The sequence below is a fragment of the Streptomyces sp. NPDC005141 genome (assembly GCF_053599975.1).
This window is the reverse complement of sequence record NZ_JBSFYW010000066.1, coordinates 1-48430: the sequence shown is the minus strand read 5'-3', so window position 1 is coordinate 48430 and position 48430 is coordinate 1. Positions and strand designations below refer to the sequence as shown.

General features: G+C 71.5%; 38 protein-coding genes. 10 read left to right on the top strand and 28 right to left on the bottom strand.

The window, feature by feature from the left end; translation table 11 throughout:
* Positions 1-407: 407 nt before the first annotated feature.
* Positions 408-1523 (bottom strand): SDR family oxidoreductase, encoded by a 1116-nt coding sequence (locus tag ACWD68_RS34855; RefSeq protein ID WP_451810461.1) that lies wholly within the window; start codon positions 1521-1523, stop codon positions 408-410.
* A gap of 189 nt (positions 1524-1712) precedes the next feature.
* Here ACWD68_RS34855 and ACWD68_RS34850 point away from each other — a divergent pair, with 189 nt between their 5' ends.
* Together ACWD68_RS34850 and ACWD68_RS34845 are read left to right on the top strand one after the other, a co-directional pair.
* Positions 1713-3146, top strand: a complete 1434-nt coding sequence (locus ACWD68_RS34850; RefSeq protein WP_451810460.1) for a zinc-dependent metalloprotease — start codon at positions 1713-1715, stop codon at positions 3144-3146.
* Complete coding sequence (locus ACWD68_RS34845) at positions 3143-3664, top strand: NUDIX hydrolase (RefSeq protein WP_451810459.1); 522 nt, start codon at positions 3143-3145, stop codon at positions 3662-3664. Before ACWD68_RS34850 ends, ACWD68_RS34845 begins: the two co-directional genes overlap by 4 nt.
* Positions 3665-3758: 94 nt before the next feature.
* Here ACWD68_RS34845 and ACWD68_RS34840 read toward each other — a convergent pair whose 3' ends face one another.
* The 4 genes from ACWD68_RS34840 to ACWD68_RS34825 form a co-directional block, all read right to left on the bottom strand.
* The gene (locus tag ACWD68_RS34840) at positions 3759-4514 is read right to left on the bottom strand and encodes an AIM24 family protein (RefSeq protein WP_451810458.1); all 756 of its coding nucleotides are present in this window, start codon (positions 4512-4514) and stop codon (positions 3759-3761) included.
* Positions 4515-4530: 16 nt separating this feature from the next.
* Positions 4531-5211 (bottom strand): AIM24 family protein, encoded by a 681-nt coding sequence (locus tag ACWD68_RS34835; RefSeq protein WP_451810457.1) that lies wholly within the window; start codon positions 5209-5211, stop codon positions 4531-4533.
* Between the two features lie 11 nt (positions 5212-5222).
* Positions 5223-6929: a TerD family protein gene (locus ACWD68_RS34830; RefSeq protein WP_451810456.1), complete on the bottom strand. Its 1707-nt coding sequence runs from the start codon at positions 6927-6929 to the stop codon at positions 5223-5225.
* 122 nt (positions 6930-7051) lie between these two features.
* Entirely contained in the window at positions 7052-7648 is a 597-nt protein-coding gene (locus ACWD68_RS34825) for a M48 metallopeptidase family protein (RefSeq protein ID WP_451810455.1), read from the bottom strand.
* A 216-nt stretch (positions 7649-7864) separates the two neighbouring features.
* Here ACWD68_RS34825 and ACWD68_RS34820 point away from each other — a divergent pair, with 216 nt between their 5' ends.
* Positions 7865-9055 carry a TOMM precursor leader peptide-binding protein gene (locus ACWD68_RS34820; protein ID WP_451810454.1) on the top strand — a complete coding sequence of 397 codons (1191 nt, stop codon included), beginning with the start codon at positions 7865-7867 and terminating at the stop codon, positions 9053-9055.
* The gene (locus tag ACWD68_RS34815) at positions 9048-10424 is read left to right on the top strand and encodes an ABC1 kinase family protein (RefSeq protein ID WP_451810453.1); all 1377 of its coding nucleotides are present in this window, start codon (positions 9048-9050) and stop codon (positions 10422-10424) included. Before ACWD68_RS34820 ends, ACWD68_RS34815 begins: the two co-directional genes overlap by 8 nt.
* Before the next feature lie 75 nt (positions 10425-10499).
* On the opposite strand, the gene ACWD68_RS34810 is transcribed toward ACWD68_RS34815, so the two are convergent.
* From ACWD68_RS34810 to ACWD68_RS34790, 5 genes are all read right to left on the bottom strand, one after another.
* Positions 10500-10724 carry a hypothetical protein gene (locus tag ACWD68_RS34810; protein WP_451810452.1) on the bottom strand — a complete coding sequence of 75 codons (225 nt, stop codon included), beginning with the start codon at positions 10722-10724 and terminating at the stop codon, positions 10500-10502.
* Positions 10725-10854: 130 nt separating this feature from the next.
* On the bottom strand, positions 10855-11178 hold the full coding sequence (locus ACWD68_RS34805; RefSeq protein WP_451810451.1) for a hypothetical protein: 324 nt from the start codon (positions 11176-11178) through the stop codon (positions 10855-10857).
* Positions 11175-11543: a WhiB family transcriptional regulator gene (locus ACWD68_RS34800; protein ID WP_028802016.1), complete on the bottom strand. Its 369-nt coding sequence runs from the start codon at positions 11541-11543 to the stop codon at positions 11175-11177. Before ACWD68_RS34800 ends, ACWD68_RS34805 begins: the two co-directional genes overlap by 4 nt.
* 175 nt (positions 11544-11718) lie before the next feature.
* Positions 11719-12045 (bottom strand): hypothetical protein, encoded by a 327-nt coding sequence (locus ACWD68_RS34795; protein WP_451810450.1) that lies wholly within the window; start codon positions 12043-12045, stop codon positions 11719-11721.
* 164 nt (positions 12046-12209) lie between these two features.
* Positions 12210-14492: an ATP-dependent DNA helicase UvrD2 gene (locus ACWD68_RS34790; protein ID WP_451810449.1), complete on the bottom strand. Its 2283-nt coding sequence runs from the start codon at positions 14490-14492 to the stop codon at positions 12210-12212.
* Positions 14493-14736: 244 nt separating this feature from the next.
* Between ACWD68_RS34790 and ACWD68_RS34785 the strand changes: the two genes are divergently transcribed.
* Positions 14737-14979, top strand: coding sequence for a mycoredoxin (locus ACWD68_RS34785; protein ID WP_081219297.1), 243 nt, complete (start codon positions 14737-14739; stop codon positions 14977-14979).
* Between the two features lie 5 nt (positions 14980-14984).
* Here the strand turns inward: ACWD68_RS34785 and nudC are convergent, their stop codons facing one another.
* The 5 genes from nudC to ACWD68_RS34760 all read right to left on the bottom strand — a co-directional run bounded on the left by nudC (position 14985) and on the right by ACWD68_RS34760 (position 25469).
* A complete protein-coding gene (gene nudC / locus ACWD68_RS34780) occupies positions 14985-15932 on the bottom strand; it encodes an NAD(+) diphosphatase (protein WP_451810448.1) in 948 nt (315 codons plus the stop codon).
* Positions 15933-16027: 95 nt separating this feature from the next.
* Positions 16028-17446 (bottom strand): dipeptidase, encoded by a 1419-nt coding sequence (locus tag ACWD68_RS34775; protein ID WP_451810447.1) that lies wholly within the window; start codon positions 17444-17446, stop codon positions 16028-16030.
* Between the two features lie 4 nt (positions 17447-17450).
* The gene (locus tag ACWD68_RS34770; RefSeq protein WP_451810446.1) at positions 17451-21065 is read right to left on the bottom strand and encodes a UvrD-helicase domain-containing protein; all 3615 of its coding nucleotides are present in this window, start codon (positions 21063-21065) and stop codon (positions 17451-17453) included.
* A gap of 211 nt (positions 21066-21276) precedes the next feature.
* Complete coding sequence (locus tag ACWD68_RS34765) at positions 21277-24855, bottom strand: ATP-dependent helicase (protein ID WP_451810445.1); 3579 nt, start codon at positions 24853-24855, stop codon at positions 21277-21279.
* Positions 24856-25103: 248 nt separating this feature from the next.
* A complete protein-coding gene (locus ACWD68_RS34760; RefSeq protein WP_451810444.1) occupies positions 25104-25469 on the bottom strand; it encodes an MGMT family protein in 366 nt (121 codons plus the stop codon).
* 185 nt (positions 25470-25654) lie between these two features.
* Here ACWD68_RS34760 and ACWD68_RS34755 point away from each other — a divergent pair, with 185 nt between their 5' ends.
* The 3 genes from ACWD68_RS34755 to ACWD68_RS34745 all read left to right on the top strand — a co-directional run bounded on the left by ACWD68_RS34755 (position 25655) and on the right by ACWD68_RS34745 (position 31940).
* Positions 25655-28498, top strand: a complete 2844-nt coding sequence (locus ACWD68_RS34755; RefSeq protein WP_451810443.1) for a lysylphosphatidylglycerol synthase domain-containing protein — start codon at positions 25655-25657, stop codon at positions 28496-28498.
* Positions 28499-28722: 224 nt separating this feature from the next.
* Entirely contained in the window at positions 28723-30267 is a 1545-nt protein-coding gene (locus tag ACWD68_RS34750; protein WP_451810442.1) for an alpha/beta hydrolase, read from the top strand.
* 116 nt (positions 30268-30383) lie between these two features.
* The gene (locus ACWD68_RS34745; protein ID WP_451810441.1) at positions 30384-31940 is read left to right on the top strand and encodes an alpha/beta hydrolase; all 1557 of its coding nucleotides are present in this window, start codon (positions 30384-30386) and stop codon (positions 31938-31940) included.
* Between the two features lie 71 nt (positions 31941-32011).
* Here the strand turns inward: ACWD68_RS34745 and moeZ are convergent, their stop codons facing one another.
* The 13 genes from moeZ to ACWD68_RS34680 all read right to left on the bottom strand — a co-directional run bounded on the left by moeZ (position 32012) and on the right by ACWD68_RS34680 (position 47146).
* Positions 32012-33190: an adenylyltransferase/sulfurtransferase MoeZ gene (gene moeZ / locus ACWD68_RS34740; RefSeq protein ID WP_451810440.1), complete on the bottom strand. Its 1179-nt coding sequence runs from the start codon at positions 33188-33190 to the stop codon at positions 32012-32014.
* A gap of 63 nt (positions 33191-33253) precedes the next feature.
* On the bottom strand, positions 33254-34003 hold the full coding sequence (locus tag ACWD68_RS34735; RefSeq protein WP_451810439.1) for a spherulation-specific family 4 protein: 750 nt from the start codon (positions 34001-34003) through the stop codon (positions 33254-33256).
* Positions 33991-34953, bottom strand: a complete 963-nt coding sequence (locus ACWD68_RS34730) for an NAD-dependent epimerase/dehydratase family protein (RefSeq protein ID WP_451810438.1) — start codon at positions 34951-34953, stop codon at positions 33991-33993. The genes ACWD68_RS34735 and ACWD68_RS34730 overlap by 13 nt, the downstream gene beginning before the upstream one ends.
* Positions 34954-35199: 246 nt before the next feature.
* A complete protein-coding gene (locus ACWD68_RS34725; RefSeq protein WP_451810437.1) occupies positions 35200-36240 on the bottom strand; it encodes a hypothetical protein in 1041 nt (346 codons plus the stop codon).
* On the bottom strand, positions 36237-36422 hold the full coding sequence (locus ACWD68_RS34720; protein ID WP_451810436.1) for a hypothetical protein: 186 nt from the start codon (positions 36420-36422) through the stop codon (positions 36237-36239). The genes ACWD68_RS34725 and ACWD68_RS34720 overlap by 4 nt, the downstream gene beginning before the upstream one ends.
* A 258-nt stretch (positions 36423-36680) precedes the next feature.
* The gene (locus tag ACWD68_RS34715; RefSeq protein WP_451810462.1) at positions 36681-38423 is read right to left on the bottom strand and encodes a DUF3492 domain-containing protein; all 1743 of its coding nucleotides are present in this window, start codon (positions 38421-38423) and stop codon (positions 36681-36683) included.
* 213 nt (positions 38424-38636) lie between these two features.
* Positions 38637-40376, bottom strand: coding sequence for a dipeptide ABC transporter ATP-binding protein (locus ACWD68_RS34710; protein WP_451810435.1), 1740 nt, complete (start codon positions 40374-40376; stop codon positions 38637-38639).
* Complete coding sequence (locus tag ACWD68_RS34705) at positions 40373-41371, bottom strand: ABC transporter permease (RefSeq protein WP_451810434.1); 999 nt, start codon at positions 41369-41371, stop codon at positions 40373-40375. Before ACWD68_RS34705 ends, ACWD68_RS34710 begins: the two co-directional genes overlap by 4 nt.
* A complete protein-coding gene (locus tag ACWD68_RS34700) occupies positions 41368-42489 on the bottom strand; it encodes an ABC transporter permease (RefSeq protein ID WP_451810433.1) in 1122 nt (373 codons plus the stop codon). The genes ACWD68_RS34705 and ACWD68_RS34700 overlap by 4 nt, the downstream gene beginning before the upstream one ends.
* 4 nt (positions 42490-42493) lie before the next feature.
* Complete coding sequence (locus ACWD68_RS34695) at positions 42494-44212, bottom strand: ABC transporter substrate-binding protein (RefSeq protein WP_451810432.1); 1719 nt, start codon at positions 44210-44212, stop codon at positions 42494-42496.
* A gap of 198 nt (positions 44213-44410) precedes the next feature.
* Positions 44411-44503, bottom strand: a complete 93-nt coding sequence (locus ACWD68_RS34690) for an Ms4533A family Cys-rich leader peptide (protein WP_383279183.1) — start codon at positions 44501-44503, stop codon at positions 44411-44413.
* Between the two features lie 55 nt (positions 44504-44558).
* Complete coding sequence (locus ACWD68_RS34685) at positions 44559-46148, bottom strand: DUF3152 domain-containing protein (RefSeq protein WP_451810431.1); 1590 nt, start codon at positions 46146-46148, stop codon at positions 44559-44561.
* An 8-nt stretch (positions 46149-46156) separates the two neighbouring features.
* Complete coding sequence (locus ACWD68_RS34680) at positions 46157-47146, bottom strand: alpha/beta fold hydrolase (protein ID WP_451810430.1); 990 nt, start codon at positions 47144-47146, stop codon at positions 46157-46159.
* Between the two features lie 160 nt (positions 47147-47306).
* Here ACWD68_RS34680 and ACWD68_RS34675 point away from each other — a divergent pair, with 160 nt between their 5' ends.
* Positions 47307-47525, top strand: a complete 219-nt coding sequence (locus tag ACWD68_RS34675; RefSeq protein ID WP_451810429.1) for a hypothetical protein — start codon at positions 47307-47309, stop codon at positions 47523-47525.
* Positions 47526-47711: 186 nt separating this feature from the next.
* Positions 47712-48353, top strand: coding sequence for a TetR/AcrR family transcriptional regulator (locus tag ACWD68_RS34670; protein WP_451810428.1), 642 nt, complete (start codon positions 47712-47714; stop codon positions 48351-48353).
* The last annotated feature ends 77 nt before the right edge of the window (positions 48354-48430 follow it).

The following is a 48430-nucleotide window of genomic DNA, read 5'->3' as shown; positions in this document are numbered from 1 at the left end:
ATTCGTGTGTTCGTGGGGTGGCGGGCGGCGCCCGAACCCCCCGCGTCGCCCGCCGCCGGACCACGGGGCGGGATCCCACCGGTCAGACCGTGCCCGACACCCACAAGGCGCAACTCCACGGGCCGGTCCGTGCCCGACACCCACAAGGCGCAACTCCACGGGCCGGTCCGTGCCCGTTCCGACGGACTCGGCTCCACGGTCCGGCCATGCCCGGCTCACAAGGCGGGCCCGGCTCCACGGCACGGTCCTCAACCGGCTCGCGACCGGCTCGCAGGCCGGGACCGTGCGGCCTCGCCGCGCTGCCACCCTGCCCGCATGGCCACCGCACGCCGCACCACGCCTGGCCTGGCCTGGCCTGGCCTGCCCTGGCCAGGCCAGGCCACGGAGCGCCACGGCACGGCCGTGGTTCAGATCCGGCGACGGGCCTTCCGCGCGCGCCGGACCACCGCGGCCGCGCCCAGCAGGGCCACCGTCGCGCCCGCCGCGCCCGCCGCGGTCGCGTCCTTGCGTCCCAGCCGCCGGCCCGCCACCGTATGCCGTCCGGCAACCTCCTCCAGCAGCTCCGCCAGGACCTCCTCGTTGGTCCACTGCGGCCGCCATCCGGCGTCGTGCAGCCGGCTCCCGCTCACCACCCAGGGGTACATCGTGTAGGCGAGGTCCCCCGCGGGCGAGGGAGTGAGCCCGATCCGGTGAAGTCGGGCGGCGGCGCCCAGCGCGACCGCGGACGGCAGTTCCATCCGCCGGATCCCGCTCAGCTCCTCCACCTCCTCCTGCTCGAGCCACCCGTCGCAGCCGACGGCCAGTTCGCCCTCCACCTTCTCGACGACGGCGTACTCCAGCGCACTGCACAGGTCCTCGACGTGGCAGAACTGCCAGGCGGGCCTCGACCCCGCCACGACCAGCAGCCGGGGAGACTCGAAGTACCTGGTCAGCGCGGTGTCGGAACCGCCGCCGACCAGCACCCCGGGCCGCACGACAGTCACGTTCAGGCCCGGGTGCGCCCGCGGGGCCCGACGCGCCAGCCGCTCGATCTCCAGGAGGTCACCGACCCCCGTCGCCTCGGCCGTCGCCCGCAGTTCGGCGTCCTCGGCCAGCGGCAGCTCGTTGTCGGGCAGCGCCCCGTAGACCATCGCCGACGTGCACAGCACCACACGGTGGACCCCGGCCGCCGCGGCGGCGGTGAGCACGGTCTGCGTCCCCCGGACGTTGTACGCCGTCCGGGCCGCCGCGTCCGTCTCCAGATCGAGGTCGAGCGCGAGATGGACCACGACGTCCGCGCCGCGCAGCTTCTCGGCGATCGCCGGGTCGCGGACGTCCAGGATGTGCCACTGGGCGTCGGCGCACTCGCCGCGCCGCTCGTCGATCGCGACGACCTGCTTGATCTCCTCGCTGGCGGCCAGCCGCTCGGTGAGCAGCGCGCCCACACCGGCCGCGGCGCCGGTGACCGCGACGACGGGGCCGCGCGAGGCTGGGCTGGTTGAGTGGTTTCGCGCTGCGCGAACCTGCGGATCTGGGGAACTCACCGGGCGTCTCCAGCGGTTGTCTTCAGTATGGGCGCGCGTGACGCGCCCCTACCAGGTGGCATCCATCCTGCCGCAGGCGACGAGTCGGCGAAGCACCGAGGCCCGATCGGGTTCAGGTGTCTACGCTGGGTGGTGTTGTGGGCAGCCGCCGTCGGAACGAACCGGCGGCCTTACCAGCCGAGGAATCCCGTGAGTGACACCCCATTCGGATTCGGCCTTCCGCCGGAGGAGCCGGAGAACGGCGACGAGGGCAAGAAGAAGGACCAGCAGGGCGGCGGTGGTCAGGGACCGTTCGGTTTCGGGCCGTCCGGAGCCGGTGGCCCCGGAGCCGACAATCCGCTCGCAGCCATGTTCGGTTCCATGAACCCCAATGACCTGGGCGCCGCGTTCCAGCAACTGGGCCAGATGCTCTCGTACGAGGGTGGTCCGGTGAATTGGGACATGGCCAAGCAGATCGCCCGGCAGACGGTCTCCCAGGGCACCTCTGACGGCACCAAGGACGCGAGCGTCGGTCCCGCCGAGCGGCTGGCGGTCGAGGAAGCTGTGCGGCTGGCCGATCTGTGGCTGGACGACGCGACGTCCCTGCCCTCCGGTGCGGGCTCCGCGCTCGCGTGGAGCCGGGCCGAGTGGGTCGAGGCGACCCTGCCCGTGTGGAAGGAGCTCGTGGACCCGGTCGCCGAGCGTGTCGGCGCGGCCATGGGTGATGTCCTGCCGGAGGAGATGCAGGCCATGGCGGGCCCGCTCATCGGCATGATGCGCTCCATGGGCGGGGCCATGTTCGGCACGCAGATCGGACAGGCCGTGGGCGTGCTCGCGGGCGAGGTCGTCGGCTCGTCCGACATCGGTCTGCCGCTCGGCCCGGTCGGCAAGGCCGCACTGCTGCCGCTGAACGTCGAGTCGTTCGGCAAGGACCTGAGCGTCCCCCAGGAGGAGGTGCGGCTCTACCTCGCCCTGCGCGAGGCCGCCCACCAGCGCCTCTTCGCGCACGTGCCGTGGCTGCGCTCCCACCTGTTCGGCGCTGTCGAGGGATACGCGCGCGGGATCAAGGTCGACACCGCGAAGCTGGAGGACGTGGTCGGCCAGTTCGACCCGCAGAACCCGGAGGAGCTGCAGCAGGCACTCCAGCAGGGCATGTTCCAGCCGGAGGACACGCCCGAGCAGAAGGCTGCGCTGGCCCGCCTGGAGACGGCGCTCGCGCTGGTCGAGGGCTGGGTGGACGCGGTCGTCCACTCGGCGGCCAAGCCGCGGCTCTCCTCGGCCGACGCGCTGCGCGAGACGCTGCGCCGCCGCCGCGCCACGGGCGGTCCCGCCGAGCAGACGTTCGCCACGCTCATCGGCCTGGAGCTGCGCCCGCGCCGGCTGCGGGACGCCTCGCGTCTGTGGGCCTCCCTCACCGACGCGCGCGGTGTGGACGGCCGGGACGGCCTGTGGGCCCACCCGGACATGCTGCCGACCGCGTCCGACCTGGACGACCCGGACGGCTTCGTCCACCGCGAGCACCTGGACTTCTCCGAGCTCGACAAGATGCTCGGCGAGGCGGCGAGCGGCGCCGCCACCGAGAAGCCGAACCTGAAGAAGGACGACGACTCCGAGGACACCGACAAGGGCGACGGCACCGAGTGAGCCTGTACGACGACGCGGTCCTCGTGCTGAAGAACCACGAGGACCTGGACAAGCTGCGCCAGGTCTATCTCGACCACCTGTCCGAGCATCCGGACGGCATGTGGAAGTCGTGCCACGCCGGGCACGTCACGGCGAGCGCTCTGGTGATCGACCCGATGCGGGGCCGCGTTCTGCTGACGCTGCACCGCAAGCTCCAGAAGTGGCTCCAGATGGGCGGGCACTGCGAGCCGGGCGACTCGACCCTGGCCGACGCGGCCCTGCGCGAGGCGACCGAGGAGTCGGGCATCCAGGGTCTGACCCTGGCGCCGGGCGGCCCCGTGACACTGGACCGGCACGCCATCCCGGCGCCGTGCCACTGGCATCTGGACGTCCAGTACGCCGCCCTCGCCCCGGCCGGCGCGGTCGAGGCCATCAGCGACGAGTCCCTCGACCTGCGCTGGTTCGCGTACGACGAGGTCGCCGAGGTGGCCGACGATTCGGTCGTACGTCTCCTGGAAGGGACCCGCGCACGGCTGTGACCGCCGCGCGAGCGATCCAAAGGTAAGGGGCGACCGCCATGGCGGTCGCCCCTTACCTTTGCTCGCGGGCCGTCGTTCCCGAACGGTCGTGCGGTCAGCTCCAGGCGTTGCCCTGGTTCTGTGCGTGGGCGCCGTGCTGGCCCATGCCGTACTGGGCCCGCACCCCCTGGCCGACCACCGCGTTCTGCGGCGGCAGGAGTTCACTGGGCTGGATGAGCGCGTAACCGCTGCCCATGAAGCTGAGCTCCCAGCCCTCACCGGTGTTGCCGCGGCGCCGCCACACTCCGGAGGAGTGGGTCTGAGCCTGCATCTGCACACGCAGGCCGGTGGACCACGCGACGATCGCGTCGGCATCGCAGTTGACGTACTTGTCCGGTGTGACCTGCATCTTCAGCGGCATCCCGGAGGTCATGAGCGCGACCTTGCCGCGTCCCGTGATGTTGAGCTGGTACTTGCCGGAGCCGGAGATGCCGTACTGGCTGTCCACGGCGATGACCTCGTGGTGCAGACCGGAGTCCATCGCCAGCACATAGCTGCTGTCGACGGTGAGGCCGTCCTGCTCCACGTCGACCACGTGCACGTGCTGGCCGAGGTTGGCGAGGTAGACCGTGCCCTGCCCGTGGCAGCGCATCAGGTCGAGTCCCTCACCGGTCCGCGCACGCGCGCGGTGCTGGTTGTTGTTCTGGTACTCGGCGTCGAACTCGACGAGACCCTGGTACGCGACCATGGTGCCCTTGCGGGCGAGGATGTCGTCGTGACCCTCCAGGACGACGCGCAGCATCTGCGAGTTCTGCAGGCTGTAGCGATCCTGGGTCTGCTGCTCGTTGTAGCCGAAAAGCGGGCTCTGCATGGTGTCCTGCTCCCCCTCAGCCCCGGACTCGGAGGCGGTCGGTGCTGTCCTCGCTGGGCTGGACGACGACGATGCCCTGCCCGGAGAACGCCATCTGGTACGCCTCGCCGCTGCCGCGTCCGATCAGCGACTGCGCCTTGAAGCTGCGCTTGCCCTTCACCTTGAGGTTCGGGGACCAGGCGACGAGCGCGTCCGGGTCGACGTACGTCTCGTCCTCACCGCCGCCGCAGTCGACGACGATCGGCTTGCCCCTGGACGTCAGCGCGACCCAGCCCTGACCGGAAATCTTGGTGTTCCACAGACCCTGTCCGGCGAACTTGGCCAGTCCCTTCACGCGCTCGACGCCCCAGGTGAGGTGAGCGTCGAAGGCGAGCAGGTTCGTCGCGTTGACGGAGATCGCGTCCCCGTTGAGGTTGATGACGACGACGTTCGCCCCGTAGTCGGCGAGGTAGAGCAGGCCGTCGCCGGAGCACTTCATGAGGGGCGCACCCTCCCCGGTCATCCAGTCGCGTGCGATCTGGCGGACGGCGGGCGGGTTGGGCTCGTACTGGACGAACCCTTCGTAGGCGACCATCGACCCCACGCGCGCGAAGAGGTCGTTCCCGGTCTGCATGGCGACCTTCAGCATGTGATTGCCGTGGTTCTCCATGCGCGCGGTGACGGGTGCCGGGGCAAAGCCCGCGAATGGCTGGTTCATGACGGGCTCCCTCAGACCTCGTACGGCTGGACGACGACGAAATTGCCTGGTGCGGCACGGAACTGGAGGTTCACGCTCTCGCCGGTGTCACCGGGGTAGGCGTTCCGGCGCATCCTCACCTGGCTGGAGACGATCACCTGCGCGGCGGCGGACCAGGCGACGACGGCGTTGCAGTCGGCGAACGTCGTGGGTGTCACCGGAAGCACGACAGGCGCGCCGTGCGTCTTGACGACGACGGTGCCGGTCCCCTGGAACTGCATCGTGAACAGCGCGCCCCCGGGGATGCCGTGCCCCTCGATGCGGCGGACCTCGTACTGGAGGGACTCGTCGAAGGCGAGGACGTTCTCCGCGGAGACACAGATCGCGTCCCCCTGGAGTTCGATCGGGTGCACGTGGGTGGCGTTCTCGGCGAAGAACACCTGGCCCTGACCGGTACAGCGCATCAGCTGCATCTCCTGGCCGGTCGCGTTGCCCACGATCCGGCCGGCGAACCCGGCGCCCTTGTAGCTGAAGTCGACCTTGCCCTGGTACAGCACCATGCTGCCCTGCCGGGCCAGCACGGGCTGACCGCCGATGCCGAGATCGACGCGGATGAGCTTCTTGTTCTGCGGAGTCCACCGCTGACCGGTGGGCGTCTCCTTGAAAGCGCCCAGCGCGGCGGCCACACCGGCCCCGCCCTGCGGGGCACCCTGGGGCGCGCCGTACGGGGAGGGGGCACCGGGCTGACCCGGGTACGGCCCGGGTGCCTGGCCCGGGACCTGCCCGAACTGCGGCTGCTGACCGTAGCCGGGGGGCGCCGTCGGGGGCTGCTGCCCGTATCCGGGAGGTGCCGTCGGCGCCTGCTGCCCATAACCGGGCGGCATCGGAGCCGTCTGGCCGGGCGGCTGCTGGCCGTAGCCGGGCGGCGGTCCGGGCGGGCCGGGCGGGCCGGGCGGCTGCGCGTACGGCGCGGGGCCCGGCGGCGGAACGGTGCCGCCCGGCGGGGTGTGCAGCGGCCCCACGATGGTGGGGGCGGCGTGCACGGAGGGCGCGGGCGCCTGGGCGGGCTGAGTGCCACCGGATGGCGGCGCGAAGCCCTGGGCGGCGGGGGCCGGGGCCGGAGCGCCGAACGTGGGCGGCGCGGTGGCCTGGGCCGGCGGGGCGAAGGACGGCGCCGCGCCGGACTGCGGCTGCGGCGCGGCGGGCTCCTCTGCGGCGACCTCGCCGCCGAAGTTCTTCAGCAGCGCGTCGAGGCCGCCGTCGAAACCCTGCCCGACGGCGGCGAACCGCCAGACGTCCTTGAGGTAGAAGTCGCCCAGCATCACGGCACGTTCGGTGGAGAACTCCGTGCCGCTGAAGGCGTACCGAGCCACCTCCTCGCCGCCGGCGACGACACGGAGGTATCCGGGGGCGATCTGCGACATCTGTCCGGCGCCGTCGAGCGTCGCCGTGAAGGACAGCTTCTGGATCTGCGCCGGAATCCGGTCGAGGGTGATCCGGAAGGACTCCGTGTCACCCGACTGCGCGCCGAGCAGCTGAATGGACTCCTCGGGGGACTTCGGTTGGTTGAAGAAGACGAAGTACCGGTCGTCCGACAGCCGTTCGTCGGCGTCCAGACCGAAGCAACTGATGTCGAAGGTCAGCCCGGGGCCGGTGATCTGTACACCTACGTACAGATCGGTGCCCGCGGTGAGGTCACTGATCTTGGCCTTGTGGCCGCGTTGGAATTCCCTGGCCATGCGTAACGACCGTCCCCCATCCCGATGCGAGTGCGTCGCGTCAGGCTAACCGCAAAGTCCGGAAGCGGACGATGCCGGTACAGACCCGGTACACAATCGCCTTCGCGGCGGGACGGGCCCCCCTACTCGTCGCGCGCGGCCGGGAGGTGGGGCAGCCGGTCGGCGGCGACGACGCCTTCGAGGTATCCGCGAGCCCGTTCGGTACGCGGATAGGCCTCCAGGAGCCGCCAGAAACGCGGCCCGTGGCCGGGTACGAGCAGGTGGGCGAGCTCATGGAGAAGGACGTAGTCGACGACGTACTCGGGCATGCCCTGCAGCCGGTGCGACAGACGGATGCTGCCCTCGGAGGGGGTGCACGAGCCCCAGCGGGTGTTCTGGTTGGTGACCCAGCGCACCGACGCGGGCCGCGCTCGGCCCTCGAAGTAGTGGGCCGACAGCCGCTCGGCGCGCTCGGCCAGCTCGGTGTCACCGAGCACCCGTTTGCTTTCCTGGGCGGCCAGCTTGTCGAGCATGACGGTCACCCAGCGCTGCTCCTCCGCCTCGGACATGCGGGCGGGGATGAGCACGACGGTGCGATCGCCCTCGCGGTACGCGGAGACTGTTCTGCGCCGTCGGGCACTCCTGCGGACCTCGATCGCGCTCGCCCCCGAACCGCTCGGCGGCGGGCTCGTCATGCTGCGCTTGGATTTGGCGGCGCTGTGCAGTGGGTCGGCGGGCACGCCCCGACGTTACCCGCTGCACATGGGGGAAGTCCCGCCCCCGGGACGGTTCGATGCCGATCCGCACTCCGCGCGTTGGATTTGTACGACGAACGGTGCCGCCTGTGGACAACTTTCGGCGGGGCTCGACGGGTACGGGCATGCTGGCGATCGGTCCGTGGTGCGCCGGTCGCACCGCGGACATACGGGACGTTCCACGGTCTACGGGGGTAGGTCATGCATCCGATCGTGAAGCCCGCGCTGCGGCGCGGCTGGCGGGATCTCAACACCGTGCAGTTCGGAATGGCACCGGCGCACGCGATGGTGCTGGGCCCGATGGACACGGCGACAGGCAGCTTCCTCGATCTGCTCGACGGGACACGCGGAATGCCGCTGCTGCGCGAGCAGGGCCGTGCGATGGGGCTGCCGGACGGCCATGTCGACGGACTGGTGGACCGGCTGGCCCGGTCGGGCCTGCTGGACGACGCGACCGGAGGCGGCCCGGCCGCGGACGCGTTGCGTGAGCGGAAGGAGGTCATGGACCGGCTGCGATCCGACCTCGCCTCCCTCTCCCTCGTCGCTCGCGAGCCGGCCGGGGCCGTCGAGCGCCTGGCCGCCCGCCGCTGTCTGCGCGTGCAGGTGCGGGGCGCCGGCCGGGTGGGGGTCGTCCTGGCAGCGCTCCTCGCGGGCGCGGGTGTCGGCGAGGTCGAGGTGCGTGACCTGGGCCGCGTCGAGCCGTGGGACGTGGCGCCGGGCGGCCTTCCCGTCGAGTCCGTCGGTGAGCGCAGGGAGGACGCCGCGCGGCGGGCGGTGCGCCGAGCGGCGCCGGACCGTCCGCCGCGGGCCTCCTCCAAGGAGAGGGAGGGGGAGGAGACCCGCGGGCTGTCCCTGGTGATCCTCACTCCCCGGGACGGCCTCGGCGTCCACGCGCCGGACCCCGTGTCGGCCGAGAGCCTGATCGCGTCGGGGACGCCCCACCTCTACGCGGGTGTGGTCGAGGCGACCGGGATCGTGGGGCCCTTGGTCCTGCCGGGCGACACCGGCTGCGCCGGCTGTCTGGACCAGCAGCGCACCGACCGGGATCCGACCTGGCCGCGTCTGGTCGCGCAGTGGCGTTCGGGGCGGCAGCGCCGCGTGGCGGCTTGCGATCTCGCTCTGGCCTCGACGGTCGCCGCACTCGCCGCGAGCCACGCGCTCGCCTTTCTGGACGGAGATCAGCCCTCCAGCGCGGGGGCCCGCTGGGAGGCGTCGCTCCCGGGATGCGACTGGCACGCGAAGCCGGTTCGGGCACATCCCGGCTGTCCCTGCGGGACCGCGGAGAAAACAAAAGAGGAGCGGGCCCCCGAGGACGGCGAAGAGCACGAGACAATGGCGGGGCAACAGCCGCACGCGACACGGCTTGCTGGGACCTGGAGGGCGCATGTCTGATCTTCCCCGGAAGGCAGTCACCCGTACTGCCAAACTGGCCGCGCTACCGCTCGGCTTCGCCGGGCGTGCGACCTGGGGACTCGGGAAGCGGATCGGCGGAAAGTCGGCCGAGATCGTGGGCCGCGAGCTTCAACAGCGGACGGCCGAGCAGCTCTTCAAGGTGCTCGGGGAGCTGAAAGGCGGTGCGATGAAGTTCGGGCAGGCCATGTCCGTCTTCGAGTCGGCACTGCCGGAGGAGGTCGCGGGTCCCTATCGGGCGGCGCTGACGAAGCTCCAGGACGCCGCGCCCCCCATGCCGACCCGCACGGTCCACTCCGTACTGGAGGAGAGGCTCGGCGCGAACTGGAACGAACTGTTCACGGAGTTCGAGGACAAGCCGTCCGCGGCGGCCTCGATCGGCCAGGTGCACCGGGCGGTGTGGCACGACGGACGTGAAGTCGCGGTCAAGGTGCAGTACCCGGGGGCGGGCGAGGCCCTCCTGTCCGATCTGACCCAACTCGGCCGCTTCGCCCGGCTACTCGGTCCCCTGATCCCCGGTATGGACATCAAGCCGCTCATCACGGAGCTGCGCGACCGGGTCTCCGAGGAGCTCGACTACGGCTTGGAGGCGCAGGCCCAGGCGGCGCACGCCGAGGAGTTCGCGGACGACCCGGACGTCATGGTGCCGGCGGTGGTCCACCAGTGCGAGCAGGTCCTCGTGACCGAGTGGATCGACGGGGTGCCGCTGTCGGAGGTGATCACCGACGGCACGCAGGAGCAGCGGAACCGTGCAGGTCAGTTGCTGGCCCGCTTCCTCTTCTCCGGCCCCGCCCGCACCGGCCTGCTGCACGCCGATCCGCACCCGGGCAACTTCCGTCTCCTGCCGGACGAGAAGAGCGGCTGGCGCCTGGGCGTCCTGGACTTCGGCACGGTGGACCGGCTTCCCGGCGGCCTGCCCCAGCCGATCGGCGATTCCCTCCGCATGACCCTGGACGGTGACGCCGAGTCGGTCTACGGACTGCTCTGTGAGGAAGGCTTCGTCAAGGAGTCGATAGAGCTCGAGCCCGACGCGGTCCTGGACTACCTGCTGCCGATCATCGAACCGGCCCAGGCGGACGAGTTCACCTTCACCCGGGGCTGGATGCGCAGCCAGGCCGCCCGCATCGCCGACCCCCGCTCCCCCGCCCACCAGTTGGGCCGGCAGCTGAATCTGCCGCCGGCGTACCTCCTCATACACCGTGTGACTCTCAGCACCATCGGTGTGCTGTGCCAGCTCGGCGCGACGGTCCGCCTGCGCGACGAACTGGAGGAGTGGCTGCCGGGGTTCGTGCCGGAGGAGGAGCTGGAGGACGAGGAGCTGGACGAAGAGGTCGCGGCCGCCGAGGCGTGAGTGGCGCCCGGGATACGGCCCGCTGGCGGGCAGTTGTCGAACCGGGTCGCCGGTGGACCCCCTGTCGTAGCGGGTCTACCACCAGTCCGAGTCGAGACGACCCTCGATCGCTCTGAGGTTGCTGCGGGCGCAGTTGTCGCAGAAGTAACAGCGGGTGCCGTTCTCGACGGAGCAGGTCCATGTCGGCTGGGGGCCGTCGGCCGTGGTGCCGCAGCGGGCGCACACGATCTTCTGGGCTTCGCCCGCGTCGGACCGCGGTGGGGAACCGGTGCTGTCACTGTCTTCGGGAAGACTCGTCACTCGGGCGACGATATCGCCGCGATCGGCTGTTCGCCCGGCACAACGCACCGCGGGGGCCGGTCCGAACGGACCGACCCCCGCGGGATTCAATGCCTGCGACTGCTACGGCTGCTGAGACGACGTGCGTCGACTACTGCATGACCGCCATGGCCAGCGCGCGCCGGGCTCGCATCGAAGCGCGCTCGGCCCTGCGCTGCATGCGGCGAGCGGTCGCCAGGCGCACGGCCCGGCGTTCCTGCTCGGCCTGGTGCAGTCGCTCGTGCATATGCGCACGAGCCAAGGCTTCTGGGATGAGTTGCATCTCTCGGGTCCTGTTCTGACGCGAGTCGTTCGCGCCGGTGGAGGTGAAGTCTGAGGTCGCGGAACCTGCGGGCTCGCTCGTGGACGGCTTCATCGGGGCCTGCTTCTTGGGGTCGTTCGTCAGGGGACGGTCGATCGTTCCTCGGATGTTCATGCCGCAACCGGGTTCTTGCGCGGGCGGCCACGCGGCCGCTTGCGGGCCACGACAACACCCTGGACGAAGAGCTCGCCACCCCAGACGCCCCAGGGCTCACGCCGCTCCTTGGCGCCGGCGAGGCAGGCCTCCATCAGCGGGCAGGTACGGCAGAGGGACTTGGCGTACTCGACGTCGGCCGGCGACTCGGCGAAGAAGACCTCCGGGTCGTAGGAACGGCAGGGGACGGGTACGCCGAGGTTCTCGATGGCGTCGTCGAGCGCGGTGAGCGCAGTGAGCGGGATCAAGGTGGAGTCCTCCGTGAGGCCGGGCGGGGGGATCGTTTCGGAAGGCGGTACGGACGGGGCGTGCGCTTCGAGTTGCACGGTTCGTCTTCCTCGTCTGGTCGTGCCGGCCGGGTTGGCCGGTTGGCGGCTGGTACCGGGTTCTTTTCTTGTCCCGAGGCCCCTTCGCTCCGCTGTCCCCGGTCGGGGACAAACAGAAGGGCCGCGGATCCCGGGTGGGGTTCCGCGGCCCTGAAGGCGCCGGCCTGATCGAGAATCAGGCTGGATCACTCCAGGGTTCAGGCCCACGGAAGGCCCACATCGTGTGCTGCTGCTTCGTCTGCTTCAGGGATCCGGCACCGGCTGCCGCAAAGGCATAGGCATGCGCCTCTGCCACTACTGCCGCTTCCAGTGCCTGGGTCGGTCGCTCATTGCGCTCACGGATGGGAAGACCCGCGAGAGACACGGAGGACGCCGGCCGGACGGCAGGAATGCCGGACAGACTGGTGCCCACGTTTGAGACGCCGAGCATGCACGTGGAGACGACGACCGAGCGATCGGTCATTTTCACGGTGTTGATGAAGCTGGTGTTGATGCTGATCACTGGAATCGCCTCCTCTCGGCGTCTTGGGGGACCGGTGCGAGCCGGTCCGACGGCTATTAAGTACAGCACGGAACCAGGGCCTTGGAGAAGGCCGCTGCTGCCGTGGTTAAGAACCTATGGGGATTGCTGGGGCATGCGCAAACTATTTTTTCGACGAGTTTGAATCAATCACCCTCGCCGTCTCCCTCAACCTCGCGACCTGCGCAGATGGCCAGAACATCGGCTCCGAAGCGGTTGAGTTTGCGCACACCGACCCCGGGGATCCGCGCGAGCTCGCCTTCGTCGTCCGGCGCGGTCTCCGCGATCGCCATCAGCGTCTTGTCGGTGAAGACGCAGAACGCGGGCTGCCCGCTGCGCTGCGCCTGCACCGCGCGCCACTCGCGCAACCGCTCGTAGAGACCCTCGTCCATGTCGGAGGGGCAGCCCTCGCAGCGCATCAGCTTCATCTCACCGGCGTCGGTGAGCGTGCGGCCGCAGACCCGGCAGCGCGCCGGGGTCCGGCCGGTGCGCCGGACGGCGGCGACGCCGCTGCTTCCGGTGCCTCGCTCGATTCCTCCCGAGGCACCGCCACCGCCACGGCCCGCCGTGGCGACGGAGCCGGGACGCAGACCGTCCAGGAACCGGCTGGGGCGTCGGCCCGCGCGGCCGCCGGGTGAGCGGGACAGGGCCCAGGAGACGAAGAGGTGTTCTCTGGCGCGGGTGACGCCGACGTAGAGGAGGCGGCGCTCCTCCTCGATCTGCTCGTCGGTCTTTGCGTAGGTGATCGGCATCATGCCCTCGGCCACACCGACCAGGAAGACGACGTCCCACTCCAGGCCCTTGGCGGAGTGCAGGGAGGCGAGGGTGACACCCTGCACCGTCGGGGCGTGCTGGGCGCTCGCGCGTTCGTCGAGCTCGGCCACCAGGTCGCCGAGCGTCGCGCCGGGCTTGGCGGTCGCAAAGTCCTGTGCGAGGTTCACCAGGGCGGCCAGCGACTCCCAGCGCTCTCTGACCGCGCCGGAGCCGGCCGGGGGCTTGCTGGTCCAGCCCTCGCCCGAGAGCACCGCTCGGACCTGCGAGGGCAGGTCGATGACATCGTCGAGCAGCGAGTCGTTGCCGCCGAAGCGGGCCGCGGCACGCAGGGCCGCGCCCGCCTTGCGCACCTCGGGGCGGTCGAAGAACCGCTCGGCGCCGCGGAGCTGGTAGGGCACACCGGCGTCGGCGAGGGCCTGCTCGTAGATCTCGGACTGGGAGTTCGTGCGGAACAGGATCGCGATCTCACCGGCGGGGACGCCCGAGGCGACGAGGTCGCGGATGCGGCGGGCGGCGCCCTCGGCCTCGGTGGGCTCGTCCGTGTACTCGGCGTAGACGGGCTCGGCGCCCGGGGGACGCTGGGAGATCAGTTCCAGGCGGTGGTCGGCGGCGCGTCCGCGGGCCTGGGAGAGCAGGCCGTTGGCGAGGTGGACGACCTGGGGCGAGGAGCGGTAGTCGCGGACGAGCTTGACGACGGTGGCTCCGGGATGGCGGGTGCGGAAGTCGAGAAGATGGTCCGGCGTTGCACCGGTGAACGAGTAGATCGTCTGGCTGGCGTCACCGACCACGCAGAGGCTGTCCCGCTCGCCGAGCCACAGCTCCAGGAGCCGCTGCTGGAGCGGGCTGACGTCCTGGTACTCGTCGACCACGAAGTGCTGGTACTGGGAGCGGACCTGTTCGGCGATGTCGTGGCGGTCCTGCAGGACGGCGACCGTCAGCAGCAGGACGTCCTCGAAGTCGATGACCGCGCGGTCGCGCTTGAGGTCCTCGTAGGCGGAGTAGATCTGGGCGATCTCGGCCGGGTCCCGGGGGGCTTCGCGGCCGGCCCGGGCGGCGGCCGCGAAGTAGTCGGCGGGGATCGTCTGGGTGACCTTGGACCACTCGATCTCGCCGGTGACGTCCCGCAGCTCCCCCCGGTCGAGGCGGATACGGCAGGTGGCCGCCGCGTCCGCGACGAGCTGGATCTTGCGGTCCACGAGCCGGGGCAGACTGCCACCGACGGCTTTCGGCCAGAAGTACTGGAGCTGGCGCAGCGCGGCGGAGTGGAAGGTGCGGGCCTGGACTCCTCCGGCGCCGAGCTGGCGCAGGCGGCCGCGCATCTCGCCCGCGGCCCGGTTGGTGAAGGTGACCGCGAGCACGCTGGAGGGCTGGAGGATCCCCGCGCGCACCCCGTAGGCGATGCGGTGGGTGATCGCGCGCGTCTTGCCCGTACCGGCGCCGGCCAGCACACACACCGGACCGTGCAGGGCGGTGGCGACCTCGCGCTGCTCGGGGTCGAGCCCGTCGAGCACCGCGTCGGCCGTGTCCGGAACCTGCGGGAAGAGGGTGGAGTGCGTTGCTGCTGTCACCCCGCCATGCTGCCAGGTCTGCGGAGACGGATGAGCCGGTTGTCCACAGGGAGGCGCCTGCAGTCGTATCAATGCGGCGAGCGTCACGTCTCAGTGCGGCAAGCGTCACGTCCGCCCCCGTGCGACGGGGTCCCTTCTCGGCCATCCCTCGGGGGCGCACCCGTGCCCTGCCGCGGCCGTCGCACCTGCGGCGCGGTGCGGTGCGGTGCGGTGCGGCGAGCATCACGTCCCGGTCGGCGCGACCGATACCCCCCACGGGAATGGCGACCGGGTGACCTGCGTTCCACTGGCAGCGACCACGCACCCGAAGCCGTGAAGGAGCGCATTAGACATGCAGGGCACTGTGACGATGTACAGCACCACGTGGTGCGGTTACTGCCGTCGGCTCAAGAGCCAGATGGACCGCGAGGGCATCACGTACAACGAGATCAACATCGAGCAGGACCCGCAGTCCGCGGCGTTCGTCGAGAAGGCGAACGGCGGAAACCAGACGGTTCCCACCGTTCTCTTCCCGGACGGTTCGACACTCACGAACCCTTCGCTCGCGCAGGTCAAGCAGAAGATCGGCGTCTGACCGCGTCAGGCTAGGTGCCCCCGCGTCGGCAGGGGCTTGCCGTACCAGAGTTCGATCAGGCGGGCCGCGATCGAGATTCCGTAGGGAGGCAGCACCTCCCCGGACTCGAACGCGGCCCGCAGGTCGTCCCGGGAGAACCAGCGGGCTTCCTCGATCTCCTCGCCGTCGACGTCGATCTCCGACGAGGTGGCGCGGGCTCTGAAGCCCAGCATGAGGCTGGAGGGGAACGGCCAGGGCTGGCTGGCGACGTAGTCGACCTCGCCGACCGTGACGCCCACCTCCTCGAAGACCTCGCGGCGTACGGACTGCTCGATCGACTCGCCGGGCTCGACGAAGCCCGCGAGAGTGGAGAAGCGCCCTTCGGGCCAGTGCACCTGGCGGCCGAGCAGGATGCGGTCCTCGTCGTCGGTGACGGCCATGATCACGGCCGGGTCGGTGCGCGGGTAGTGCTCGGCACCGCAGGCGGGGCAGCGGCGGATGTGACCGGCGGCCGCGATGACCGTGCGCTCACCGCAGCGGGAGCAGAAGCGGTGCAGCCGCTGCCAGTTCTCCAGCGCGACCGCGTGCACCATCAGCCCGGCGTCGCGCGGGGACAGCAGCAGACCGGCCTCGCGCAGGCCCGCCGGGCGGGCGGACTGGTCGATACGGCCGGGGAGCGTGTCCTTCTGGAGCGCGAAATAGCTCACCCCGTCGTCGTCCGTGCCCAGGAAGTAGCGGTGCGCCTCGGTGAGCGGGGCCTCGAACGAGGGCGTCATCAGCAGTTCGGTGGTGCCGTCGGCCGTCTCGTCGATGAGCACCTGCCCGCCGGAGACCACGAAGACACGGGTCGTGGGGTGGCTCCACGCCGCCGCGAGCCAGGCCTCGTCGAGCCGGTGGTGGGCGGCCCGGTCGATGCCGCTCGGCGCGGTGAGCGAGATGGGACGGTCGGCGCTGTGGTCGGTCCAGGTGGTCACGGGTGCTTCCAACTCCCCCGGTGGAACGGTTATTTCGACAGGCGGTTCAGCAGGACGGGCGGGCGGTGTGCTCTTGAGGGTGTCGATCGGCTTGTTCAGTGTGTCTCGCGCCAGTTCTCGGCCAGGTCGCCCCACAGGTAGGCGGTCGTTTCGACGCCCTTCATGAGGAGATCGAGTTCGACCTTCTCGTTGGGGGCGTGCCAGCCGTCGGAGGGAACGGAAATGCCCAGGAAGAGCACCGGGGCGCCGAGGACTTCCTGGAGGTCGGCCGCCGGTCCCGAGCCGCCTTCGCGGGTGTAGCGGATCGGCTGCTCGAAGGCGCGGCCCATGGCGCGTACGACGGACTGCAGGGCTGGGTGGTCCAGGGGCGTCAGGCACGGGCGCGTGGCCGCGCCGAACGTGATCTCGTGCCGGATGCCGTCGGGTACCTGCTCGGCCGCCCAGGCGCGCACGGCCTTCTCGATGTGGTCCGGGTCCTGTCCGGCGACCAGCCGGAAGGAGAGCTTCACCAGGGCCGAGGACGGAATGATCGTCTTGCTGCCGGGGCCCTGGTAGCCGCCGCCGATGCCATTGACCTCGGCGGTCGGGCGGGCCCAGACGCGCTCGAGGGTGGTGAGCCCGGCCTCCCCGTGGGTAGCGGTCGACTTGGCCGTGCGCAGCCACCGCTCCTCGTCGAAGGGCAGCTCGGCGAAGAGTTCGCGCTCGCGGTCGGTGAGCTCGGTGATGCCTTCGTAGAAGCCGGGGACGGCCACGCGCGCGTGCTCGTCGTGCAGCGCGGCGACCAGGCGGGCGGCCGCGGTGGCCGGGTTGGGCACGGCGCCGCCGAACGATCCGGAGTGGATGTCCTGCTCGGGCCCGCGCAGCTCGATCTCGCACTCGGCGAGGCCCCGCATGCCCGTGCAGACCGTGGGGGTGTCCTCGGACCACATGCCGGTGTCGGAGACGATCACGGCGTCGGCCGCGAGCCGCTCCGCGTGCTGTTCGACGAGGTCGCGGAAGTGCGGGGAGCCGGACTCCTCCTCGCCTTCGATCAGCAGCTTGAGGTGCACGGCCGGGGTGGTGCGCCCGCTGGCGGCGAGGTGGGCCCGGACGCCGAGTGTGTGAAAGAACACCTGGCCCTTGTCATCGGCGGCCCCGCGCGCGTGGAGGCGATTGCCGCGGATCACCGGCTCGAAGGGCTCGGTGTCCCAGCCGTCCTCACGGGCGGCCGGCTGCACGTCGTGGTGCCCGTAGACGAGGACCGTGGGCGCGTCGGGGTCCTCGGAGGGCCACTCGGCGAAGACGGCCGGGGCGCCCGCGGTCGGCCAGACCTCGCTGGTCGGGAAGCCGGTCGCCCGGAGTTCGGCGGCGAGCCAGTCGGCGCTGCGTGTCACGTCCGCCGCGTGGTCGGGCTGAGCGGAGACCGAGGGGATGCGCAGCCACTCGGCGAGGTCGTCGAGGAAGGCGGCCCGGTGGGTCTCGATGTATGCGCGGACGGTGCTGACGGCGTTGTCAACGGGCTTGCTCATGTTCATGAGCCTATCCGCCCACAGAGGCGCGTTCGTCCGGCGGTTCTCCGGGAGCCTCGTCCCGCGGACCTGCCGGGTCCTCCGTGAGCAGCCGCTCCAGTGCGGCACGGTCCGGGAGTCCGTCCGGTCGTACGACCTCGCCGCCGCGGACGTACAGGAACGCGACCGTGACGGATTCCAGGGGCACGCCCTGCTGCTCGGCCCAGGCCAGTCGGTACAGCGCGAGCTGGAGAGGGTCGGCGGTGCGAGCGTGACTGGTCTTCCAGTCGACGATCTCGTACGTCGTCCCGTCGCCGTCGTGATTCCTGTAGACGGCGTCGATCCGGCCGCGGACGACCCGCCCGGCGATCGCGAGCTGGAAGGGCGCCTCGACGCGGTATGGAGTGCGGTGCGCGTAGGGAGAGCGTTCGAAGGCGTCCTTCAAGGCCTCCAGGTCCCGCTCGTCGGCGATCTCCGCCTCGCCGCCCGGCAGCTCCTCGGGCTCGAGCATCGGCAGCCGCAGCTCTTCGAAGCGGGACTCCACCCAGGCGTGGAAACGCGTGCCCCGGCGCGCGGCGGGCTGCGGGGGGCGCGGCATGGGCCGGGCGAGCTCCTGGGCGAAACCGTCCGGGTCGTCGGCCAGGCGCAGCAGCTGGGAGGCGGTGAGCGACGCCGGCAGGGGTACGTCGGTGACGCTCGCGCGGGCGCGCAGGAGCTCTCCGGTCAACGCGTCCAGGTCGCGGTCCCAGGAGGCGAGGGTGCGGGCCTCTTCGGGAGTGAGGCGACCGTGCTCGGTCTCCCGGGGGTGCGGACGGGCGGCCGGGGCCGGGCCCTGGGCCTGGTGCGGGACCGTCGGGCGTCCGCTCCGGTGATCGGCCGGGCGGTCCCCAGGTCGATCCGTCGTCCAGGAGTCCCAGTCGGAGTCGTCGCCCCCGGACAGGGCGCTCTCCGTGAAGTCGCCCTCCGGGAAAGCGTCCTCGGGGAAGTCGCCTTCGGGGAAATCGTCTTCGGGGAGGTCGTCCTCGTCGTAGGGGCCGATGTCGTCCTCCGGCGGAGGCGGCCATTCCGGGTCGTCGTACGAGGCGGGGTCGTGGGCGGCGGGCCGGCGTCCGTCGGCCCCCGGGTGGGCCTCGTCGTGGGACGCGACCCGCTCCAGGTGGGCGAGTACGGTCTCCGCCGCCGCGCGGCGGCGGGCGAGGGCCGTGTCGTCGAGCGGGAGCGGCCAGGCGTGGTCGGCGGCCGCCTCGTGCAGGGCCGGGTTCTCCTCGTCCTCCGCCGGTTCGTCCGCCCAGGCCTCGATCTCGCCGTGTCCGGCCGCGCAGTGGTCGTGGAGGGCGTGCAGGAAGGCCGAGGGGCCGCGCGGCCGCTTCTGGGAGGGGCCCCACCAGTGGCCGGAGCCGAGCAGGAGCGAGCGAGGGCGGGTGAACGTGACGTAGCCGAGGCGCAGTTCCTCGGTGTGCTGGTGCTCTTTCATGGCCTCGTGGAAGGCCTTGACGCCCCTGGCGTCCCAGGTGTCGATGTCGGGCAGCGTGTCGGCGTCGCCGCGCAGCTCGTGCGGCAGGACCTTGCCCTGGGCGGTCCACTTCTCGCGGCCCTGGCTGCTGGGAAAGGTGCCGTTGACGAGGCCGGGTACGGCGACCACGTCCCACTCCAGGCCCTTGGACTTGTGCGCGGTGAGCACCTTGACGGTGTTCTCGCCGCCGGGCAGGGCGTTGTCCAGGCCCTTCTCGTACTGCGCGGCGGTGCGCAGGAAGCCGAGGAAGGCCAGCAGGCTCGCCTCGTGGTCACCGGAGGCGAAGGACGCGGCGACGTCCAGGAAGTTCGACAGTGTCTCGCGCCGCCGGGCGGCCAGGGCGTGCGGGGACGCCGAGAGCTCGACCTCCAGTCCGGTGACGGCGAGCACTCGGTGCAGGACGTCCATCAGGGGGTCGGCGAGTGAGCGGCGCAGGTCGCGCAGCTCGGCGGCGAGCCGGGCGAACCGCACGCGCGCGTCCGGCGAGAAGGGCAGCCCGTCGTCGTCCCCGGCGGCCCCGATGGGCGTCTCCAGGAAGGTGTCGAGGGCGTCCGCGAGCGATATCACCTCGGCCGGGTCGACCCCCTCGACGGCCGCGGCGAGCCGGCGGTCCGGGTCGTCGTCGGCTCCCACGCGCGCGTGGGACACGAGCAGACGTGCGCGGCGCCCGAGGAGGGCGAGATCGCGCGGGCCGATCCGCCAGCGCGGGCCGGTGAGCAGACGGACGAGGGAGGCGTTCGCTCCGGGGTCCTGGAGGACCTCGCAGACGGCGACGAGGTCGGCCACCTCGGGCAGGTGCAGCAGACCGGAGAGGCCCACCACCTCCACGGGGATGTCGCGGGCGACGAGTGCGCCCTGGATCTCGGCGAAGTCGGTGGCGGTGCGGCACAGGACGGCGATCTCGGCGGGTGCCTTTCCGGTGCGTACGAGATGGGCGATCGAGTCGGCGAGCCAGTCGATCTCCTCGGCGTGGGTGCGCAGCAGCGCGCAGCGCACCAGGCCGTCCCGCTCGGCTCCGGGGGCGGGCCGCAGTGCCTCCACACCCGCGTGCATGGCGCGCAGCGGCTCCGCGAGGCCGTTGGCGAGGTCGAGGAGGCGGCCACCACTGCGGCGGTTCTCACTGAGCGACTGGCGGGTCGCGGGCTGGCCGTCGGGGCGCGCGAAGTGCTCGGGGAAGTCGTCGAGGTTGGCCACGGAGGCGCCGCGCCAGCCGTAGATCGCCTGGCAGGGGTCGCCGACCGCGGTCACGGGGTGCCCCGTGCCGCCGCCGAACAGTCCGGCGAGCAGGACACGCTGGGCCACCGAGGTGTCCTGGTACTCGTCCAGCAGGACGACCCGGAACTCGTCGCGCAGGATCTCCCCGACCTCGGGACGGGTGCTGGCCAGGGTGGCCGAGAGGGCGATCTGGTCACCGAAGTCGAGGAGGTCGCGTTCGCGTTTGGCCGCGCGGTAGCGGCCCACCAGCTCGGCGAGTTCACGCCGGGCGGCGGCGGCCTCGGGGATCTTGCGCAGGTCCGCGTTGGTGAGTCTGGCGCTCTCCAGGGTGCGCAGCAGCTCGGCGTCGTAGGCGCGCAGGTCCTCCGCCCGTACGAGGTGTTCGGCGAGCTCGGAGTCGAGTGTCAGGAGGTCGCCGACCAGGTCCGGAAAGGAGCGGGTCAGTGCCGGATACGGGCCCGGCGCCTCGCGCAGCACGCGTGCGGCTAGCTGGTAGCGGGTGGCGTCGGCGAGCAGGCGGGACGTCGGTTCGAGCCCGATGCGCAGGCCGTGATCGGTGAGCAGGCGGCCCGCGAAGGCGTGGTAGGTGGAGATGACCGGCTCGCCCGGCGGGTTGTCGGGGTCGATGACGTCCGGGTCGGTGACGCCCGCCTTGACCAGCGCCTTGCGGACGCGCTCGGCGAGTTCGCCCGCCGCCTTGTTGGTGAACGTCAGGCCGAGGACCTGCTCGGGGGCGACCTGTCCGGTGCCGACCAGCCACACCACGCGTGCCGCCATCACCGTGGTCTTGCCCGAACCGGCTCCGGCCACGATCACCTGCGGGGCGGGCGGTGCGGTGATGCACTCCGTCTGCTCCGGGGTGAACGGGATGCCGAGGAGCTCCTTGAGCTGCTCGGGGTCGGTGATACGGGCGGGCATGTCGCAGAGGCTAGCGGCGCCCGCTGACAGCGGTGGCCACATCGGCGTCCGGGGCGGAAGAAGCGCTGGTCAGCACGGGTGGTGCCGTACGTCACGTCGGTGACGTCACACCCTCGGCCCGCCCGGACCGGCAGCCCCGCGGTCCGGCCCGAAACCCGGAACCCGGCGGCCGGAGGCGCACGGTGCCGGCTCCGGGACCTGTCACTCCCTGTCACTCGATGACCTGACGTCCCTCCGGCCGGGCACTGCAGGACGCCTGGAACGAGCAGTGCGTGCAGTGCTGTCCCGTCGTCGGCGAGAACCGTTCGTCGAGGACCTTGCCGGCGGCGTTCGCCAGGAGGTCGCCGACCCACTCGCCCTCCAGCGGCTCCTGAGCCTGCACCTTGGGGAGGGTCTCACCGCCGTTCTTCTTGGCGGCTCCCTGGCGGAGCTGGACCAGCTCGGCGCCGCCGGGTTCGGGGCGTACGCCGTCGAAGACGTCGTCCACGGCGCCTTCGCCGACGGCGAGCTGATAGACGGCGAGCTGCGGATGGTGGGTCACCTCGGCGGCGCTCGGCGCCTGTTTGCCGGTCTTGAAGTCGACCACGTAGGCGCGGCCCTCGGTGTCCGCCTCGACGCGGTCCATGGAGCCGCGGATGCGTACTTCGTAGGAGCCCGCTTCGAGGGTCACGTCGAAGTCGTGCTCGCTGGCCACCGGCGTACGGCCGGTGCGGTCCATGACGTGCCACTTCAGGAAGCGTTCGAGCGCCACGCGCGCGTGCTCCTTCTCCTGCGCGGACTTCCAGGGCGCGTCGAAGGCGAGCGCGTTCCACACGGAGTCGAGGCGCTCCATGAGGACGGCGAGGTCGGCGGGGGTGCGTCCGGACGCGACCTCGTCAGCGAGGACGTGCACCACGTTGCCGAAGCCCTGGGCGGCTGTCGCGGGCGCGTCGGCCTTCACCTCCCGCCCCAGGAACCACTGCAGGGCACAGGTGTTGGCGAGTTGATCGAGGGCGCTTCCGGAGAGCACGACGGGCTGGTCGCGGTCGCGCAGCGGGATCTTGCTCTCCGTCGGCTCGTACATGCCCCACCAGCGGTAGGGGTGCGCGGAGGGGACCAGCGGGCGGCCGTCCTCGTCGGCGAGCGCGGCGAGCCGGGCGAGGCGGACCGCCGCGGCCTGCCTGAGGCTCTCCGAGACGCGCGGGTCGACCGTGGTGGCGCGCAGTTCGGCGACCAGTGCGGCGACGGACAGGGGGCGCCGCGGACGGCCGGTCACGTCCTTGGGTTCGACGCCGAGTTCGGTGAGGAAGCGGGAAGGCTGGTCGCCGTCGTCGGCGGGCGCCTTCACGGCGGTCACGACGAGGCGTTCACGCGCGCGCGTGGCCGCCACGTAGAACAGACGGCGTTCTTCGGAGAGGAGTGCCCCGGGGGTGAGGGGCTCGGCCAGCCCGTCCCGTCCGATGCGGTCGGCCTCCAGCAGGGATCCGCGGCGGCGCAGATCCGGCCACAGGCCCTCCTGGACGCCCGCCACGACGACGAGGCGCCACTCCAGGCCCTTGGAGCGGTGCGCCGTCATCAGGCGTACGGCATCGGGGCGGACGGCCCTGCGGGTGAGCGTGTCGGCCGCGATGTCCTCGGCGTCGATCTCCTCCAGGAAGTTCAGGGCACCACGGCCTCCCGTGCGCTCCTCCGCGCGCCCGGCGGTCGCGAACAGCGCGCACACGGCGTCGAGGTCCCGATCGGCGTTGCGCCCGGCCGCGCCGCCGCGCCGGGCGGCCCGCTCCAGGCGCTGCGGCCAGGGTGTCCCCTCCCACAGGTCCCAGAGGGCCTCCTCGGCCGTCCCGCCGCCCGCGAGTCGCTCACGCGCCTTGCGCAGCAGCGCGCCGAGGCGCTGGGCCCCTCGGGCGTACGCCGGATCGTGCGCTACGAGCCGCTCCGGCTCGGCCAGCGCGCGGGCGAGCAGGTCGTCGGACGGCGGCGGTACGAGGTTCCCGGCGGCACGTTCCTCCTCCCGCAGCGCCCGCCCCAGGCGCCTCAGGTCGGCGGCGTCCATGCCGGCGAGCGGTGAGGCGAGGAGGGTGAGCGCGGTCTCGGTGTCGAGCCAGCACGCGTCGCGCACGTCGGCGGCGCCCTCACTCGGGTCGCCGTCCTGACGCAGGCCGACGCCTTCGGGGACCTCGATGACGGCGACGTCCTCCGGCTCACCGGCACCGTCGGTGACCTCCGCCTCATCGGCACCACCGGGAGCCTCGGGAACTCCGGGAACTGCGACGGCCTCGGGCACTGCGGCGGCCTCCGCATCCGCGCCCTCGGAGCCCTCAGTGGTCTCAGCGGCCTCAGCGACCTCGGGAGCGTCAGCGTCTTCGGGGACATCGGCACGAGTCTCGACGGCGGCACCGGACACCCCGTCCGCGCCCGACTCGGCCCGGGCCACCGCCCGCAGCGCCGTCAGCAGCGGCGCGACCGCGGGTTCGTGCCGCAGGGGCAGATCGTCGCCGTCGATGTCGAGGGGCACGCCCGCGGACGTGAGCGCCCGCCGGATCGTGGGGATCGTCCGGGAACCGGCGCGCACCAGGACGGCCATCTCGCCCCAGGGAACGCCGTCCTCCAGGTGGGCGCGGCGCAGGATGTCCGCGATGTTGTCGAGCTCCGTGCCGGACGTCGGGTACGTGTAGACCTCGGCACGTCCCCCGTCCCGCACCGGGGACAGCTCGCGGTGGGCGCGCACCTTCTCCGACGGCAGGCGGGTCAGCGGCATGCGCTGGGTGAGCAGGCGGGTCGCGGCCAGCAGGGCGGCGCCCGAGCGGCGGGACGTCCCGAGGACCTCGACCGGAGCCGGGCGGCCGTTCGCGCGCGGGAAGGCGTCGGGGAAGTCCAGGATGCCGTTCACGTCGGCGCCCCGGAAGGCGTAGATCGACTGGTCGGGATCACCGAAGGCGACGAGGGTGCGCCCGCCGCCGACGAGGGCGCGCAGCAGCCGTACCTGCGCGGGGTCGGTGTCCTGGTACTCGTCCACGTAGACGGCGTCGTACCGCACCGCGAGCCGCCCGGCGACCTCGGGACGCCGGGCGAGGAGCACCGCGCGGTGGACCAGTTCCGCGTAGTCGAGGACTCCCTGCATGTCGAGGACGTCGAGGTACTCGGCGAGGAAGGCGGCCGCCGCGCCCCAGTCCGGGCGGCCTATGCGCCGCGCGAAGGCCTCCAGGGCGTCGGGGCCGAGCCCGAGCTCCCGGCTGCGGGCGAGGACCGCGCGGACCTCGTCGGCGAAGCCGCGCGTGGTCAGGCAGGCGCGCAGTTCGTCCGGCCAGCGCACATGGGCGAGGCCCAGCCGCTCCAGGTCGGGCTGACCCGCGAGGAGCCCGCGCACGGCCACGTCCTGCTCGGGGCCGGACAGCAGCCGCAGCGGCTCCACGAACAGGTCGCTGTCCTGGTGGGCGCGGACCAGGGCGTAGCAGAAGGAGTGGAACGTGGTGGCCTGAGGGGCTCGGGCGGCTCCTATGCGCAGCGCCATACGGTCGCGCAGCTCGACGGCCGCCTTGCGACTGAACGTGAGCACGAGGATGCGTTCCGGGTCGCCGCCGCGTGCGATCCGGGCGGCCACGGATTCGACGAGCGTGGTCGTCTTGCCCGTACCGGGACCCGCGAGCACGAGCAGCGGACCGCTCGCGTGGTCAACCACCGCGCGCTGTCCTGCGTCAAGACGAGGGGGATCCAACCGGGCCGGCGGAGTGCGCACCAGCCGGTACGCGCCACGGGCCCCCTGACGCACCGGGGGGTGCGTCAGGCGCCTGGTGGAAGAAGTGGAGCTCACGTGGTTCGCCGGTCCTGGTGGTCGTACTGGTTGGCGGACAGCCGCGCGTGGAAGGCGGTGACCGCGGGGTGAGGGGGACGCGCGCCGACGACGCTACGCCGGTACGGCTCACGGAAGGAGGGCTTCCGATTCTTCCCTCACGCCACGTGCGTCCCCGGTTTCACGAACGTACGGCATGTCACGGATGTGCCTCGTTTCCCTCATACGGGCTCCAGTTTCCCCCTCCGCCCCGTGAATGCCGGAAGCTGTCAGGTGTGACCTTCCGCGCGTTCGCCGCCGTCCCATCGCGCCCGTCTCATGTCGACGCGTGGCAGATGCCCCTCGGAGGCCCGGCTCGCCTCCTTAAGAGGCGTACCTTCGGCGCGGTAGTGGGCCAGCGCGTCCAGCTCGTGGCCGGGGAGCAGCACACCGTCGGCGCGTATGACCCGCCACCACGGAACCGCTCCTCCGTAGAGGGCCATCACCCTGCCCACCTGGCGCGGCCCGCCCTCTTCCAGCCATTCGGCGACGTCGCCGTACGTCATGACGCGCCCGTGCGGGATCAGCTCAGCGACCTCAAGGACCCGCTCCGCGTACTCCGGCAGGGCATCCGCCGGAAGGCTCTCCTCGCTCATCCGCCCCATCCTGCCCCACCCCACCGACAACGTGACCTGACGGCGACCGTGCGTATCCCCCGCCCCGGAGTGACGCTCGGCGCACACTGCAGGTCCCGCATTTGCACCCTGATGCCCCCGTGTGTCGGTCGGGCATGCCACCATCGTGCGGGCGGTGACTGGTGATACGAGATCAAGAAGAGACCATGAGGCAGCAGGGCGTGCACCCCGAAGACGCGGAGGGCGCCTCCGCTGCCTCGTCACGCCCGGACACCGGCGGCGTCGACGAGAAGGACACGGACGGCGGGACGAACGAGTCCTCCGCCGTGACGAACGAAACCGCTGACGGCGAGGGCGGGGAATCCCCTCCCAGGACCCACGGAACAGCGTCCCGGACGCACGGGGACGAGAAGCGGCAGGTCAAGCCGGACGCGGACTGCGCCGACGAGGCGCACACCGACGAGGTCGAAGGCGACGAACCGCTGCTCCCCGCGCGCGTGCACCGTCCGTCCGACCTGATGCGGCTCCTGGTCGGCGTTCTCGCCATCGTGGTGCTGCTCGCCATCGCCGCGTTCGCGCACGGCACCACCTCGGGCCTCGAACAGGACATCAACAAGGGCACCGGGCAGGCACCCGATCTGCTGATCAAGATCGCGGGGCTGGCCTCGAGCATCGCGATCCTGCTCGTACCCGTTGCTTTCGCCATCGAGCGACTGATCAAGCGGGACGGACTTCGCATCGCCGACGGTGTCCTCGCCGCGGTCCTCGCGCACGGAGTGACACTCGCCACGGACCTCTGGGTCGCGAAGGGCGCCCCGGACTCCATCCAGGAGGCGCTCACCCAGCCCTCGCCAGGTGACATCCACGCCCTGACCGACCCGGTGCACGGCTATCTGGCACCGGTCATCGCCTATATGACGGCCGTCGGCATGTCCCGCAGACCACGCTGGCGCGGGGTGCTCTGGGTCGTCCTGCTCCTCGACGCCTTCTCCATGCTGGTGACCGGCTACACGACCCCGTTCTCGATCATCCTGACGGTGCTGATCGGCTGGACCGTCGCCTACGGGACGCTGTACGCGGTCGGCTCACCGAACGTGCGGCCCACCGGGCGGACGCTGATGGCGGGCCTTCGGCACGTCGGCTTCCACCCGGTCAGCGCGGCCCGCGAAGAGGCTCCGGAGACCGCGGAGAGCGGCGACCGCGGCCGACGCTACTTCGTCACCCTGGAGGACGGTCCACCGCTGGACGTCACGGTCGTCGACCGCGAGCAGCAGGCGCAGGGCTTCTTCTACCGCGTCTGGCGCCGTCTGACGCTGCGCGGCATCACCACGCGCCGCAGCCTCCAGTCACTGCGCCAGGCCCTCGAACAGGAAGCGCTGCTCGCGTACGCGGCCATCGCGGCCGGCGCCAACGCGCCCAAGCTGATCGCGACCTCCGAGCTGGGCCCCGACGCCGTGATGCTCGTCTACGAGCACACCGGCGGCCGCACCCTCGACTCGCTGCCCGACGAGCTCATCACCGACGATCTGCTGCGCGACACCTGGCATCAGGTCCAGGCACTGCAGTCCCGGCGCATCGCGCACCGCCGGCTCGCGGGCGACGCGATTCTGGTGGATCGTTCCGGCACGGTGATCCTCACCGATCTGCGCGGCGGCGAGATCGCGGCGGGCGATCTGCTGCTGCGCATGGACATCGCCCAGCTGGTGACCACCCTCGGGCTGCGCGTGGGCGCCGAGCGGGCGGTGGCATCGGCGGTCGGCGTGCTCGGACCGGACGCGGTCGCGGACTGTCTGCCCCTGCTCCAGCCGATCGCGTTGACGCGCTCCACGCGCGCGACGCTGCGCAAACTCGCCCGGGAGCGCTCGCAGCGCGAACGCGATGCGGTGCTGGAGGCCTCGCAGCAGGCCAAGCTCGCCCGCGCCGAGGAGGCGAGGGAAGCCGCCGCACCCGTGCCGGAGAAGCCCGGCAAGAAGGCCGTACGCGCGGAACAGCGCGCCGAGAAGCGGGCGATCGACGAGGCCCTGGACGAGGCGCGCGAGGAGGACCTGCTCACCCAGATCCGCCACCAGGTGCTGCTGATCAGACCGCAGGCTCCGGTCGAACCGGCCCGCCTGGAGCGCATCCGGCCGCGCACACTGATCAGTTTCATCGCCGGCGCCATCGGCGCGTACTTCCTGCTCACACAGCTGACCCACACCCCGTTCGGCACCCTTTTCGACAACGCCGAATGGGGCTGGGTCGCCGCGGCGGTGCTGTTCTCGGCGCTGAGCTACTTCGCGGCGGCGATGAGCCTGCTGGGCTTCGTACCGGAGCGGGTGCCTTTCCTTCGGACCGTGGCCGCGCAGGTCGCCGGTTCGTTCGTGAAGATCGTGGCGCCCGCCGCGGTCGGCGGCGTCGCCCTCAACACACGCTTCCTGCAGCGTGCCGGCGTACGGCCCGGACTCGCGGTGGCGAGCGTCGGCGCGTCGCAGCTGTTCGGGCTCGGCTGTCACATCCTGATGCTGCTCTCCTTCGGCTATCTGACCGGTACGGAGAAGACACCGTCCCTGTCGCCGTCCCGCACGGTCATCGCGGGTCTGCTGACCGTCGCGGTACTCGTCCTCGTGGTGACGTCGGTGCCACTGCTGCGCAAGTTCGTCTCCACACGCGTGCGGTCGCTGTTCGCGGGCGTCGTACCGCGCATGCTCGACGTGCTGCAGCGGCCGCAGAAGCTCATCACCGGCATCGGCGGCATGCTGCTGCTGACCGCCTGCTTCGTGATGTGCCTGGACGCGTCGATCCGCGCGTTCGGCAACGAGGAGACGACCTCCCTCAGCCTCGCCAGTGTCGCCGTCGTCTTCCTCGCCGGCAACGCGCTGGGTTCGGCGGCACCGACCCCCGGTGGCATCGGCGCGGTCGAGGCGACCCTCACCGTCGGCCTGATCGCCGTCGGGCTCCCGAAGGAGGTCGCGGCGCCCGCGGTGCTGCTGTACCGGCTGCTGACGCTGTGGATTCCGGTGCTGCCCGGATGGCTGTACTTCAACCATCTGACACGCAAGGGCGCGCTCTAGCGGTCCGCGCGGGGACCGGCCGTACGCGCCTCGGCCCACCGCGCAGGACCGCCTTGTGCGCGGCTCGGCCCACCTCGTAGGGCCGCCTCGTGCACGCCCGGCCCACCGTGGCCGGACCGCCTCGTACCTGCCCCGCCCCACCGGGTACGAGCCCCGCGGTGCGTCCTCACCCACACGGCTCGTGCCCCGAGCGCCCCACCCCGCGCGCCCGCAGGATGGGGAGCATGCCGAACCCGCCTCAGCTGCGCGCCGCTGCCCTGACCGCCACCGCCGTCCTGCTGACCTCGTGGGTGTCCGGCTGCAGCAGCGACTCCGAGGACGAGGATCTGACGGCGCAGAAGCTGAACTGGAAGGCGTGCCCGGCGCCGTCCGAGGCAGAGGGCGGCGGCAGCGCCCCCTCTCCCCTGCCGGGCGGTACGGAGTGGCAGTGCGCCACCTTGAAAGTGCCCCTCGACTGGGCCAAGCCCAAGGGCGACACGATCGGGCTCGCCCTCATCCGGGCGAAGACGAGCGGCGCGCCGAGCAAGCGCATCGGCTCGCTCATCTTCAACTTCGGCGGCCCCGGCGGCTCGGGCGTCACCACCCTGCCCACCTTCGGAAAGGACTACGCCGCCCTGCGCACCCGATACGACCTGGTGAGCTTCGACCCGCGCGGTGTCGGCCGCAGCGCGGGCGTGAAGTGCGAGAACGACCGGCAGCTCGACGAGTACTTCCAGCAGGACGCCACTCCGGACGACGCCGCCGAACAGCAGGAACTCCTGCAGAACACCAGGACGTTCAACGCGGCGTGCGAGAAGAACTCCGGCAAGGTCCTCCCTCATGTGCGCACCACGGACGCGGCCCGCGACATGGACCTGATGCGGCAGGTGCTCGGAGACGACAAGCTGCACTACTTCGGCATCTCGTACGGCACCGAACTGGGCGGGGTCTACGCCCACTTGTTCCCCAAGAACGTGGGCCGTGCCGTCTTCGACGGGGTCGTCGACCCGACCCAGAACCCGGAACAGAGCTCCCTCGGTCAGGCCAGGGGCTTCCAGCTCGCGCTCGACAACTTCGCCGAGGACTGCACCTCGAAGGTCGAGGACTGCCCCATCGGCGACACCGCGCAGGACGTCAAGGACCGCATCGCCAAACTGCTGAAGGACCTCGAGACCAAGCCGATCCCCGGCGTCTTCCCGCGCGAGCTCACCCAGACCGCCGCGACCAGCGGCATCGCGCAGTCGCTGTACTCCAAGGACTTCTGGGAGTACCTGACGGAGGGACTTCAGCAGGCGTACGACGGCGACGGCAGGGTGCTGATGCTGCTGTCGGACTCCATGAACGGACGCAGCGAGAACGGCCAGTACAGCAACATTGCCGCGGCGAACGTCTCCATCAACTGCGCCGACGACAAGCCCCGTTACACCGCGGATCAGGTGCAGTCGATCGTTCCGGAGTTCCGGGCCGCCTCCCCGCTGTTCGGGGACTATCTGGCTTGGGGCATGGTCAGTTGCACCGACTGGGCCGTGGCGGGAGCCGCCGACCACCCGGACGTCAGCGCCCCCGGCTCGGCACCCATCCTCGTGGTCGGCAACACCGGCGACCCCGCCACACCGTACGAGGGTGCCCGTGCGATGGTGGGCGCGCTCGGCGAGGGCGTCGGTGTCGAGCTGACGTACAAGGGCCAGGGGCACGGAGCCTACGACAGCAAGAACAAGTGTGTGCAGGGTGCCGTGAACGGCTATCTGCTGCAGGGCAAGGTGCCGTCGAGCGGCACCGTTTGTTCCTAGAAAATCGCAGGTCAGAGCGTTATACACAGGCCTCGGCTGCGGTCGGCGGCCGGCGCCTACCATTGCCTGCATGTGATCCGCGACTTCGGGCGGACCACGGGCAAGGGGGGACGCTCATGACACGTTTCGCACGGTGGACGGCCGCTGCCGCCGCCACGTTGCTGGTGGCCGGCTGCGGTGGGGGCTCGTCCGGCGACGGCAAGGACGAGGGCAAGAACGGCGACGGACCACCATCGGCCACCGCGCCGTCCTCCGGCGGGTCGCCCGGGCTGCCCGCCTCGCTCACCTCGCAGAAACTCGACTGGGGCCGTTGCAAAGCCACTTCGGACTCCCCCGCGCCCGGGAGCGGTTGGCAGTGCGCGACGCTCAAGGTGCCGCTGGACTACGCGAAGCCGGGCGGCGAGACGATCGGCCTCGCGCTCGTCCGCTCCAAGGCGACCGGCGCCCAGGGCAAGCGCATCGGCTCGCTCCTGTTCAACTTCGGCGGCCCCGGTGGCTCGGGCGTCTCCACGCTGCCGTCGTACGAAAGCGTCGTCGGCTCGCTCCACGACCGCTACGACCTGGTGAGCTGGGACCCGCGCGGGGTGGCCGCCAGCGAAGGCGTGCGATGCCGTGGCGACAAGGCCATCCAGGCCTCGGAGTCGCTGGACGCCACACCGGACGACGCGGCCGAGGAAGCGGCGTACTTCAAGGACGCCACGGACTTCGGAAAGGGCTGCGAGAAGGCCGCCGGCAAGCTGATGGCCCACGTCTCGACGACCGACACGGCCCGCGACATGGACCTGATGCGCCAGGTCCTCGGCGACCGCCGGATGCACTACTTCGGCATCTCCTACGGCACCGAACTGGGCGGCGTGTACGCCCACTTGTTCCCGAAGAACGTGGACCGCCTGGTGCTCGACGCGGTCGTCGACCCGAGCGCCGACACCGTGGGCCATGCCAAGAACCAGACGCTGGGCTTCCAGCGCGCTCTGGACGACTACCTCAAGTCCACCGGCCAGGACCCGAAGCAGGGCTCCCGGAAGATCGCTGACCTGCTGAAGCGGATCGACGCGAAGCCGCTGCCCACCAGCGGCGGGCGCGAGCTCAGCCAGTCCCTGGCCCTCACCGGCATCGTGCTGCCGCTGTACAGCAAGCAGGGCTGGCCGAGCCTCACCACCGCCCTCGAGGCGGCCGAGAACGGGGACGGTTCGGAGCTGCTGACGCTCGCCGACGGTTACAACGAACGCGACGCCTCGGGGCACTACGGCACGACGACACATTCCCAACGGGTCATATCGTGCTTGGACGACAAGCAGCGGCCGACTCCCGAGGAGACGAAGAAGCGGCTGCCCGAGTTCGAGAAGATCTCGCCCGTCTTCGGCGATTTCATGGGCTGGGACACGGCGGGCTGGTGCCACGACTGGCCGGTGGCCGGTCAGTACGACTCCCCCGAGGTCAGTGCACCGGGAGCCGAACCCGTCCTGATCGTCGGCAACACCGGGGACCCGGCGACACCCTACGAGGGCGCCCGCAGGATGGCGGACGAGCTCGGCAAGGGTGTGGGCGTGGAGCTCACCTGGAAGGGCGAGGGCCATGGCGCCTACGGGAGTGGGAGCGACTGCGTCGACTCGACCGTGAACAGCTATCTGCTGGACGGGACGGTGCCGAAGGACGGCAAGGTCTGTTCATGACGAAGGCGGGGGTTTCGCGAACACCCGGTTCGCGAAACCCCCGCCATCGGAAGAGCGGGCCGAGCAGTCGGTCAGTACACCGGCTTCTCGGGCTCGATCTGGTGGACCCAGCCGATCACACCGCCGCCGACGTGCACCGCGTCGGAGAAACCGGCGGACTTCAGGACAGCGAGGACCTCCGCGCTGCGGACACCCGTCTTGCAGTGCAGGACGATCTTCTTGTCCTGCGGCAGGGTCTCCAGGGCGGTGCCCATGAGGAACTCGCCCTTCGGGATCAGCTTGGCGCCGGGGATCGAGACGATCTCGTACTCGTTGATCTCGCGGACGTCGATGATCTCGATGTTCTCGCCGTCGTCGATCCACTCCTTGAGCTGCTTGGGAGTGATCGTCGAGCCGGCGGCCGCCTCCTGCGCCTCCTCGGACACGACGCCGCAGAAGGCCTCGTAGTCGATGAGTTCGGTGACGGTCGGGTTCTCACCGCAGACCGCGCAGTCCGGGTCCTTGCGGACCTTCACCTGGCGGTACTGCATCTCCAGGGCGTCGTAGATCATCAGGCGGCCGACGAGCGGCTCACCGATGCCCGCGAGGAGCTTGATCGCCTCGTTGACCTGGATGGAGCCGATGGACGCGCACAGCACGCCGAGGACACCGCCCTCGGCGCAGGAGGGAACCATGCCCGGCGGCGGGGGCTCCGGGTAGAGGCAGCGGTAGCAGGGTCCGTGCTCGGACCAGAAGACGGAAGCCTGGCCGTCGAAGCGGTAGATCGAGCCCCACACGTACGGCTTGTTGAGCAGCACACACGCGTCGTTGACCAGGTAGCGGGTCGCGAAGTTGTCCGTGCCGTCGACGATCAGGTCGTACTGGCTGAAGATGTCCATCACGTTCTCGGCCTCGAGCCGCTCTTCGTGAAGGACCACGTTCACGTACGGGTTGATACCCAGTACGGAATCGCGCGCCGACGCGGCCTTGGAACGGCCGATGTCAGCCTGACTGTGGATGATCTGGCGCTGCAGGTTGGACTCGTCGACCTCGTCGAACTCCACGATGCCGAGCGTGCCGACGCCCGCCGCGGCCAGGTACATCAGCGCCGGCGATCCGAGGCCGCCGGCGCCCACACACAGCACCTTGGCGTTCTTCAGCCGCTTCTGCCCGTCCATGCCCACATCGGGGATGATCAGGTGGCGGGAGTACCTGCGGACCTCGTCTACGGTGAGCTCAGAGGCTGGCTCGACCAGGGGTGGCAGCGACACGGGGACTCCGTTGGTCGGTCAATCACTACAGTTGTTCTCCCCGTAACACTGCCACGCCCTTCTTCATTCCGAGACACCCGTTCCGATCCGCGAGACGATCTCGTCCCAGTAGCCGGGCATCGCCTCCCAGGGATCGGCCGTCCCGCCGTGGTCCGAGCGGTCGGTGAAGTAGATCGTCGAGGCGCCCTGCCAGCGGGCGATGCGCAGCGCCTCGTCCAGGTGCCCGCGCGGCACACCGTGCACGAAGTGGCAGAAGCGCTCCGGGGGATGGTCGGCGGTCCACTCGGCGACCTGCGACCAGCGGTATTCGGTCCAGGGGCCCGAGAAGGTCACCAACTGATCGGCGTGCTCGGCGTATCCCGGGTGCGGGTGGGTGCCGTGTCCCAGCACGATGTGGGCACCGTCACGGAGCGCCCGGAGCGCGCCGACCGTGCGGCGGATCTCAGGAAGCGCGGCGCGCTCACCCGGACAGCGGCCGAGGAGGAATCCGTCGGCCTGATACCAGTCGAGGTAGCGCCGCGCGTCGGACATCACCTCGCCGAAGGTGCGTGCTCCGTAGGTGGTGTCCAGGAGCCCCAGCACCCGGACGCCCGCGTTGCGCAGCCGTCCCGAGGCCTCCAGGCAGCGCGGGTCGGGTCGCGCACCGGGACCGTTGTCCACGTTCAGGACGACCCAGTGCAAGGGGGTGCCGGGGCGGGTGAGTTCGTCCCATTCCACGGGAGCGACGAGGGGGTGCGCATAGCCGGGGATGCCGAAGCCGAGTCCTAAGTCGGTGCTCGCACTGCCGGTTGCGGTGCTGGTCAGATACGGCATGCCGCCTCCATCCAGATGTCCGCGAGGGATTCCTCGAGGTTGATCCGGGGCCGCCAGCCGAGCCGGTCGCGTGCGGTGCGCACATCGGCCTGCTGCCAGCTGCCGCAGCCGTCCGGGTAGGGGTACGCGACCGGGGCCACGTGGTCGGGTTCGGGGCGGGGGTGACCGATGGCCGGCCTCATGGACGGGCCGGGCGGGCCGTCGAGTTCGTGCAGGGTGCCGCTGTAGCCGGCCACGCGCGCGAGGACGGCGGCGGCGTCACGGAGACGTACGGCACGGCCCGAGCCGATGTTGATCACGCCCTGTGCGGCGGAGAGGGAGGCGGCGTGGACGGCGCGGGCGACATCACGGACGTCGATGAAATCGCGCTGGACGCCGAGACCGCCGAGCTTGAGCTCGCCGTCGCTGGCCTGCATGGCACGGCGCAGCGCCTCGGCGAGCCGGCCGAGCGGGGATCCGGCGGGGGTGCCGGGTCCCGCGGGCGAGAAGACGCGGAGCACCACGGCGTCCAGGCCGGAGCCGAGGACGAGTTCGGTCGCGGCGAGTTTGCTCACGCCGTACGGGCCACCCGGGCGCGGCACGGCGTCCTCCGCGGTGGAGGAGCCGGGCTGGCTGGGCCCGTACTCGGCGCCGCAGCCGATCTGGACGAGCCGGGCCCCGCAGCCGCTGCGCCGCAGGGCCTCGCAGACGGTGGCGACGGCGACGGTGTTGTGCCGGGTCAGTTCGCGGGCGCCGCCGCGGGTGGCGCCCGCGCAGTTGACGACGACTCCGGGGTGCACCGCGTCGAGGAAGCGGGTGAGCGCGCCGGGGCTGCCCGAGGCCAGGTCGAACCGTACGTCGGCGTCGTCGCCCCGGCCGAGCGCGGTGAGCTGCACGGCCGGGTCGGCCAGCAGTCTGTCGGCGACGAAACGGCCGAGGTAGCCGTTGGCTCCGATCAGCAGGACCCTCATCGGGCGGCTCCCGGGGCGGATTCTCCGGTTCGGGAGGTGATCATCTGACTGTCTCCTTCGGGGTGATGCCGTAGGTCGGGGAGAGGGCCCGCGGTGTCGGCCCCGCGGGAGATGGGGGCCCGGATCCGGGAGGCTGTCCCGGACGCCGGGGAGGACTCACGGCGGTGGGGGGCGTCGTGGGCCGGTTTCGGGCGGCCTCGGTCGACCGGGCCGCCGGGCTCGGTGCGGCGGGGCGCGGATCGCGGTTCATGGGGCCTCGCAGGGAAGGGCGTGGGCCGAGGCGCGGGTCAGGACGCGGGTCGCGTGGACGAGGAGGCCGAGGGCGCCCGCCCCGCACGCCAGGGCCGGTACGGCGCCGGGTCCTCCCGCGCCGACGAGGCTGTCGACGGGGACGGCCAGGAACGAGCAGCCGGGCAGGCGGGCGGCGAAGACCGCGGCGAGGGCGGTGGCCTCCGCCGCGCCCGCGGCGGCGAGCACGATGGCCGGGGTCCGGGTGAAGCCGCGCACGGTCAGCAGCCGCGCGAGCAGGAGCAGGGCGCCGAGGGCACCGGCTCCGGCGTAGGCGGGCGACTCGCTCAGTGCCGTCCCGCACAGCGCGAGCAGCCCGCCCAGTGCGCACAGGAACAGACCGAACACTCCGAGGAGCAGGGGTCGTACGGAGGAGGCGAACTCCTCCAGACCACGGCTCGCGTTCAGTCGGCGGCGGGCGCGGGCGACGAAGAGCTGGGCGCACCAGGCCGCCGGGGCGCAGGCCAGGGCGAGGGCCAGCACGGGCGCGACGGCCAGGGGCCAGGGGCCGTCCGGGCCGCCGTCGAGGCCGGCGCTCAGCAGTCCGTCACCGACGAGGGCGTACGCGATGAGCCAGTAGGTCCACGCGCGTGTGGCGCTCGTCGTGCGGTTCCGGGTGCTCAGGGGGCCCTGCCGGAGGGCGGCATGCAGGCCCAGCGTCATGGTCAGGGTGCCGAACGCGGCGACGGCGAGGCGCGGCTGCCCCTCGGTGAGCCGCACTCCGGCGACGACGGCCGCGCCGAGGGCGCCCGGCACCAGCGCGAGCGCCGCCCAGTAGGTGCGCGTGCCGGGGCGTCCCGGAGTCTCGGTGCGGGGCGCGGACTCCCCCTCGCGCGGAACGCGCGCGTACATCTCCTCGGCGAGCGAGAAGACGTCCCGGTGACGGAAGCGGGTGGCGGTCCGGTCGGTGACCCCGTGCGCCTCCAGTCCCGCCGCGATCTCCAGCGGGTCCACGGCCCGCTCGCAGAGCTCGCGGTGCCGGTGTATCAGCGCCTTCACGGGGTCCGCCGCACCGCGCCGCCCTGTGGGCCTGCGCACACCAAGAGAACCGTCGGCGCCGTCAGCACCTCCCACACCCGCACCGTGAAGACCGTCAGTGCCGTCAGCGCCTCCGGCACCCGCGTCATGGGAGCCGTCGGGGCCTCCGGCACCCGCACCGGGGCCGATGCCTCGACCGGCACCAAGGACATGGTCCGGGCCGGCGTCGAGGCCCGGACCGTCCGTCGCGAAGGAGCCATCCGTCGGATCCACCGGGTCCGTTGCGGTCCCGACGGCAGTCCCCTCCCGCGCACCCGTGGCCCGTCCGTCCGTCTCCTCCGCCACCAGCCACTCCTCGGACCGCTCGTCCCAGATACGGAAGCCCGTCGGTGGTGCGGGCCGGTCCGGTTCATCCAGGTCGTCGAGGCCGCTCGGGGCACCGGGTCCACCGCTGTCGATCGTCACGCGCCCTCCCCCACAGAAACGGCAACGGGCATGGGCACAGTGGCTCGTACCGGTGCGCCCTCCGCCCAGCGCGGTCGGTCCGCGGTCATGAGGCGGGACTCGGTCCAGCGGCCGGGCACGTGGGCCTCGGCGGGGACTCCGAAGGGCAACGGCTCCCCCTCGTCGTCCACCAGTACCCGACTCACCGGGGAGTGCGAGACGATCTCGAGGTAAATGCCGTGAAATGCCGTGATGTTCTGCTCGACGGTGAAGAGTTCGAGAGCGCGCGCCCGGGCGGCCGCGCCCAGGCGTTCACGGCGCTCCGGGTCGCGCAGCAGGGCCACGCACGCCTCCGCGAGTGCCCGCGGATTGCGCGGCGGCACCACCAGCCCCGTACCGCCGATGACCTCGACGACCGCGCCCACATCCGTGGAGACGGTGGCCCGGCCGCAGAACATGGCCTCGACGAGACTGATCGGGAAGCCCTCGACGACGCTGGAGAGGACGACCAGGGCTCCGGAGGCGTAGGCCTCCGCGAGGCTCGGGATCTCCGGGCCGCCGATCTCCTCGAAGGACACCGGGTTGTCGCCGACCGCGTGCGTGCCCTCCGCCTCGTCGGGGAAGAGCTGTGCGGCCAGGGCCTTGCAGTGGGCCAGATAGGTCGCGCCGTCCGGGCCGTCGGCGGGGGCGCCGACGATCCGCAGCCGGGTCTTCGGCTCCTCCTTGCGGATCTCGGCGAAGGCGTGCAGCAGGGAGATCAGGTCCTTGGCCGGTTCGATGCGGCCGACCCAGACCAGCGTGTCGGGGTCCGCGCACCGGCTGCCCTCCACGCCCTCCCCCACGTCCGCGAAGCGCTCGGCCTCCATACCGGGATAGACGGTGCGCAGCTTGGCGCGGTCCGCGCCGCAGCGCTCCTGCCAGCGGCGGGCGTGCGCGTTGCCGGGCGTGATGAGCGTGGCCACGCGGTAGACCTCGGCGGCGAGTCCGCCGTGGAACGCGGCGAGCAGCGCCCGAACGGCGGGGGCCTCACCGACGGTCGCGGCGGCCAGGTAGTGCGCTCGCAGCTGTACGCCGTACTCGGTGACGAGCAGGGGGACGCCGAAGAAGTGCCGGGTGAGGAGGCCGGGCAGGGCCGCCGTTCCGCCGGACGCGGCGTGGCAGAGGTCGACCGAGCCGAGCCCGTCGTCCCCGTACCAGTCCAGCGAGAGGGGGCGCAGGGCGCGCTCGATGTGCGCGGCGACGGTGAGCAGATCGGGTACGCGCGCGGTGCGGGCCGTGCGAAGTGCGCCGGACGCACGACAGGCGCGTTCCAGGGCACGGACCGCGCTCTCGGAGCGCAGGGCGCCGACCAGTCCGGCCTCGTCCCGGGCGAGTTCGGCCAGGGCGTACAACGCGCTGGCGAAACGGTCCGCCTCGAGGCCGGCCGAAGCCGCCCCGTCCCCCGGCACCTCCGCGCCTACGGCCTCCGGTCCCGCGCACACCGCCGCCGTCAGTTCCCCGTACGCCTCGGCGAACCGGCGCCGCGCCCGGCGCCCGTACACCACCCCGTCGCTCTGCGCCGTCCACAGCGGTGCCGTGCGTACGCGGCTGACCTGGGGCGGCAACCGGATCCAGCCCTCGTCCTCCTGGCTCTCGGTGCGGCTGAGGGCGTAGATGTCGAACTCGTGCTGCCCGAGCCCTCGCACGAGCCGGTCGCACCAGAGCCTGGCGTCACCGCTCACATACGGATAACCACCCTCCGTCAGCAGTCCGATGCGCACGAGCACACCCCCGATCTCCCGTATGGGGAGCCGCCGTTGACCCGGCGGCTCGCAGCGGGACGAACGTATGCGGACAAGGCGGTGGCGCGACGGACGGTTGTCCATCACGCCACCAAAAGGGGTGAACGGTCGTAACTTTCCCGCGCAGACCGCGTTTTGTCGCGCTACGGGATCAAGCAGTCACGTTTCGCTGGGCTCGGGCCCTCGATCGGGTCACGCCAGGAACAGTTCCTTGCGCTCCGCCCGGCGCCTCGCCGCGACCTCCGGGTCGAGCGCCGGCACGGCGGCCAGCAGCTGCCGGGTGTATGGGTCCCGCGGGTTCTCGTACACCTCGTCGGCCGGACCGTATTCCACGAGCCGGCCCCGCCGCATCACCGCCACCCGGTCGCTGACCTGGCGCACGACCGCGAGATCGTGTGCCACGAAGACCAGCGCGAGTCCGAGTTCTCGCTGCAACTCACCCAGTAGGGTGACCACTTGAGCCTGTGTGGTGACGTCGAGCGCGGAGACCGGCTCGTCGCACACGATGGCGCGCGGCTCGGCGGCGAGCGCCCGCGCGATGCCGACCCGCTGGCGCTGTCCGCCGCTGAACTCGTGCGGGTAGCGGTCGTAGTGCGCCTCTTCGAGTCCCACGCGCTCCAGCAGTTCCCGTACCCGCCCTCGAATGCGCTGCTCGTCCCGCTCACCGCGCCCACCGCGCGCCCGCAGCGGATCGGCGATGGACTCGCCCACGCTCCGGCGGGGGTTGAGGGAGGAGACCGGGTCCTGGAAGACCATCTGCACCGAGGGACGGACGCCGGACTGTTCGCGTCCCTCGTGGCGGACGACACCGGTCGTGGGCTCCAGGAGCCCCACCAGCATCCTTCCCAGGGTCGTCTTCCCGCTGCCGCTCTCGCCGACGATGCCGAGGGTCTCGCCCCGGCGGACGGCCAGCGACACGTCGTCGACGGCCGCGAACCGCTGCTTCCCGCGACCGAACTCGCGCCGCAGCCCGACCGCTTCGAGGACGACGTCGTCCGAGGGGGCGCCCTCGACCGGACCGGTGCCCCCGGCCGAGTCCGTGCTTCCGCCACGCACGACCGCGCGCGGTGTGTCCACGCGGGGGACGGCGCCCAGGAGTTCCCGGGTGTACGGCTCCCGGGGCGCGCCGAGGACGGCGTCGACCCGCCCGTGCTCGACCGCGCGTCCGTGACGCATCACCAGGATCTCGTCGACGCTCTCGGCCGCGACCCCGACGTCATGGGTGACCAGCAGCAGTCCCGTCCCGGTCTCCTGCCGCAGGGCGTGCAAGAGGTCGAGGATCTGGGCCTGGACGGTCACGTCGAGGGCCGTGGTCGGCTCGTCGGCGATCAGGAGCTCGGGTTCGCAGGCCAGGGCCATGGCGATGAGAGCGCGCTGGCGCATACCGCCGCTGAACTCGTGCGGGCGCGAACGGGACCGGCGGGCCGCGTCAGGAATGCCGACGCGGTCCAGTACCCGCACCGCACGCGCGCGTGCCGCTCGTCGGGACGCCTTGGTGTGCACCCGGTACACCTCGGCGATCTGGTCGCCGACCGCGTAGTACGGGTCGAGGGACGACAGCGGGTCCTGGAAGACCATGGCGGCCTTGCCGCCGCGCAGCCGACGCAGTTCGTCGTCGGATGCCCGCTGTACGTCCACGCCGGCCACGCGGACCGTGCCGCCGACGCGCGCTCCGGTGCCCCGGTGCAGCGCCAACAGGGCGGAGGCCACGGTGGACTTGCCCGAGCCGGATTCGCCGACCAGGCCCAGGGCGGCACCCTTCTCCAGCCGGAAGGAGAGCCCGTCGACGGCCCGCAGGCCCCCGAAGTCGACGACGAGATCGCTCACTTCGACCAGAGAAGCCGGTGAGGAGGCCGCCGCGGGGGCGGTGGAAGGGAGCGTGGAAGAGGCCCCTGCCGGGGCGTGGGAAGGGGTCTTGGAGGAGTCGCTCATGCCAGCACCACCCGTCGGTCGGCCACCGCGTAGAGCACGTCCGCGACGGCGTTGGCGATGACCACGAAGAAGCCGATGACCAGGACCATGCCGACCACCACGGGAAGGTCGACGACGTTCACCGCGTGCACCAGTTCCTGGCCGATGCCGGGCAGTCCGAAGAGCGTCTCGGTGAGCACCGCGCCACCGACCGCCGACCCGAAGGTGTTGGCGTTCAGCGCGATGATCGAGGCGAGCGCTCCCCGTACGGCATGCCGTCCGATGATCGACCGCTCGCCGACGCCGTAGGCCCGGAAGGTCCGGATGTGGTCCTCGGCCAGCGTCTCCAGCATCGAGGCCCTGGTCAGCCGGGCGAACGCGGCGGCTTCGACGAGGGCGAGCGAGAGCCAGGGGAGCAACAGGTTCCACGCCCACTGTTCGGGGTCGTCGGAGAAGTTCACGTACTGCGGGAAGGGCAGCAGTTGCAGCTGGCCGCAGACGACGATCATCAGGATCAGACCGATGACGAAGACGGGCGTCGCCGTCCCGGCCAGGGTGATGCCGGTCAGCACCCGCTCACTGAGCCGGCCGCGCCGCCACGCCGAGAGGACGCCCGTGCCGACGCCGAGCACGAGCCAGACGACCATCCCGCCGAACACCAGCGACAGACTGACCGGCAGCTTCGTCAGGATCAGCTGCGTGACCTGCTGGTCGGTCTGGTACGACAGCCCGAGGCAGGGCGCCGAGCAGTGCTGGACGGAGGTGCCCGTCGAGTAGTCCTGGCCGACGAAGAGGCCCTCCAGGAAGTGCCAGTAGCGCACGTACAGCGGGTCTCCGAGATGCAACTGCTCGGCGACCTGGTGCACTTGGAGGGGTGAGCAGCGCGGACCGCAGGTGATCTGGGCGACGTTGCCGGGAGTGGCGTAGAAGACGACGTAGATGATCACCGAGATGGCGAAGAGGGTGACCGCGGTGCCGAGGGCACGGCGCAGGACGAACCCGCCGAATCCGCTCATGCCGGGGCCTCCTCGGTCTCGGAGGAACGCGCACCCGGCCGGTCCGGACCCGCGTCCTGCCCGGGCAGGCCCAGGCCCGCGCCGGACCGGGACGCGGCGGTCCCGCCCGCGGCGGTCCCGCCCGCGGCGGCCTTGGCCTCGCCCCTGCGCCCCGTGCCGACGCGCAGACGTGAAGCCGCGCGCGGGTCGAGGGCGGTGCGCACGCCGTCGCCCAGGACGGTGAGGGACAGGACGGTGACGAACAGCGCGCCTGCGGGCAGCAGCAGATACTGCGGCGCGGCCTGGTACCAGACGTCGGCGGCGGTCAGCATCTGTCCCCAGGACGGCGTCGGGGGCTTCACACCGACGCCGAGGAACGACAGCGCGGCCTCGACACCGATGTTCATCGGCACGAGGAGCGCGGAGTACGTGATGAGCGGGGCGGCGAGGCCCGGAAGCAGCTCGCGGCGGGCGATGCGCCAGGTGCCCCAGCCACTGAGCCGCGCGGCGGCCACGTAGTCCAGCTGCTTGAGCGTGAGCGTCTGCGCGCGCACGATCTTCGCGAGGGTGCCCCAGGCGATCAGTCCGATGACGAGGGCGACCAGTACGGGACGCGGGAAGCTGCTGGGCACGATGGCCAGCAGCGCCAGCGACATGATCATCAGCGGCATCGCCACGATGATCTCGGTGACGCGGCTCAGCAGTTGATCGACCCATCGGTTCCCGAGCGCGGCCGCCACGCCCACGACGACGGCGATGAGGACCTGCACCAGGGTCGCCGCGAGGGCGACGCCGAGGGAGACCCGGGCGCCGTACACGAGGCGTGCGAAGAGGTCGCGGCCGGTCTGCGGTTCGACGCCGAGCCAGTGGTCGACGCCGATGCCGCCGAGCGGGCCGACCGGGACGCCGCCGCGCGCGGAGTCCACCAGCGAGGGGTGGTACGTGGTGGGGTCCTGGCCCTCGATCGCCGTGAGCAGCGGTGCGGCGATCGCGACCAGGACGAGCAGCGCGACGACGGCGGCGGCGACCAGGGCGGCGCGCTGCGCACGCAGCCGCCGCCAGAACTGACGGGCCCCCGAGGCCCCCGCGGCGGACGGGTCCGCCGCGGGGGCCGGGGAGGCGAGGAGTGCCTCACTCACGGCGCTACTTCACCGAGACCTGGGAGATGTCCAGCACGCCGGTCCAGTCGCTGATCACGATGTTCTTGACGTTCTTGCCGTACAGGCGCTTGTAGACGGGGTGGAACAGCGGCACGGTCAGCGCCTGCTCACCGATCTTCTTGTCGAGTGCCCCCCAGCGCTTGGCGGCCTCGTCGAGGTCCGTCAACTTGTTGATCGCGTCGATCTCGTCATTGACCGACTTGTCATTGAGGAAGCCGGTGTTGAAGTTGGCGCCGTCCTTGACGATCTGCCGGCCGTCGAAGATCGGGGCCAGGAAGGGACCGCCGGAGGGCCAGTCGGCACCCCAGTGGGCGAGGAAGAAGCCCGGCTCGGTCTTGGCGCCGTGGATCTTGTCGCTGTAGTCGTTGTCCTCGAGACCCTGGAGCTTGACGGTGATGCCGGCCTTCTTGAGCGCGTCCTGGATGGCGGTCGCGATCTCCGGGCTGGTCTCGAAGTCCTTGCTGTTGGAGTGCGTGAGCGTGACCGTCAGGCCGTTCTTGTGGCCCGCCTCGGCCAGCAGTTCCTTGGCCTTGGCCGCGTTGCCGGACTCGCCCGCCGGGAAGTGGTCGTACGGCGTGTAGCCGAAGGACTTCTGGTTCGGCAGGTACGTCGTCGCGGGCTCGGCCAGCGACGAGCCGCCGGCGGCGTTGATCACCGAGCTGCGGTCGACGGCGTAGGAGATCGCCTGGCGCACCTTCGGGTCGTCGAACGGCTTCACCTTCGGGTTGAAGGCGATGTAGTCGGTGTAGCCGAAATGCCCGGTGCCGACGCGCGAGGCCAGTTCCTTGTCCCCCGTCACCTTGGCGAGCTCGGCGGGGCCGAGGTTGGTGTCCGTGGTGACGGCGGTGGTGTCCGCGCCCTGGGAGGAGGACAGCCGCTGGTTGATCACCGACGAGTCCAGGCCGGACCGTACGTCGATCCTGTCGGGGTAGGCCTTGCGCTCGGCGTCGGTCGAGGCGGACCAGTACGTGTTGCGCTCCAGGGTGAGGCGCTCACCGTCGTTCTCGTTCTTGACGACCTTGTACGGACCCGAGGACACCGGGTGCTCCTCGTACTTCGTTCCCTTGTCCTTGGCCTTCGGGACGGGCGTGAACTGCGTCTGCGTGGCCAGGTAGGGGAACTCGCCCTCGGGCTTGTTCAGGTGGAAGACGATGGTCAGCTCGTCCGGCGTCTCGATCGAGTCGAGGCCCTTCTTGTCCTTGTAGGGACCCTGGTAGTCGGCCCCGCCGATCAGCCAGTCGCGCAGATAGGGAGCGCCCCCGGAGAGTTCGGCGGCGAAGGACCGCTCGATGCCGTACTTGATGTCGGCGGAGGTGATCGGCGTGCCGTCCTCGAACTTGAGGCCCTTCTTCAGGGTGTACGTCCACACGGTCGCGTTCTTGCTCGGGCGGCCGGTGTCGGTGGCCAGGTCCGGCACGACCTCGGCGCCGGCGGCCCCGTTCTCGCGGTTGCGGGTGGTGAGCGTACGGAAGACCAGCGAGGGCACGTTGCCGCCGCCGGAGGTGTAGAGCCGCGCGGGGTCGAAGTCCTGCTGCGCGTTGGCGTTCAGGACGGTGAGCGTGCCGCCCTTGTGGGGCCGCGAGTCGCCACCGGAGCTCTTGGCATCGTTGTCCTCCGGGCCGCAGGCGGCGGCGCCCGCTGCCACGACCAGGCTGACGGATGCCGCGGCCACGCGGCGCGCTATGAGGGACGGTTGACGCATCGGAAGACGACCTCTCGGAATGCTCGAATACTGAGACGGATTGACGCAGAGTGAGACGGAAGAGCGCGGAGCCCGCCCAGGGCGTCAGGCGTCGGTGTCCGACCGGACCGAAAGAGGCACCGGCGCGCCGAATCAGGGAGATTCAGGGGCGCACGGGAACAAACGGGAGGAAAGCGACGCACTCGCCGGGGGCGGGCGTCAGCGACAGTGAATGTCGGCCACGCAGAGCGCGGTCACGCCGATGAGCGCCAACTCAAGGGCGGCGCATACGGAGGCGTGACGGGGCGACATGCGGAAAAATATGAACGATCTTTCGACGCATGTCAACGTGGCCCGGACGCCCCTGTCAACTCCCGGGATAGGCCCATGGGTTGGCGAGGCAGTGGATTTCGTCGTGGTCGAGGAACTTGGTCTGCTGCTGCATGACCGGGGCGAGCTCGCCGTCCTTGTCGCAGGTGACGTGCCCGTATCCGAGCCGGTGGCCGACCTCGTGGTTGATCAGCATCTGCCGATAGGCGTGAATCTCGTCACCGTAGGTCGTTGAGCCCTGGGCCCAGCGGTACGCGTTGATCATGACGCGCTCGGTGGACGCCGAGTCGCACGACACGTTGTCCTCCGTGGTGTCGAGCCCCGACTTGGCGCACCACTCGGCGGTGGTGCCCGGGCTCGCCAGTGTGATGACGAAGTCCGGTTTCCCGGAGTGGATCCGCTCGAAGGTACGGGCGCCGCCATGCGCCCAGCTCCGCTGGTCGTTCAGGGTCTTCTGCACGGCCTCGGCGAAGAGTTCACCGTCGAGGCCGAGGCCCTTCTCGATGTCGACGCGGTAGGTGTACTTGCGCCCCTTGCCCGGCGCCTTGGCGACTCCGGGCACCGCTTCGAACTTCCCCGACGCCTTGAGCTTCGCGCCGAGGGGGTATGTCCTGGCCATCTTCTGGCCGTACGTCAGAGGTGCCGCGGCCACGTTCGGCGCCCCCGACTGGGTCGGCCGGTCGTCCCCGCGCGAGGCGGAGTCCCGGGTCACCCGGCCGCCGGCGTCCTCGGCGGCCTGCGTCCGCGCGCCGGCGTCGTGCTGCCCCGAGGCGACCTGTCCGGCCACGACGACGGCCAGCACGGTGGTGACGGCGGCCGCCGCGATCCCGGTGAACGCCCGCCCCTTGCGGGCCTTGCCCTCTGCCTGTTCCTCGGTCTCCGGCAGCGACGGCCCACCGGCCTCGGCGGACCGGCTGTCCCAGTCGGTGACGGAGCCGTAGGGGTCGTCGGCCCGGGGATCCGCCGTCCGCCCCGGAACGCCGCCGCGAGACGCGAGGAGGTCGTCGCTCTCCTCCGCTCCGAGGTCGAACGCGTCGACGTACGCCTGCCGCGGGGCGGCTACGTGCTCCTGACGCTGCCGGGGGACGCGGGGTCCGGGAGGCGCGCCCTGAGGAGCCCCACCGGCCCTGGTCTCCCCCCAGCCACCGCCCGGTTCACGCTGCTCGGGATGCCCGCCCCGCACCCGGGGCATCCCATGGGCGGGGGTCCCGTCGGGAAAGCGAGGCACACCGTGCGCCGGGGTCCCGTCGGGAAGGCGCGGCACGCCCTGCGCCGGGGTCCCGTCGAAAAAACGCGGCACCCCATGTGCCGGGGTGCCGTCGTCATGACGCGGGACGCCGTGTGCGGGAGTCCCGTCCGCGAATCGAGGCACCCCGCGCGCGGGAGTGCCGTCCGCCATCCGCGGGAACCCGTGCGCCGGCGTCCCCTCGTCGAATCGCGGCGCGCCTCGCTGCGGGGACCCGCCCGCGGGCGGGTAGGGGCCCAGGGGGCCGGTCGGCTGCGTCGCCGCGCGGCGGGCGCGATCCGGACCCGGCGCCGGGGCGGGTGCCGCCTCCGCTGCCGGAACCGCTCGCGTCCGCGAGGTGTCCGGCTTCTCGGCCCGCCCCCGACGACTGTGTCGTCCCACTTCCCGCCTCAGCTCTCCGCGCCGACTGCCGCCGGGGAGATCAACTCTCCCAGGTCCGCCAGGAGTTCGCGGAAGGCGGTGGCGACCGTCTCCGGATACTCCATCATGGCGACGTGCCCCGCGTCCGGCAGGGACAACAGCCGGGAGTCGCGGAAGGCACGGGCCGCGCGCTGCGCCATACGGTAGCCGACGAGTTGGTCACGGCCGCCGTACACGAGCAGCGTCGGGGCGAGCACCCGCTCGGCCTGACGCCACAGTCCGTGCTGTCCGCCCAGCGTGTACGCGTTCACGACCCCGCGCGCGGAGCGTGCCATGGCGTCCCAGAAATAGGGGAGAGCGAGTCGCCGCTCCATCTCCTCGACCGCGTTGCGGAACCCCTCGGGCGTCACGATGCCGGGATCGCCGTAACAGAGGGCCGTCACCCCTCGTACACGCTGCTCGGCGCTCCAGTCCCTGGTGAGCCTGGTGAACAGCCCCGCCACCCCGGGCAGCGCGAGCAGCGCGGTCGGCAACGCGGTGCGCTGGGCGCGGATCTCGGGCAGCGCGGGTGAGACCAGCGTGAGTGTCCGGACCAGATCCGGCCGGACGGCCGCGACCCGCGTCGAGACGGCTCCGCCGAGCGAGTTGCCGAAAAGGTGCACCGGCCCACGCCCGGACGCGTCGAGATAGCGGATGACCGCGCGCGCGTGTCCGGTGATCGAGTAGTTGCCGTCGTCCGGTGGCGGCGAGTCGCCGAAGCCCGGCAGATCGAGGGCCTCGCTGTCCACGAGCCCGTCGAGCAGCGGCATCAGCGCCGACCAGTTCTGCGAGGAACCGCCCAGGCCGTGCACGTACAGTGCGGCCGGCAGTCCCTCCCGCGACGGCGGTCTCGACCGGACCGTCAGCGTGACGCCGGGCAGCCCCACCGAGCGCAGCCGCTCCCCTTCCGCGACCCTGACGGCGCCGACTCTCGGCAGGACGGTTGCGGCCGGCGCGGGCGGGAGCTCGGTCGAAGACATGCCGCAATGTTACGAGACGATCACGCGGGGGCTCATGTGTTCGCGGTCACAGATGGCGACCGGATCGCATAGCGTCCGGATCCCGTGTCTCCTAGGCTTCGAACGAGGGCACTAGTACGCACATCAGGAGCGCACTCGTACCCGTTCGGGAAGAGGAACCATGACAGTCGACCCGACAGACCCCGGTACATTCGATGACCAGTTCCGGGAAATCCTCGGCGTGGAGGCCCCCGAGGCCGACGCCGCCGAGCAGTCCGCCGAACTGGATCCCGCGGACGATGTCGACCCGGAACCCCCGGGCGACCCCCTCAACGCCGATGAAGGGGATCTCGCCGAGCAGGCCCGGGTCGTCCGGCTGAACGAGGACGACTATCGGTGACGCGACACCGCTGATCAGGGCCGTCGGGACGGCCGGGTGCCCAGCTCGTCCCCTTCGGCACACTGTGCGCCACCGCCGCCGGCGTCCGGTCCGTGAAATTCTGCGCTCGCACCACACACAGCACGGTTACCGAAAAGTACGATGGCGGCGCGGCGCACACCGCACGTGGACAATTTGGGAGGCGGCGTGACAGCCATCGAGCAGACAGAGGCAGCACGCCCGCGGGGCACTCGCCTGCCGCGCCGTGCCCGACGCAACCAGCTCCTCGGCGCCGCCCAGGAAGTATTCGTTGCGCAGGGATATCACTCGGCCGCCATGGACGACATCGCCGAGCGCGCGGGCGTCAGCAAGCCGGTTCTCTACCAGCACTTCCCGGGCAAGCTCGATCTGTACCTCGCCCTGCTCGACCAGCACTGCGAGTCCCTGCTCCTGGCGGTGCGGGCGGCGCTCGCGTCGACGACGGACAACAAGCTGCGCGTCCGCGCGACGATGGACGCCTACTTCGCGTACGTCGAGGACGACGGCGGGGCTTTCCGGCTGGTCTTCGAGTCGGACCTGACCAATGAGCCGGCGGTGCGCGAGCGCGTCGACAAGGTGACGCACGAGTGCGCCGAGGCGATCTGCGACGTCATCGCGGAGGACACCGGTCTCTCGCGTGCCGAGTCGATGCTTCTCGCCTCGGGTCTCGGCGGCCTGGCCCAGGTGGTGGCCCGTTCCTGGCTGCACAGCGACCGCAGTGTCCCGCGCGACCAGGCGGTCCAGCTGCTGACCTCGCTCGCCTGGCGGGGCATCGCGGGTTTCCCGCTGCACGGCACCGATCAGCACTGACACGGAGGAAGCGGCCGAGGGGGGCCCCCCCCCCCCGCCCCGTTTTTTACCCGGCCCGGTGGGGGCAGGGGGAGCCA

Bases quoted from the DNA above. Each gene is read 5' to 3' on its own strand.
- ACWD68_RS34840 (WP_451810458.1), bottom strand. From the start codon at position 4,514: ATGCAGAGCCCGCTTTTCGGCTACAACGAGCAGCAGACCCAGGATCGC.
- ACWD68_RS34835 (WP_451810457.1), bottom strand. From the start codon at position 5,211: ATGAACCAGCCATTCGCGGGCTTTGCCCCGGCACCCGTCACCGCGCGC.
- ACWD68_RS34830 (WP_451810456.1), bottom strand. From the start codon at position 6,929: ATGGCCAGGGAATTCCAACGCGGCCACAAGGCCAAGATCAGTGACCTC.
- ACWD68_RS34820 (WP_451810454.1), top strand. From the start codon at position 7,865: ATGCATCCGATCGTGAAGCCCGCGCTGCGGCGCGGCTGGCGGGATCTC.
- ACWD68_RS34815 (WP_451810453.1), top strand. From the start codon at position 9,048: ATGTCTGATCTTCCCCGGAAGGCAGTCACCCGTACTGCCAAACTGGCC.
- ACWD68_RS34805 (WP_451810451.1), bottom strand. From the start codon at position 11,178: ATGAACATCCGAGGAACGATCGACCGTCCCCTGACGAACGACCCCAAG.
- ACWD68_RS34785 (WP_081219297.1), top strand. From the start codon at position 14,737: ATGCAGGGCACTGTGACGATGTACAGCACCACGTGGTGCGGTTACTGC.
- ACWD68_RS34775 (WP_451810447.1), bottom strand. From the start codon at position 17,446: ATGAACATGAGCAAGCCCGTTGACAACGCCGTCAGCACCGTCCGCGCA.
- ACWD68_RS34770 (WP_451810446.1), bottom strand. From the start codon at position 21,065: ATGCCCGCCCGTATCACCGACCCCGAGCAGCTCAAGGAGCTCCTCGGC.
- ACWD68_RS34760 (WP_451810444.1), bottom strand. From the start codon at position 25,469: ATGAGCGAGGAGAGCCTTCCGGCGGATGCCCTGCCGGAGTACGCGGAG.
- ACWD68_RS34755 (WP_451810443.1), top strand. From the start codon at position 25,655: ATGAGGCAGCAGGGCGTGCACCCCGAAGACGCGGAGGGCGCCTCCGCT.
- ACWD68_RS34750 (WP_451810442.1), top strand. From the start codon at position 28,723: ATGCCGAACCCGCCTCAGCTGCGCGCCGCTGCCCTGACCGCCACCGCC.
- ACWD68_RS34745 (WP_451810441.1), top strand. From the start codon at position 30,384: ATGACACGTTTCGCACGGTGGACGGCCGCTGCCGCCGCCACGTTGCTG.
- ACWD68_RS34735 (WP_451810439.1), bottom strand. From the start codon at position 34,003: ATGCCGTATCTGACCAGCACCGCAACCGGCAGTGCGAGCACCGACTTA.
- ACWD68_RS34730 (WP_451810438.1), bottom strand. From the start codon at position 34,953: ATGAGGGTCCTGCTGATCGGAGCCAACGGCTACCTCGGCCGTTTCGTC.
- ACWD68_RS34710 (WP_451810435.1), bottom strand. From the start codon at position 40,376: ATGAGCGACTCCTCCAAGACCCCTTCCCACGCCCCGGCAGGGGCCTCT.
- ACWD68_RS34705 (WP_451810434.1), bottom strand. From the start codon at position 41,371: ATGAGCGGATTCGGCGGGTTCGTCCTGCGCCGTGCCCTCGGCACCGCG.
- ACWD68_RS34695 (WP_451810432.1), bottom strand. From the start codon at position 44,212: ATGCGTCAACCGTCCCTCATAGCGCGCCGCGTGGCCGCGGCATCCGTC.
- ACWD68_RS34690 (WP_383279183.1), bottom strand. From the start codon at position 44,503: ATGTCGCCCCGTCACGCCTCCGTATGCGCCGCCCTTGAGTTGGCGCTC.
- ACWD68_RS34680 (WP_451810430.1), bottom strand. From the start codon at position 47,146: ATGTCTTCGACCGAGCTCCCGCCCGCGCCGGCCGCAACCGTCCTGCCG.
- ACWD68_RS34675 (WP_451810429.1), top strand. From the start codon at position 47,307: ATGACAGTCGACCCGACAGACCCCGGTACATTCGATGACCAGTTCCGG.